The following is a 56646-nucleotide window of genomic DNA, read 5'->3' as shown; positions in this document are numbered from 1 at the left end:
CCGGCCACGAGGGCGATGATACACACGGTAACTTCGGTTCGGTGGGCGAATACCAAGATTTGGATTTCGATCCGCACGAGTTCCTCACCGCGTTCAATACCGGAGACAGCGGGCAGGATAACGTTCCGCAGCAAGTCTACGAGGAGGATGGTCGAACCGTACGGGAGTTCGAATTCAACGCCGTCGACACAACGATCACCATCGCTCCGGGCGTCGAGTTCCAAGCGTGGGCATTCAACGGTCAGGTGCCGGGCCCCACGATCCGTGCCGTTGAGGGCGACCTAATTCGCGTTAAATTCACGAACCTAGGACGGCACGCTCACACGATCCATCCGCATCTGAAGAACCTTAACCCGCGAATGGACGGAATCCCCCAAAACGGGCCTGGTGTCCTCGAAACGGGAGAATCATTCACCTACGAATGGATTGCCCAACCCGCCGGTACGCACTTCTATCATTGCCACTCGCTCCCGCTGAAAGAACACATCCACCGCGGACTCTACGGCACGATCATCGTCGATCCGGACCCCGAACGCGTCAGGGAGAATCCACGCGACTACGTCAATTACCCCGGCCCGATTACCGACGACATGCGGACGCGGTTCGTCGAAGAGGCGAAGAGCCGGAACCACGAGTACGCCGAAAACGACGCCGTCAACGAGATGGTCATGGTGATGAACTCGTTCGACACTAACTTCGACGGCGGGAACGAGGTCTACGCGGCGAACACACGGGCGTTCGCATACGGGGTCGGTAGTACCGACGGCACCGGCAACTGGACGGCGGGCGAGACGAAGCGTCCCATCCAGATCGACAAGAACGAACGGCAACGCGTGTATCTCTCCAATGCGACTGAGTTCGACCTCATCAACTCGTTCCACACGCACTCGCAGTTCTTCGATTACTATGACCACGGGACTACGCTGACACCGACGCGCAAGACCGTAGACACGATCATGCAGACGCAGGCGCAACGCGGTATCATCGAGCTCGACTACTCGGATCACGAACCCGGGCTGTACATGTTCCACGCCCACCAATCCGAGTTCGCCGAACTCGGCTGGATGAGCTTCTTTGAGGTGGTCTAACATGGCGGATGAGACACAAAAACCGACGCCAGACGGTGGTGTATCTACTGAAAACGAGGTCACACAGCCCCTCGGACTACCGAGATGGGTCAGCGCGATACTCCCGATCGTGTTGCTCGTGCTCGTCTTGGGTGTGTTCGCGTTCACGTCACCACTCGCGAGTATTCAGAGCCAGAGTGGTGAACCGCTTCCCGACGTGACGATCACGCACACGACGCTTCCGAGCGACGAAACGGTCGTGTTACACGTAACGAACAACGGGCCCGATTCCGTGACGATAGCACAGGTCCTCGTCGATGAGGCCTACTGGAATTTTCAGGTCGAAGGAGCTGGTGGCGACCAAACGCTCGCTCCGATGGAAAGCGCACAGATCGTGATCCCGTATCACTGGAATCCGGGATGGGATCTCAACGTCGCCCTCGTACTCTCTGACGGGGCGACATTCGAGAATACGATCGTCGCTCCGAGTCAGGCACCCGGATTCAGCCTCAGTCTGCTCTGGACGCTTGCAGTCATCGGGCTGTTCGTCGGTGTGATCCCAGTCGCATTAGGGATGCTGTGGTTCCCCTACATCAAGACGATGAGCGATCGGTGGCTGCACGCCGTGCTCTTGTTCGCGGCCGGCGTCCTCGGTTTCTTGGCGTTCGACGCCGGGTTCGAGGCGTTCGAACTCGCTCAACGAGTTCCGGGCGCGTACGAGGGCAACCTTTTGATCGTCTTCGGGATCCTCGGCGCGCTCACTCTCGTTCAGGCAATCAGCGCGTGGCGCAAGGGCCGTGTTGCCGCCGGTGACAGTCGGGCGAGTAGCGGTCTCTGGATCGCATATCTGGTTGCGATCGGAATCGGCCTACACAACCTCGCGGAAGGGCTGGCGATCGGGAGTTCGTTCGCACTCGGGCGTGTGTCGCTCGGCGCGTTCCTCGTGATCGGGTTCATGCTCCACAACGTGACGGAAGGCCCGGCCGTCGTTGCACCGGTCGCCCGCGGAGAGCGTCCGTCGTTCAAGCACTTCGCTGCGCTCGGCGTCATCGCCGGTGCCCCCGTCATCCTCGGCGGGTGGATCGGTAGTCTCGCGTACTCGCCGACGATCGGAGCCTTCTTCCTCGCGATCGGGGTTGGCGCAATTTTACAGGTCAACTGGGAGATCGCGGGAATGGTTCGGGATGCAGGCGGTCGCGTGGCCAGCGCCACGAACCTGCTTGCGTTCCTGCTCGGCCTCGGAGTGATGTACGTGACCGACCTCTTCGTGGCGCTCTGAGAGGTACTATCCATCTCTGTTCCAATGGCACTCAAATTCTACAATCGACGGACGGTATTGCGACTCAGTACTGCCGCCTTGGCGACGCTCAGCACCGCCGGATGTTTGAACGGACAGTCACCGTCGACCCTGACCGTCACGATGCCCGACGATCACACGTTCGAGCCGAAGACTGCGACGATCGAAACCGGAGGGACAGTGACGTGGACGAACGAGAGCGACATCCAGCACACGGTCACAGCGTATGAAGACGAAATTCCTGCCGAGGCCGTGTACTTCGCAAGTGGTGGCTTCGAGTCAGAGCGTGCTGCGAGAAACCGGGTTACTGAGGGACTCATCGCCCCGGGAGAGAACTACGAGCACACGTTCGATCAACCCGGAACGTACGGGTACTGTTGTATTCCGCATGAAAGTTCTGGAATGGTCGGGACAGTCCTAGTGAGATGATCTGACAGGAGTATTAATAACTCAACTCACAATACTTATTAATATTTAACATAATATGGGCCAGATATCGCAGTAGAGTTAATAAATCTGTAGCGGCAAGCGGTGAGTAATGACCTCACCTGACGACGATTCCCACGACAAACGTGGCGAACCACCGAACCGAACCCACACGCACGAAGAGGGATCTCAGCATCGTCACGAGTCCGCTCAGTATGCAAAGGGTGTCGATGACACCCCCCCACCACACGGACAAGGGGATGTTGCACAGTTCTCGGTTCCGGAGATGGACTGTCCCTCGTGTGCAGGGAAAGTTGAGAACAGCGTCGAAAAACTGGACGGGATCAACAGTCTCGACCCGCAAGTGACGACGGGAACGTTGACAGTCTCATACGACCGCGAGCAAACCAGTGCTACCGAGATAGCTGATCGGGTCGAAAAAGCGGGATACACGGTCGAGGACGTCGACGAAATAACGACGAAATTCACGGTGCCCGAGATGGACTGCCCCTCGTGTGCGGGGAAGATCGAAAAGTCACTCGATAAGGCTGGAGTCACAGCATATGAGACCCAGCCAACGACCGGAACCGTCGTTGTCACGTACGATTCTTCGGAGACCGAAGAAGCTGAGATAATCAGTGCTATCGAACGTGCTGGATACGAGGTTACAGACAGTTCGAGCGACGAGTCCGAAGGTCAGAATGCGACCGAGGAACGCGAGAGCATCTGGGTGAGTCCGCGGGCACTCAAGACGTGGATCAGCGGTGGGTTCGTCGCTCTCGGTTTGCTCCTTGAATTCTTCCTCACTGGGCAGAACGTACAGATTGCGAGCCTTCTCGGCACGGAGCTGTTCGTTGCCGACGGACTGTTCCTTGTCGCCGTCGCCTTCGGGGGTCAAGAGATCCTTCGCAACGGATACTACTCGTCGCGGAATTTGAACCTCGATATCGACTTTTTGATGTCGGTGGCTATCCTCGGGGCGTTGATCGCGAGCCTCGCCTTCGGTGAAGCGCTTTACTTCGAGGCCGCCACCCTCGCGTTCCTGTTTAGCATCGCCGAGCTGCTGGAGCGGTACTCAATGGATCGCGCCCGGAACTCGCTCCGGGAGTTGATGGACCTCTCGCCAGATGAAGCGACCGTCAAGCGAGACAGTAGTACGGAGACGGTTCCAGTCGACGAGGTCGCTGTCGGTGACGTCGTCGTCGTGAAGCCGGGCGAGAAGATCCCACTCGACGGGACCGTCGTCGACGGTGAAAGCGCAGTCAATCAGGCGCCCATCACGGGCGAAAGCGTGCCCGTCGACAAGGCGATGGGAGACGAGGTGTACGCCGGTACGATCAACGAAGAGGGGTATCTCGAGGTGGAGGTTACCTCCGAAGCCGGCGATAACACGCTCTCGCGTATCGTGGAGATGGTGGAAGACGCTCAGTCGAACAAGACCGAGCGCGAGCAGTTCGTAGAGCGCTTCTCGGCGTACTACACGCCGGTCGTCGTTGCCTTCGCCATCCTGACGACAGTGGGGAGCCCGTACGTCCTCGGAACCACGTGGCCGACGGCCGTCGTCTACGGGCTGACGCTCCTCGTACTCGCCTGCCCGTGTGCGTTCGTCATCTCGACGCCCGTCTCCGTGGTGTCGGGGATCACGAGCGCTGCTAAGAACGGGGTCCTGATCAAGGGCGGCAACCACCTCGAAGCGATGGGGAGCGTCGACGCCGTCGCGTTCGACAAGACAGGGACGCTCACGAAAGGGGAGCTCACCGTCACCGACGTCGTTCCACTGAATGAAAATTCCGAAGAAGATGTCCTCCGGTGTGCGCGTGGGCTCGAACAGCGGAGCGAACATCCCATCGGCGAGGCAATCGTCGCTGAAGCCGGCAGTATGGGGGTCGACGAGCGCGATATCGATGACTTCGAAAGCATCACCGGAAAGGGAGTGCGTGCCGATCTCGGCGGCACGCCGCACTTCGCCGGGAAGCCGGGGCTGTTCGAGGAGTTAGGTTTCGATCTCTCACACGTCCATGCGACGACCGACGGGGGTGTCGTCAGGCAGACTGCCCGGAAGATCTGTGATCGGAACAACTGCCTCGATCTGCTCGAAGAGACGGTTCCGAAGCTTCAGTCGGAAGGGAAGACGGTCGTCCTCGTCGGCACTGAAGACGAACTTGAAGGTATCGTCGCCGTGGCCGACGAGATCCGCCCCGAAGCAGCGCGAACGATCGCTCGACTCAGAGATCTCGGCGTCTCACGGACGGTCATGCTGACCGGCGACAACGAGCGAACTGCTCGCGCGATCGCTGATCAAGTCGGAGTCGACGAGTACCGGGCAGAACTGCTCCCAGACGAGAAAGTGGCTGCCGTCGAGGAGCTCATCGAGGAACACGAGGGCGTCGCGATGGTCGGTGATGGCATCAACGACGCTCCAGCGCTCGCGACGGCAACGGTGGGTATTGCAATGGGCGCGGCCGGGACGGACACCGCGTTGGAGACGGCCGACATCGCGCTGATGGGTGACGACCTCGCAAAGCTCCCGTATCTCTACGAGCTCGCGAACGACGCAAACGGCGTCATCCGGCAGAATATCTGGGCCAGCCTCGGTGTCAAAGCCGGACTTGCTCTCGCGGTTCCGTTCGGGTACGTCCCCATCTGGCTCGCCGTCCTCGCCGGCGACGCGGGGATGACGATGGCCGTGACCGGGAACGCAATGCGACTCTCTCGCGTCGAACCGGAGACAGAGAACAACTGACGCTTGAGAGTCGTAATACCGGACATTACGAATTTATCAGATCAAAACGTATGAGTCAACACGGGCATGCTCACGAAGAGACGGAAGAATATGAACTAACAACCGAAACAGGCAGCAGTACGCGCCGACTTGCCCTCGTAGCGGTCGTCAATTTCCTTGGCTTCCTCGCCGAATTGGCTGGTGGGCTCCTCTTCGGTTCGGTCGCTCTCATCAGCGATGCGCTCCACATGCTATTCGACATGCTTGCGTACGCAATGGCGTTCGGCGCGAGCTACACCGCGGAACGATTCGAAGGCGGTGCTGAGTGGTCGTACGGACTCCATCGACTGGAGCCGGTTGCTGCGTTTCTCAACGGGATACTGCTCGTTCCGATGGTCGGGTACATCCTGTGGGAATCGTATCAACGGTTCCTGGACCCGGTTGAGATCGATCCGACAATGACGCTGATCATCGCCGTCGGCGGCTTGCTTGTCAACTTGGGATCGGTCTATATCGTACAAGGGGGCGAGATGAGCCTCAACGAGCGCGGCGCATTCTATCACCTTCTCGGCGATGCCGGTGGATCAGTCGCGGTGATCATTTCGACACTCGCCGTCGTCACGTTCGATTTACCTGTCGCCGACCCGGTGGCTGCCATCCTCATCGGCGTGTTAGTGCTCGTTTCGGCAGGAAAGGTACTCCGCGGAAGCACCTCAATCCTCTTAGAACGGAGCCCTATCTCACCGGATAAACTTCGAAATGAACTGACAGCTGTCGATGGCGTTGAAGACGTCGACGACATACACGTCTGGCAAGTATGTAGTCAGTTGACCGTAGCGACAGTGCGTCTTCAGTATGAGCCCACATCACTAGACCAACATCAGGCGATCCGCTCTCGCGTCCATCAGCTTCTTTCCGACCATGGAATCGATCACGCAACCGTCGAACTAGTGGGTGAGATGGAGAGGGACCCGGAGACTGCCGACAACACGAGTCACAACCACTGATTTTCAAATGACAGAGATAACGACACGGATTCAGTCTGTCGGGAGTGCAGTTGGGCTCACGTACGGCTCAACGGTTATTGGGTCGGTAATTGTCACCATCGTTGCCGCACTGCTGGGCGCATTCGGGGTCGATGTAACCGCTCGTCCATCGTTGCGCCTCGTAATGAGCACGATCTTGTTACAGGGGGTGACATTCGGAGGGCTCTCAATCCTCTATCTCAGATTCCGAGATCTCGACTTCGAATTCGTTTCGCTTTCGATTCCGGACAGGCGAGATGTTGCTGTAACCATCGGGGGGGTAGGTACACTCCTCGGATTACTCATTGTCGCATCACGCGTTATCTCCTCGCTCGGACTGGAATCAGCAGAAAACCAAGTAGTAACAGTTGGTCAGCAAAATCCGACAGCTTTTCTAATTCTCATTCCTCTATCGTTTCTGCTAGTCGGTCCGGGCGAAGAGCTGTTATACCGAGGACTGGTTCAGGGGACACTCCGAGAAACGCTACATCCAACCCGTGCAATCGTTCTTGCGAGCGCCCTCTTCGCATCGATCCATCTCTTCTCGTTGAGTGGAGAAGGGAAGCTCGTGTACGTCGGTATCGCATTCGTTCTAGCTCTGGTACTCGGTGCGACCTACGAGTACACCGATAACCTCGTTGTTCCGGCTCTGATTCACGGTGCGTACAATGCGATTCAATTCACGAGCGCGTATCTGACGGCAACAGGTGGAATGTAACTGTTTGCTATCTGTGGGTCTCAGATCTCAGTTCTTTCGACAGCAAACCCTTAGTTTGCTTGTGAAGCCCGTCCGACTGTTGCCGAACATATTCGCTTGCCTTCTCAAAAACAGGGATTCTGCAGTCCTCGTTTGTCGCGACAGCCCAATGTGTCGAATGAACCATGACGACACCTTTCGGTGCCCCCGGAACCGGACTGTCCCGGCGAGAATTTCTTGCTGCGACCGGCGTGACGGGCGTATCGGCGTTGGCGGGTTGTTCGTCGAAGACGATTAACGCGCCGACGGCGGCCACGAACACTCCGAACGAGGCACAGACATCTTCGTCAGATCTCCCCTACACCAGCCCTCCGACAGTCGTCAACGTCGACGAACAGGGCGGGTCAGTGACGATGGGGACGCAGCCGGCGCGACACGCCGTCCACCCGCTCGATTCGATGGGCGGGCCGGTCGAGTTCCCCCGCGTCTGGGCGTGGCAGGCCGACGACCACGACCCGAGCGTCCCGGGTCCGATCCTCCGGACGACCGAGGGGAACGACATGGAGGTGACGCTCGACAACACGAACGGGCGCCGGCCGCACACGATCCACTTCCACGGCGTCACCAAGTCGTGGAAGAACGACGGCGTCCCGACGTCGACCGGGATCAAAGTCCCCGCGGGCGAGAAGCACACCTACGAGATCCCGGCGAACGTTCCGGGGACGCACCTGTATCACTGTCACCTCCAGACCCACCGCCACATCGATATGGGGATGTACGGGATCTTCCGGGTCGATCCCGAGGGCTACGAGCCGGCGGACCGGGAGTACTTCATGACGATCAAAGACTGGGACTCGCGGATCCCGAAGAAGTGGGGCGGCGAGGGGAACTTCACGTACGACACGACCTCGCGGACGCCGGACGTCTTCACCGTTAACGGGAAGAGCGCGCCCCGGACGCTCCACCCCGAACAGGGGTCGCCGATCATCGTCGATCAAGGCGATTTGGTCCGCGTACACCTCGTCAACGGTGGGTACATGTCGCACCCGATGCATATCCACAACCATCGCTTCCAGCGCGTCGAAAAGGACGGCGGGGTCGTTCCGGAAGCCGCCAGACACGACATCGACGTCACGAACATCGCCCCCGCGGAACGGCACACGATCGAGTTCACGGCCGACGCGGACCCCGGGATCTACCTCATGCACTGCCACAAGGTCAACCACGTGATGAACGGGTCGTTCTACCCCGGCGGCATGCTTACCGGCGTGGTGTACCGCTCCGTCATGGACTCGGACATCTTCAGTCAGCTCATGGAGTACGCCGGCTACGAACCGAACTGACGCGATCTGACACGGACTTCTGAACCGTCCCGAAGAACTCTACAGGACGGTTCCACGCATATACAGACTCTGAGGGCAGTCACGAGGTCCGTCTCGGGGGGAACGAGAGAGACAGATAATTGTGTGTGAGTCACTAACCCCTCGCAATGACCCAGAAAGGCGGAAAAGGGGGCGCTGGTGCTGACAGACCGAAACCTCGACGAAGGTCGCTCCGCCTACTCGTCTTGGTTGCTGTCGGGATCAGTCTCCTTTCTCTGATCCCGACAGTTTCGGCCCACGGTGGCGCTGAATCGTCGGGACTCTCACAATCGCACGGGTTGGCGATCGCTGGTATCGGTGCTCTCGTAGTCGGTACGCTCATCCTCCTCAAGCGAAGGGGGCGGTTCTCGCCGAGAACCGCTCTATACGGAATTGCGGTCGGCATCGGTGTTGCTATCGCCGGCGCGATCATCTTCGAAGGCCTGGCCCCGGATCCGACGTATCAGGCGGACTCGATGCCGTTCCCGCGGTCGTGGTATCAGCCGCTCGCGATCGGAACCGGCCTGCTAGTCGTGGTCGCGAGTTTCGTCACCGGACTCGTGCGATGGACGACACGTCCCCGGTACATGGCTCTCGGCATGCTGCTCGGTGGCTGGATACTGTACCCGTATCTACTGCCCGGATTCAGCGGCTACACCAACCCGATCGGGTACGGGATCGTCCTCGCGACACCACTACTCGTCGGCTACATTCTCTGGAACGACGTTGGCACGGCACTGTCGACGATCCTTCGGGATCCGGTGGCGCGTCGGTTCGGATTCAGCGTCGGAGCCATGGTGAGCCTCTTCTTTATGGCGACGACGGGATACCTATCCTTCTTTAGTGAGGAGGGCGCTCCGCAAGAGACGACCGTGGCGGTCCTGAACGTACTGTATCAGATCGTGCGATGGCCCACCCTCGAGATCCTGCTCCCCGACGTTCCGTTTTTCATCGCGATCTCTCCCGGTGTAGTCATCGTGCTCGGACTTCTCGGCGTCCTCGTGGGGTTGAACGCGGCCGCCGTCGCTCACTCGTGGCGTCTCGATCAGCAGGCGGGAGCGACACAGAGCACGGCCGGGACGGCGACGGTCGTCGGTGCGTGTACGTGTGGGTGTTGTGGCCCCCTCGTCTCCCAAGTCGCTGTCATCGCGGCCGGCCCGACGATCGCGGCGCCGATATACTGGATCTTCGTCGATTCGGCGTCGCCGCTCAGTTCGATATTCCTGTTAGGGAGCATCGCACTGTTCACCGGAACGCTCGTGTATTCGATCGACTCCCCGACGCCCGTCCGGCAGGACGCGTCTGATCTCAGTGCGGGAGTCACCGAGTAAACATCCCGGCCACGTCGATCCACGGCTGCTGATCGTTCATCGAGACTTGTTGAACACGAAGCGCGGACCCCCAGACGTAGTAACCCGAATTAGAACGCTTCAGACGGACTGACACTGTGACTTTGGGGGCGGTACCGGACAGAACCGTTACGGACTAACGCGGAATTCGCCATGTTTCATCCCGAGGAAGTACGCGACCACCGAGAACGCGATCATCGAGGGAAGAACCATCATAAAGACGGTCGAGGGTGTCATCACAGCGGTTAGCGCGACCGTTGCGACGGCGACGATCACGGCGAGTGGAACTACCGAACGCAGGAAATCGAATTCCATGGAGGTAGTAGTGTCTGGACAGGATTAGTCCTTTAGAAACAGAAGCGATGCGGATCCGGGTGGCGACCTCAACGATCGGATCGACGGTGCTCAAATGATAGATAGCTACTCTTTACACCGTATCGGTAGGCTCGGATCCGCGATCGTTTGGAGGCCGTATCCCTTACCTGAGTAGCTTCCGCCGAGTGTTTACGGCGAGCAACCCACCGCTGGCAATAACCGCAGTCGCTGCCGTCAGCGGATTGAAGAACCCGACGGCCAACGCCACGAGTGCGATACCGTTGTAGGAGAACGCGAGGAGATTGTTCTGTTTCACGCGACGGCGGGCCGCTCCCGCAAGGTCGAACGCGGTTTCGACGGAGCGGATGTCGTCGTCGACAATCGCAACATCGGCGGCGTCGGCGGCCAACGCCGTCCCGCCGCCCAGCGAGATGCCGAGGTCGGCGGCGGCGAGCGCCGGCGCGTCGTTGGTACCGTCACCGACCATCGCAACCTGCCCATCAGATTTGAGCCGCCGGATCGTCGCCGTCTTCCCCTCCGGCGGAACCGTCGCAAAGACGTGCATCACGGCGTCGTGTCGCTTGAAGAAGTCTGTCGCCTCCTCGTCGTCGCCGGTCAGGACGACGATCTCCGTGCCTCGTTCCCCGAGCCGAGAGACGGTGTCGTCCCAGCCCTCTCGCGGCTCGTCCCCGACGACGATCAGTCCCTCTGCCGTCCCGTCACGACCGACGACGACCGGAAGCTGTCCGAATCCCTGAGCGTCGGCGACCCGAGACCGGATGTCGTCGCTAACGGTCCACCCCTGTTCTGCGAATAGATCGAGGTTCCCGACGAGGTACGACGTGTCGCCGATCACGCCTTCGATACCCGACCGATGGTTCGTGAACTCGCGTATCTGACCGACGCCTTCCGTTCCGACCGCGTCATCTTCCGGGTCCGGCTGAGCCGCTGCGGCGTCGCCATCGTCACTCCCGGCGAACGCCGTCGTGATAGCGTTCGCGGCGGGGTGTGACGCCCGTTGTTCGAGTGCGGCGACAGCGTCGAGCAGCTCGGGGGGCGCGTCCGCTTCGATCACCTCCATCTCCCCAGTTGTGAGTGTCCCCGTCTTATCGAAGACGACGATATCGACGTCGCGGAGCCGTTCGAAGACTGTTTCGTCGAAGATGATGATCCCGCGCCGGAGCGCACTGGAGAGGCTCTTCGCGACCGACAAGGGCGTCGCAAGTCCGAGGGCCCACGGCGAGCCGGCAAGGATGATCAACAGCACGAGGAGGAGGGCATCTGGCAGGCCCATCCCAAATGCGAGTACACCGACGCTGCCAACCGCGACAGCGGCTCCGACGACGAGGAAGACGGCGTACGACGCGAGTTGGTCGGCGTGGCGTTGGACGCCGTGAGTCGCGCTCTGTAGGTCCCAGACGGCGGTCGTTATCCGGTCGATACTACTCGTTACGTCTGGGCCGACACGGACCAACGCTGCACCGTCCGTCACGATCGACCCCCCGATCACGTCGTCTCCGGCGCGTTTGAGCACCGGAAGCGATTCACCTGTCACGATCGCTTCGTCGACGGTACAGCTGTCTTCAACCAGTTCACCGTCTATTGGAACACGTTCGCCCTGTCGAACGAGCACGACATCCCCTGTATTGAGATTCTCCACGCGAACTTCCTCAGTCTCTCCGTCCGAGTCGTACGTTCGTGCACTCTTGACCTGTGATATGGTGAGCTCAGTGAGACGATCAAGTGCCCGCTGTTTGATTGACGATTCGTAGAATACCATCGCGGTAACCGCGGCCGTGACGATGATCGCGAGATCATAGAAAATGTCGTTTTGCCCGAGGATAACGGCAGCCGTACTGTACGCGTACGCGCTGATGGCGGTGAGCGCGACCAACAGATCGGTGTTCGGGCGTCGCATTTTGAGACTGATATACGCGCCACGCAACACTGGCAGACCGGTAAAGACGAGAATGATACCAGTCATCACGAAATACAGTCGGAGGAATACGAATGCCCCTTGGCTGTCTAACCGAAATGCGCCCTCAAATATTTCGAGCACTTGCCAGTCGAAAATCGACGCGAGCTGCGCTGGATAGAGGATCGCAACATATGGGACCAACAGAAACGCACCGAAGAGGAACCCAACGGAGTATCGCATCCCCAAGAGCTGGTCGTCTCGGCGCTTTCGAATCCCACCCATCTCCCGTGATCGACGTGTCGTGCCACCGGCCTCTCCCACGTCTGATGAGGCATCCTCACGGAGATACGCCGTGTACCCCAGAGTGCTCAACGCCTCGCGCAACGATTCCTTCGAAGCAGTGTCTGGATCGTGTTCAACTCGGATCGTCTCCGTGACGTAACTCGCCTCGGCACTGGTCACTCCCTCTTGTTTCTCGGCGAGAGATTCAAGATACGCCTCACACGTCGCGGAGTACATGCCGTCGATCCGGAGAAACGTCCGAGAACGATGCTGATCAGTAGGAACCGCGTCTTCCTCTTGGTCGATCCCGTTCTCAGTTGTCTGGGTGGTATCGAGGGAATCGGGAGCTCCAAGCGTCGTGTACACATCTTGGCACCCACTTGAACAGAATGACCGCTCACTAACAGTCTCGAATGTGGAAGATTGAATCACACGACCACACAAGTCACAGTTGCCAGTCATATCACAGTATCGGTGAGTCCGTCTGTCTGTCTGATATCAGATCGGTATAAATAGAGATGATGGTACACCCTTTGTTTCCCAAAGTGGTCAAGTGGTAGAGTATCAATCGCTTATACCTCGGTACGCAGGTCGTGTTTATGTTGTTGTTGCTCTCTCCTACTCAGACACACTCTGTAGTAAATATCGTGTCGATCGATGATATCCACGCCTATGCAGTACATCCTGTCGATATTATAATATATAGGAGGACTCAAAAAACATAAATAATAGTATGTTTTAATAACGAAACGAAGGCACGCATCAAATCTATCCTCCGAGATTGTGGGAGTTGCCACAGTTTCGGAGGATAGGCCAGTTTCAGGTCGAATTAGCATCAAGTCGTGGTGATTCTCAGCGGTCGGAGATCGATTTTGAATCCTTACTCTCGAACTACCGGACTAGCGTACGAAATTGCGTGAATTTTGGCGCTGCTGAATACGGTTGGCACTCTTGAGCGGCGGACCCAGCGAGAGCTCAGCCGATTAGTCGTGCGGGATCAACGCCGAGGCAACAAGCTCAACACACTCACCCGCAGTCAACACTGGTGCGTAGTCCATCTCTCCGTCGACACCTGCTTTCAGCAGGAAATCGGTGAGCCGCCAGATATTGTACAAGAGGACCGCAAACACGAAGTAGAACAGACGAACACGGTAGTCTTTCGAGGAGGTCTTCGCGAGAAAGTCGCCCTTGATCGATTTGTACTCGCTCTCGATTTGCCACCGGCGACTATACCGTTTACAGAACGCTTCTGCTTCCTCGGGACCGACTCGTAGATTCGTCGCGAAGACGGCCGTTCCCTCTCCACTCGTCGACGGCACGTACAGGAGCCGCATTGGATGCGATCCAGATTCCACATGGACAGAAGCCGACTCAACAGCCACCTCTTGGTCGTCTTTCTCCATTTGTTCGAGTACATCCTGTTCGGAGCTGGAGACTCGCTTCGGAATGAGGTAGTTCACATCGAGGTTTGAGAGCGTCTGGAGCACTTGTATCGAATCGAACTCTCGATCACACAGCACTGTCTCGATCGGAACGTGTTCTTTCGCTCGTCGAACCAGTCGCCGCACAGTGCGATGAATCTGATTCGACGAGTTCTCATCCCACTCAGAACTCTCTCGCACTGGTTCCACGGCAAGAACGAGTGGGATATTCTGTCCGATGATCGAGAGTGTCGCAAATTTGAACGCTCGACCGTCTCTATCCTTGGTCCCGCTGACCATCGGCATTCCTTCGACCTCTCCGTAATAGGGAATAGTTGTGATATCGATCGCGGCCGTGACTGGACGCCGGAACGATGCTTTAGAGGCGATCACGGAGAGTAAGCGATCCGTCGTCTCGTTAAATCCGCTTACGAGCTCTTCGGGATCGAACTGTTTGACTGCGCGGAGATGAGTATCACCGTGGGGACCGTACTCTTCACCACGACGATATTGGAAGCGAGGTGCTCCCTGCGCGGTGCCACAGTGAACCATCCCCATGAACGTCTGTAACTCGAAAAATTGTGTGTCCTCGTACGAGGCGTTGGACGCCCGACCAGAGTCGAAGTGTCCATAGGCGTGATCACGTGCGAGACGCGTCGTCTGAATGATCTTTTCCTGTGAGAAGGATTTGTCTTCCACGGAGTCTGCGGCTTCCTCAGTATCCTCACGATCTCTGCCTTTGGCCGAACCTCCGACGCTGAGATGTCGCGATCGTGGATTTCTTTGACAACAAAATGGGCGGCAGCGTGGACATATTCATGGACTGTATCGTCGAACCGGTTCCGCCACGCCCGCGAGAACGCTGATTCATCGGGCACTCGACTAAACCCGAGGATGGTCGCCACTTCCGGTTGTCGGGTGAGTCGTCGAGTGAAGTTGGCGTATGAGTCACCCGTTATTTCCATGAACACGAACGAAAGCACCATCGCGCGAAAGGAGAGTGGCGCAGGATGCCACGCTGGATACCCGTCTTCGATCGTGTCTATCGAGTGATTGAGGTTTTCGAGCGCGGTAACGAGATCGGTTTCTTTGAGTTTGTTCCGGATGGTAATCCCAAGCTGGTAGGATTCACACAAAGAGCGCATTCAAGAAGTCTCAGTATGAAATAAACAGTTAAACGTACTCATACAGTATCCGGAGAAGGTTACGAAATGAATGCTAGAGATCTCTTCTCAGATGTACTTCACTCGTCCCGGAGCGATATCCGTAGGGCTATTTCAGCAACATTCCCGCCATACTCCGCAGTACGAATTATACTATCAAGCACACGGGTCAAAACGTAGGCCTCTTCTAGAGTATGGTCAAGTAATGTACGATCCAAGTTCCTCGCTGCTTGGACGACGTGCTCACAGTCCTCGAGCGCTGAGTGTGCCATCCCTGTCGTCCCTCCGTTTATTACCGCACCAGAAGCGTCTTCGACGACCTGACGAGCATTCTCACCGATCGCTCTCGATTCGGTCACTAACTCCTCGGAGATGATATACTCGGTCCGTTGGACGCACCGCGCGATCTTGGCCGCATGATCCGCTATTCGTTCAAATTGGCGTGCCGTGCCGTAGTACTCGAATAGCTGTGGCCGAGTGATTCCGAGCTGGTCAAGTTCTGTTAGATCTAGAAGCGATCGATTAAAATGGCGTGTGATTAGCCGGAAGATACGATCGGCTTCGTCATCCCGAGTGATGATGTGTTCTGATTCAGTCGTCTCCCCTGCAAAGAAATCCATTGCGGCCTCATACATCGACAGTGCGATATGTTTTAGCTGAATAGTGGATTGACGGATCGAGACGTCGCTGGCATCCAACATTCCCTGTACGGTTACACAGTGAGTCGATTCTTCGGAGATCTCAACACCCGTGAGACCGCGAGCACAGGTGTTGATCGCTCGCCGCTGTTCGGCGGTGAATTCCTCCGAATTTCGGAGGCGTATCTGCTTAAAACCTGCCGAGTACGCGGCAAGTAACATGCGCTTGGCAACTTCTGGGGTAGTGTCGTCGAGTGCGATGTCGGTCGTCGCAAGTTCACTATGTTCCTTCTCGTTCCAGCGGACGACAAGAGAACCGTCATGATGTGTGTAGAGATAGGCAGTATTGCCCGCTTCGATATCGTGGTTGTTCGCCCATTGAACGGGAATAGAAACAGTGTATGTCCCACCACCAACTTTTTGAATTTTTCTCGTTTCCATGGTCAGTAGATCAGTTCGGGATTACTGTCGACGAGATAGAGAGTTCTAGCGGCGATATTGACGCCGTGGTCGGCGATTCGTTCGAGATCTCGAATCGTGAGCAATAACCGTGATACGTCGTCCATCACCTGTTCGACGTCCCAAGGGGTCCCCTCCCCGCCGGGCGCCTGTCGCTCGATGAGGTCGCGAACGACACGTTCGCTCGCACTGTGACAGAGCGTGTCTATTTCGTCGTCACGTTCGACAATTTCATAGCAGGCTGCCGCATCCTCCGTGACGTACGCTTCGACCGCATCTGTGACCAGCGTGTGGGCATCCGCACCGATATCGGACACATCGATATCTGTGTCATACTGGTGGTCAGCAGCCACCGTATAGCGCCCCAGATTTGCCGCCAGATCACCGGTTCGTTCGAGGTCGGTGAGGATCTTGAACGAGGCCGCGATAAACCGAAGGTCGCTCGCAACCGGTTGCTGGAGAGCGAACAGGTCGATACACTCCGATTCGAGATCGAGATAGCGCTGGTTGACTTCCTCGTCGCCGTCGATCACGGCTCTAGCGACATCAGTGTCTGCATGTTCGAAGGCGTACAGACTCCGATCGAACCGGGACAGTACCAGCTCTCCCATCTCTTGGACGTCCATCCGGAGGTCTTCGAGGGACTCCTGGTACTCTCGACGTGGCATACTATTACCCGAACTTCCCCGTGATGTAGTCTTCGACGCGCTGTTCCTCGGGATCCTCGAAGATCTTGGTGGTGTCGTCGTACTCGACGAGCTGTCCGCCGGTAAGGAACACCGCGGTCCGGTCGGAAATGCGGGCCGCCTGCTGCATGTTGTGCGTGACGATGATCACCGTGTACTCCTCGGCGAGGTCGTCGATGAGGTCCTCAATCTTTGAGGCCGCGACGGGGTCGAGCGCCGATGTCGGCTCGTCCATGAGAATAACTTCTGGGTCCGGCGCGATGGACCGTGCAATACAGAGCCGCTGTTGTTGACCGCCAGAGAGGTCGAGCCCCGAGGAGTCGAGCTGGTCTTTCACCTCGTCCCACAGCGCCGCGGCCTTCAGCGACTCCTCGACACGCTCGTTGACGTCGCCGTCGTATCCCTGAATCTTCAGGCCGTACGCCACGTTCTCTCGGATGGACTTCGGGAACGGATTCGGCTTCTGGAACACCATCCCGATCTTCCGACGCAACGCGACCGGGTCAACATCCTCGTTGTACACGTTCTTGCCGCCGAACTCCACGTCGCCTTCTACCCGGCAGACATCGATCATGTCGTTCATCCGGTTGAGACACCGAAGGAACGTCGACTTTCCACAACCAGAAGGCCCGATCAGCGCGGTCACGTCGTGCTTGTGTATCTCCATCGAAACGGATTCCAACGCCTGTTCGTCGCCGTAGTAGACGTCCAAGTTACGCGATTCGATGACCGTGTCTCTGGTACCGAGGGGGACATCTCGCGGCGTTTCGTCGCCGGTTTCGATCGTCGTCTGGATCTTCGGGGAAGTGTCTGATTCGCTCATGTGTTAGTTCTCACGTGCGTACTTGTTTCGGATGATGATCGCTGTCGCATTCATCAGTAACATCAGGATAAGCAGCACCACGGCCGCGGCCGGGACGACCCCGTGGCGGAACTCAGGCTTCGCGTTCGCCGACGCGGCGAAGATCTGTAGCGGGAGCGCCGTCCCGCTGGAGAACAGCCCGCTGGGCGGGCTATACGTCGTCGTGGCGATCGCGATGATGACGAGCGGCGCGGTCTCGCCGATCGCCCGCGCCAGCGCGAGGATGGTCCCGGTGAGGGTCCCGGGAATCGCCTCGGGTAAGACGACCTCCCTCAGCGTCTGCCACCGGCTCGCGCCCATCCCGTACGATCCCTGTCGGAGGTCGTCGGGAACGGACCGCAGCGCCTCTTGGGTCGAGACGATGACGATCGGGAGGATAAGCAGCCCGAGCGTCCCCGACGCAGAGATGACGATGCCGGTTCCGAACCCGAGCGTCCGCCGGAACAGCGCGAGCCCCAACAGTCCGTACACGACCGAGGGGACGCCGGCGAGATTCGAGATGTTCACCTCTAAGAGCGTCGCAAGTCGCCCGCGAAGCCCGGTGTCCGGGGCGTACTCCTCTAAGTATATCGCCGCGCCGATCCCGACCGGGAACGCGAGAACCGCCATGAACCCGACGATGATGATCGATCCGACGATCTGCGGATAGACGCCGGCGTTGCTCGCGTTCAGCCCGTCCCACGACTCCAGGAGGAGCGTCGGCGTGAGAAACGTATCCGGGTTCTCGATCTCGAGCCGCTCCACGATTGCGGCGCCGATCAACGTGCCCCCGATAAGGACGAACGGGCCCGCGAGACCGACACGGCCCTCCGGATTCGTTCGGACAGACCGCGCGATGACGTAGCCCGTGGGAACAACGAACGCCGAGAAGAGAACGACCAGCAGCGAAGTGTTGGCCCCGGTCGCGATAGACGCCACGGCGACGGCGAGACCGCCCGCGGCAACGACTCCTCCGGCAGTGGCGCCGGTGCGACGACCGCGACGGGACGCAGTCAGCCAGGCGACAAGGAGCGCCGCCGGGACCGTGACGAGACCGAAGTACATGATCCACTCCGCGGCAATCCCGAGCGGCTCGCTGATCGGGCCGTCTACCAACGCCGCGACGCCGATACCGACGAGGATTGACACGGGGATGAGCGGTCCGGTGTACGTCCGGTCGTCCGTCGTCCGATCGTACGCCAGGACGAGCACCGGGGGAAGCGACACGAAGAGGAGGTAAATGAACACGTCGTAGGGACTGAGCGAATCGACGACGGCGTACGTGACGAGGCTCAGGAGGAGCCCGCCGTACACTGCCGCGAACGCCTTCGCGTTCGCCGTCCGCACCGCCGGCCTTCGACGGGCGTACAGCGTGAACGCCGCGGTCGGCGCCACGAGGGTCCCGAAGTAGGCGAGGAACCATGCGGACGACGCGGTCGCCGGCCGGAACGCGTCGTTCGATATCTGCGCGAACAGCACGAGCAGCGAGACGATTCCGACGAGCGTCGCCGCGACGAGAGCGACCTCGAAGAGCTGTCCTTTCAGCTGCTGGAGTCGGAGTTGCGTGCTTTGCCCGAGTTGGTCGCTGATGGTGTCTTCGGTTGGCATATTAGTACTCCTCCCGGAACCGCCGTCTGACCAGTTCGGCGAGGACATTCATCGTCAGCGTGATCGCGAACAGCGTTAATCCGAGCGCGAACATCGCCTCGTAGGTGGGGCCGCTCCCGTACGAGTCGGCGCCGGCGATTTGGACCATCGCCGCCGTGATGGTCTGGCTTGATTCCGCGAGGTTACGGAGGACGTTCGGGAAGTACGGCATCTGCGGGCTCATGCCCATCGCCATCGTGACGGCCATCGTCTCGCCGATGGCCCTCGAGATGGCGAGCACGTACGAGGCGACGATACCGGAGGTCGCCGACGGGACGACGATCTTCGTCGAGACGTCGAACTTCGTCGACCCGAGCCCGTACCCGGCCTCTCTGAGGCTGTCCGGAACCGCGCTCAGCGCGTCCTCGCTGATCGACGAGACCATCGGGATGATCATGATCCCGACGACGATGCTCGCCGACAGCGCGTTGAACGTTCCGAGGGACGGCATAACGAACGTGAACTCCGAGAGGACCGGAACGCCCGGCGGAATAATCTGCGCGGAGAACGGAAGAAACGCATCGATCATCGGCGTGACGTACACGAGCGCCATGTAACCGTAGATAACGGTCGGCACGCCAGCGAGGATCTCTAAGGCGGGTTTCAGTATCGACCGCGCCGTATCGCTCGCGTACTCGCTGAGGTAGATCGCCGCTGCCAAGCCGATCGGCAACGCGATGATCGCCGAAAAGATCGTGACGATGAGGGTCCCACTTATCAGTGGGAGTACGCCATAGTTGTTCGCGATGACCGGACTCCAACTTGTTCCGGTAAAGAACGTGAGCGGCGAGATCTGAGACCAGAACGAGAGCGCTCGTCCCGACAGCGCCAAGATGATCCCGACGGTTACGAGTATCGTCAGGGCGGCGCACGCTGCGATCAGGCGGCCGTAGAGCCGTTCTTTGCGAACGACGAACCCGCTCCGTTGGAGCGATCCGGCCTCGCCCCCCTGTTCATTGCTCATGTGTATTATAAAATGTAAGGTGTGTACTCGGCGTTCCTGTTCGGACTCTACGCGCTGTACTCGTACTCGCCGGCGATCGCCTCTTCGAGGGCAGTCAGGTTGTCCTCGACCATCTGTTCGCTGGCCGGGACGTAGCCAATGTCTTCAGCGATGTAGTCCTCGTCAGCCTCGTTGATGTAGTACTCGATGAACTCCTGGAGGTGATTCTTCTCTTGGATCTTACCCATGTGGCCGTAGGTGAACAGCGGCCGGGCTAGCGGGTAGTTCCCGCTCTGTGCGCCTTCGAGGCTCGGCTCGACCGGGTCGCTGCCGCCCTCGCTGAGGCTGAGCGCCTTGACCGAGTCCGGGTTGTTCGTGTAGTACGCGAACGGGAGGTAACCGAGCGCGTACTGGTTACCGGCGACGCCCTGCGCGATCAGGTCGTCCTCCTCTGTCCCCTCGAAGTCCTCGCGAATCTCTTGGTCCGCCTCAGTCTCGCCGATGACCGCCTCGATGAAGTAGTCGTACGTCCCCGACGTGCTCGCCGGCCCGTAGAGGTCGAACGGCTCGTCGGGCCAGTCGGAGTTGACGTCCGCCCACGTCTCGGGCGCGGTGTCCGGCGACCAGATCGTCGCGAGGTCCTCCAGCGAGATCGAGTCGATGAAGTCGGCCTCGTTGTTGACAACGACGGTGAGCGCGTCCTGCGCGAGGAAGAACTCGACCGGCTCGATGCCGTTATCGCGGCACTGCTGGAGCTCGTCCTCTCCGATCGGTCGGCTCGCGTTGTTCATGTCGCTGTCGCCGGGAATGAACACGTTGTTAAACCCGCCCCCGCTGCCGTCTCGGGTGAGATTGAAGCTCACGTCAGGGTTCTGCTCGGCGAACTGCCGGGTGACCTCCTGAGCAACCGGGTACACCGTACTACTCCCGGAGATCCGAATGTCTCCGGAGAGACTTTCGGAGCCACCATCGTTCCCGTCCCCGGAGCCGCCATCGTTCCCGTCCCCAGAGCCGCCGTCGTTTCCATCCCCGGAACTGCCGTCGGACCCATCGCTATTTCCACCGCCTCCACCGTCACTATTCGAAGTACAGCCAGCGAGAGTGAGCGCCCCAGCAGCACCAGAGGACACGAGGAATTTCCGCCGCGATACTAGGTCGGACAGACGCTCCGAATCAGGCGTCATCATTTAGGCGAATGCTGACCGCCTAATAAAACCTTAATATGAGTTATATATCGGATAGAATAGTTGAACGTATATCTCATTCTAGAATGTATCGAATGTATTGCTATATAGCCATAGTTCCGACTACAGTACTCACAGCTGAGATAATTGGCAAGAGATAGATAAGATGGGCTCAACTCCCACACAATGGCTACTGTGGCAGAATTCACCGGCCGATCCTCTCAATTCCCCATTGGTAAAGTGTTTGCTGAGTATCCAACGGTGGACGTTGAGATAGAACAGCTGAAACAGAGCGATACGTCCACCAGTATCTACTTTTGGTTGAGCACACAGTCAACTCTACCAGCAGTATCTGAATTATCAGAATATGGTATTTTTGACTCTGTGAAACTTCTTGATACACTCACCGATAAGTCCCTCTACTCCGCACGCTTGAACAATGACCACGAGAGTATCTGTGTCGGGATCACAAAGGCAGCTGTCGAGTTCGAATCAGCAAAAACGATTGCAAACGAATGGACATTTCGACTTCAAGCCGAATCGGCTGAACAGCTTTCCACATTTCAAGCGTACTGCCAAAAGAACGATTTTGGAGTTCGACTGACTCGCTTCCCGACCCAAATTCAGATATTCAATTCCCAAGAGTACAATCTCACAGATAAGCAGCGCGAAGCTTTAGCACTCGCATACACGGAGGGCTATTTTGAGACGCCTCGACAAATCACTCTCGAAGAACTCGGTGAGTTATTGGGTATTACCCAGCAGGCGGTGCTAGCGAGACTACGGAATGGAGAGAAGAACATCCTCGAAAGCACAATCGTCCTTTCCGTAAACTCTGAGTCTATTTGATAGTATTCACGTCGCCCGACGGCCGTGGACATCTGTGAGTCGCCGGCGTTCTGTGTACCAGAGTGGCTCCGAGCCCGGTCCGACAACTCTGTCATTCATTCTCTTCTGCTCATCTGTCCAAACCGAGTGGGTGGCTCCTTCCGACACGAACCGTCAGCATGTGAACGACCGCATCTGGTTGCGTCGCGAGGTTGAAGGCGTGACCCGTGGCAGGGTCGTATAGGGAGCTACCGTCAGTCGGAATTAACAATATATCGATGGTCGTGATGGATCAGTCGTCGTTCGTCGGTCGGTCGCTCACGTCAGCCGTCACCTCCCCGAGACTACCGGTCGTGTATCCTCGCCAGTCGTACCGGTCTTGGAGATACAACGCGACCTTCACCAGGGCGAGCAGCACCGGTACCTCGATAAGCGGGCCGATAACGGTGGCGAACGCGACGCCGGAGCCGACACCGAACACCGCGACGGCGACAGCGATCGCGAGCTCGAAGTTGTTTGAGGCGGCGGTGAAGCCGATAGCCGTCGTCGTCGAGTAGTCGGCACCGATTCCACGGCCCATGCCGAAGCTGACGAAGAACATCACCACGAAGTAGATCGTCAGCGGCACCGCGATCAGGAGGACGTCGCTCGGCTGCGCGACAATTCGCTCGCCCTGCATCGCGAACATCACGATCACCGTGAATAGCAGCGCGATCAGCGTCAGCGGGCTGATCGTCGGTTCGAACGTCTCCTCGTACCACTCGATGCCCTTCGTCCGCGTGCCGACGAACCGGGAGATGATGCCGGCGGCAAAGGGGATTCCGAGGAAGATCGCGATCGCCTCGAACACCTGCATCGGCGTGATGTCGAACGCAGAGATGCCGGCGACGAGCGATTCCATGCCCAGGAGCGGCGGGAGGAACAGCGCGAAGAACCAAATGTACACGCCGTACGTGAGGATCTGGAACACGCTGTTGAACGCGACGAGCCCCGCGGCGTACTCGTTCGACCCCTCCGCGAGTTCGTTCCAGACGAGTACCATCGCGATACAGCGGGCCATCCCGATGAACACGAGCCCGAGGAAGAACTCGGGGCGAGCGGGCAGGCCAGGGACGAGCCCGCTGAAGAAGACGACCGCCAACCCGAACATCAGCGTGGGACCGATGAGCCAGTTCTGGACCAGGCTCAGCCCGAGTACCTTCACGTTCTTGAACACCGCGGGGAGCTGACCGTAGTTGACCTTCGCGAGCGGCGGGTACATCATCAACACGAGCCCGATCTCCACGAGATGGAGGTCCTGAATCGGCCCGGTCACCGACGGCGCGACGTAGCCGAGGCCGATTCCGATCGCCATCGCGCCGAAGATCCAGACGGTGAGGTACTTATCAAGGAAGTCCATCGAACGCGGATCCCCGCAGGCCTCGCAGTCGCAGTTCGGCCCGTGCTCGTGAGCGGCGCCGCTCACGACGCCGTCACCTCCGTCGCGTCGGGTGAGTCGGACGGAGAGCGATACCGGTGTGTAGATGGATAGGTGCTCATAATTGGTGTGTCGACAGCAGCGGTTACTCTTCGGCGGCGATCACGTCGAGTTGGACATCCGCACCGCCGGGCAGCGAGCAGACGCCGACGACGGTCCGCGGGGGAAGCTCGACGTCGTCGAACCGGGACTCGTACACGTGGTCGATCGCCTCCGCGGCGCTCGGATCCGTGAGCTGAATTTCGAGCTTCATCACATCGCCGAACGTCGCGTTTCGGTTGTCGGCGAGCGCGGCTTCGAGGTTGTCGAGCGCGGTCGAGAATTGCTCTTCAATTGAGTGATCACTCAACACTTCGCCGTCGATCTCGGGGAGAATCCCCTCGAAAAAGCGTAGGTCAGACGAACCCGTTCGCTTCCCGAACGCACCGATGTTGCCCGTACCCTCGCGCTGACGCTTGCTCTCCTCGCTTAGTGCGGGATCGATGTTCATCTCGGTACCCTGCTCCGCGTCCGAGTCGATCTCGGCTGTCTGTTGTCCCATAATAGATGAACAGTTATTCATATATTAAAACTCTTCGGAGCTACTCGGGAATTGAGACAGGGTAGTAGTCTCGAAGCACAGAGAACAGTTCCTCGGCTAGCACTACAGAAATCGCGTGAGAAACGGACCGACAGCCTATCACGGATATCATGACCCGAATCGGAACGGAAACGGTCGCCCGGTGATGCGGTCGATTACTCCGAGTACGATTCGGTCACGGACACCGCATCGACGGACAGGAGTCGTCTCGCGTCGCCGATGAACGCTCGGAGTCGCCGATCGCGTTCTCGCGAGGGTTCGGTTGCGGTGATCGAGACGGCGAGACGGCCGTCGGACACCGTCGTCTCGGCGTCGAGTCCGTGGAGCTCGCGGAGCCCGTCGACGCGCTCGTGACCCGTGACTCGCCCGACGACCGAGAGGTCGTACTCCAGCGTCACGCCGGCGAGCGAGTGGTTGTAATCGAGGTGTACGGTCTCGTCGTCGACCGACTCGATCACGCACTCGCGGCCGGCGACGGAGACGGTTCTACCGGCCTCGCGTCGGTCGGCCGGGACGAGCGAGGTCTGTACCGTTTCGCGCTTGTTCGGGTCGCGCTCGCCGAACGCGTCGTCCGGCTCCACCGTAACCGTCGTCGACCCGCCGATCCCGACCGTCCGTATCGCCTCCTCGACCGGTTCGAACACGTGTCCCTCTCCGAGCACGATACCGATCGGTCCGTTGGCGTCGAGACCATCGATGTCGGCGGCCTCTGCGGTCGCGGGGTCCGTGGTGTCCACGACGTGCCCGCTTTCGACGGCGCGAGCCGTGTATTCGATCCGGACGAAATCCCCGTCCGTGAGTGCGTCTGCGTGGTCCGTGCTCGTCATTCTGGGGCGATGTTCATCGGTTTGAAGCTCATTTCGTCTTTCACCTCGCTCTCGCCGAGGCGTCTAATCCGCCCTTTCCCGTACTTGTAGCCGGGATTGGGGTTGGCGGGATCGAGGTACGCCGGATTGACGTCGTTGTTGACCTGGTCCGGGTACAGCCAGTAGGTGTACGCCAAGCCTTCCGAGACGGCCTGCCCCTGTGCCGCGTCGTCGGGATCGACGACGTAAGCGACGGCGGTGAAGCTGCCTTCGGTGTTCTCGCCGTGTATGTTGAAGACGTCGTCGTTGACGATTTCGACGAGATCGCCGGCTTCGATCCCCCGGTCGGCCGCGTCGTTGGGGTGGAGCTGGAGGATGTTCTGCGGGAAGCGTTTCTGGACGTACTCCAGTCGCTGGTGGGTGTACATGTTCTGCCAGAGATGCTGGAGCCGGCCGTTCGTCACCCAGATCTCGTCCTCGCCGGGACTGAGCTGTTCGTAGACGTCGCCGATCGTCGTCCCGTCGTCGGGGTCGACGACCCGGTCCCAGTCGACGCGCTGGAGGATCGCTTCGCCCGTACTCGTGTGGAACCGGTGGTCCATGACCTCGCGTTCGCCGTCCGGAGCGTGAATCCGGGGCGTCCCCTGCACCTCACCGTTCTCCTCGTAGATCGGTTGCTGGACGCCCTCCTCGACGGTCTCCATGTACTCCGCCGGCGTCATGTCGTTCGCTTCGGCGGCGGGCGCGATCCCTTCGAGCGAGTGGTCGCCACCGGCGCCCGGATACTCTTCGGCGATCAGGTTGAAGATTTCCCGGGAATTCTCCCAGTCCATGTCGTCGGCCCCGAGTCGTTGGCCCATCATCGAGAAGATCTCCCAGTCCTCTTTCGCGCCGGAGGGGCCCTCCATGAAGCCCTGGTACTGCCGGAAGCGACGTTCGCCGTTCCACCGGTGATAATCGCCGCCCTCGCCGGATTCGACCGCCGTCGCCGGGAGGACGATGTCGGCGTATTGGGTCGTCGTGTTGGCGTACAGCTCCTGATGGGTCACGACCATGCCGCCGTTCTCGATGCGCTCGCGGAACGCGCGTTCGATCTCGTCGATGTCGGCGGTCTGCGGCTGCGCACCGCTGGTTCGGTCCCGTATCGCGTTCCGGAGGTCTTGGGTCGCGTAGGAGTGACGGGCCGGATCGTTACCGATGACGTGCCAGTGTTTGATCTCGCCGTCTCTGACGCGTTCCACGGTGTTCGGTGGGACTGTTACGTCTTCGACCTTCTCGCCGTCGAAGGTCTGCGTCGAACGCTCGGCGATGGCGTCGCCCTCGGCCCCGTTCGTCCAGAAGCCCTCCTGATGCCCCCCGGCGCGAGTGATGCCGGTCCCGGGTCGACCGACGCTGCCGGTGATGAGCGTCAGGTTCGCCATCGCGCCGGTGTTCTCGTGGGACCAGCCCCAGATGAGGCCCTTCTCCAGCATGAACAGCGTGTTCGTCTCCTCGGCGCCGGGCTGGGCGATGAGCTCCGCGGCCTCGCGAATCTCTTCGGCCGGGACGCCCGTCGTCTCGGCGGCGTTTTCAGGGGCGTACCGGGGATCGTCGAGGAGGTCGTAGTACTCGTCGGGTGTCAGGCCGAACTCCTCCTGATACCACCCTTCTTCGTCGATCGTCTGGCGGTCGTCCATCAGCCACTCCTCGATGAACCCCTCGTCGTGCCAGCCCTGATCGACGATGTGGCGGGCAATAGCGTTCAAGAGGATCGGGTCCGTCGCCTCGTTGATCTGTAAGTGGATTCCGCCGTTGTTCTCTGCGTAGTTCGCGGTGAACTTCTTACGGGGATCGATAAAGACGATATCGGCGTCACCCTCCTCGTTTATCCATTTGCTGAAGATGACGTCTTGGTTCTCCTTGGGATCGGCCCCCGCCAACACGATCGTGTCGGCTTCGGCGGCGTCCTCGTAGGCGTAGGACCACTGTGCGAGGCCGGCGTTAACGAGTCCGGGGACTTCCGTCGTGAGCGCGGGGCGATTGTGGCCGCCCCAGTTGGGCGAGCCGATCACGTCGTGACAGAGTTTCGTTCCCGCGAAGGTGTTTTCGATGAACTGATAAAAATACAGTTTCTGCCCGTAGCCGTTCGGGTTCTCGCCGTTCTCGGTGGCGATCTCGGTGGCGCGGGCCCACGCCTCGATAGCTGTGTCCCAATCGACGGTGACGAGATCGCCGCCGATCCGGATCTGCGGCTGCTTCAGGCGATCGTCGTAGTCCTCGTTGTTCGGGGAGTACAGCGACTGCGCCTGCGTGCCCCCGCGGATCGAGTGGGAACCCCCCTCGTTGACGGGGTAGTCGGTGTCCGGTTTGAACAGGACGTGGTACTCTTGCCCGTTCTCCTGGATGATCTCGTGCATATTCGGCGAGGGCCACTCGCCATAGCCGGCGGGATAGTCGATCCCGAGGGCGTTCTCGTCGGCCGACGGACCGCCCTCCTCGCCGACCGGCCACTTATACACCTCGTACCCGCAGCCGACGATACAATACCGGCACGATCGTGTGCTACGCTCCGCGTCCGTGGGAGGGATGGGTACCTCGCTGGTGTTCGGGTTGTCTGCTGCCATGATCACTCCTCCGTGGCGGCTTCGATCGGGGTACCGTCCCGCAGGTTGTTTCGGTATCCGTACACGAGTCCGTCGATCCCCGTCGCGTAGATGTCGCCGTCTTCGATCTCGAGACGAACCTGAGGAAGATCGGCCGTCGCGGCGCCGCTGACGACCATCCCGCCCTTCGAGAGGTCGAACGTCGTGTAGTGACACGAACACGGACCGGCCATCTCCCGCTCGGGATTAACCAGCCCTTCGACGCTACAGCCCATATGCGTACAGAGGCCGTTGTACGCGACGATGTCTCCGTCCGAGCCGACGCCACCCCACGCTGCTCCTTCGATCCGGGTGAGGAAGTTACGCGTCCCCTCGAGAGGATACTCGAACGTCTCTACGGTACCGCCCCCGAGGTCCCCGACGCTCCCCACCAACATTCGGGGGTACCGATCGAGCCGGTCGACGCGTTCGGTGGGGGACTCAGCTGGTGATCCCTCTTCAGCCGTGGGAGCTTGGAACCCACATCCCGCGACTGACGCCGCTCCCGCCGTTCCGACGGCGCCGAGTAACCGTCGCCGAGTGACAGAACTATCACTATCTTTCATGCTATACTGTCCGGTTCAGTGTATAGTCACTTGTATCTTTCTCTTATTGTAGTCAGTAAGAGATGCCACGGATAAGAACCGACATTATAACGCTCAAAGACTATGTATTAGCCGCCACAATATTAACGGACTCAACCTCGTTTGACCCTTAATTTGAACAGTACTTAAAATAAATTGCAGCAACGTGCTCCGCTCCCGTGTTTGATCGACTGGGCGTCGCCGGACTCGATACGCTCGTCCGTCTCCCGGACGCACAGCAACACTTGCTGGTCGGAAGGCCCCCTATCACCACCTCACAGCAGCCGATACAACCCGGCCGCGAGAAGCGCCCCGAGGATCGGTCCCACGATGGGCACCCATGAGTACGCCCAGTCTGACGGTCCCTTGTGTGGAAACGGGAGAATCGCGTGGGCGATGCGCGGTCCGAGGTCGCGTGCGGGGTTGATCGCGTACCCGGTGGGGCCACCTAACGAGAGTCCGATACCGAGCACGACGAGCGCGATCGGAAGCGCCGACAGCGCCCCGAGACCGAAGCCGACCGCTTGGCCGTCGATGGTGATCGACTGGAGGACCTCACCCGAATGTGCATCGAAGAATCCGGCGGAGTTCAGGTAGAGGACGCCGAAAACCAGGACGAAGGTGCCGATGATTTCGGTCATCAGGTTGGCCGGATAGTTTCGGATCTCGGGGGCGGTCGAGAAGATCGCCAGCTTCACCTCTTCGTCTTCGGTCGCAGCGAAGTGGTCTTTGTACGCCAGCCACACTACCACGCCGCCCAAGAAGCCGCCGACGGTCTGCGCGGCGACGTACGCCGGGACCTGCGCCCAATCGAACAGGCCGGCGGCAGCGAGGCCGACAGTTACGGCGGGGTTGATGTGGCCGCCACTGACCTGACTGATGGTGAACACGCCCATGAAGACCCCGATGGCCCAGCCCCACGTGATGACGATCCAGCCGCCGCCGTTCCCTTTCGTCTCGTTGAGCACGACGTTGGCGACGACGCCCCCACCGAATATGATGAGGATCGCTGTGCCGATGATCTCGGCGATGTATGGATGCATTCTGCTACTCCAATAGATTTATATCTATTCATCTATTAAAACGACTTGGATCCCTCGCACCGACATTTTGATTCCAAGAAACGTGAGATGAGCGGCCGCTCACGCGTGGGAGAGTAAAAGACTGAGTAACAGATAAGACCCACATTCACAGGCGAGAGTTGCGTAAGCGCGAGTCTACTCACCGTATTTTGTAATTGGGAGACAGTCAGATACTATTACCGGCCGGTCGTTACTCCACCAATATATGAGTTGTAACTAAAATATAGGAGATCATTCCGAGACGAGAAACACTGAGAGATCGCTCGCCGCGACGGAAACTGTCACGCGATCGGACTGGGACACCTCGTCTCGATGCCGCTCGACAGTCACTACCTCGCCGGAGTCGACCTCCACGCGGACGTCGTAGCGGCGTCCCACGTCACGCACCCGCGTCACCGTGCCTCGGATCTCGATCGGTCTCGCTCGGTCGTCGGATCGCTCTCCGTCGGCCGATGCGTCCGACCGAACCGACGCGTCACGGGCACTGCTCGACGTACTGCCCGACTGCGAGACGGCCTCGACCGTCAGATCGTTCGGTCGGACGTGAACCATCGGGCGGGCGGCATCGGTGACCTCGCTCGGTACAACGTCGAGGTCGACTTCGGTCCCGCCGATTGCCACCGTCGACGACTCGCCGTCGACCGTCGCCGAGAGCTCGTTCGAGCGTCCGAGGAACGACGCGACGAACTGAGTCGGTGGAGATTCGTAGAGCCGTCTGGGCGCACCGGCCGCGGCGATCGCCCCGTCGCGGAGGACGACGAGTCGATCCGCGACCGACATCGCGTCCTCCTGGTCGTGGGTGACGAACAGTGTCGTCACGCCGGTCCGCCGTTGGATACGGACGATCTCGTCGCGGAGTCGCGCGCGAAGCCCCTTATCGAGCGCCGACAGCGGCTCGTCGAGCAGGAGGACGTCCGGCTCGGGAGCGAGCGCCCGAGCGAGTTCGACCCGCCGGGTCTCGCCCCCGCTCAGCGATTCCGGAGACGCGCCGCGCCGGTCGGCGAGTTCGACCAGTTCGAGGTACTGATCGACCCGCTCGCTCACCTTCTCGGCCGGGAGGTCACCGCTTTCCAGTCCGTACGCGACGTTCTCGCCGACAGTCATGTGGGGGTACAGCGTCGATCGCTGGAAGACGACCCCGACGTTCCGGTCCTCCGGCGGCACGCCGGTGACGTCAGCCCCGCGGAGCGACACTCGGCCGGCCGTCGGGTCAAGGTGACCGGCGATCGCTTGGACGACGGTCGTCTTCCCACAGCCGCTCGGGCCGAGCAGCGCGACGAGCTCCCCGTCGTCGAGGGAGAGCGACACGTCGTCGATCGCGCGCTCGGACCCATACCGGTGGGTCACCCCGTCGAGTTCGAGGGTCATCGTTCCACCACCGTCGGGATCCCGGCGAATCGCTGTACCGTCGCGACCACGACGAGCGTGACCGCCAGCAGCGCGAGCGCGAGCGGGACGATCGCGTCGATGCCGCCGGCGATGAAGTCGACCCAGATGCGCGTCGGCATCGTCCGGGGATTGTACGCGACCATCATCGTAGCGCCGAACTCGCCGATGGCCCGCGCGAACGTGAGCACGACGCCGGCGACGATCGCGCGCCTCGCGAGGGGAAGCGACACGCGTCTGAACGTGACTATCGGTCCGTATCCGAGCGATCGGGACGCCTGTTCGAGGCGCTCGTCGACCGCGCCGAACCCGGCGCGAGCCGTGATCACCACGAACGGGGCCGCGACGAAGGTCTGTGCGAGCACGACGCCGACGAGGCTGTCCGTCAGCGGCACGCCTACGCGCGCCGCGGCGGCGCCGATCGGCGTGAACCGGCCCACCACGCTGAGCAGCATCGCCCCGCCGACGACCGGCGGGACGACCAGCGGAAGCACAACGAGCACCTCGACGAACCGCTTCCCCGGGAACGTCTCGCGGGCGAGGACGTACGCGAGCGGAACCCCGAAAACGGTCGCGATCGCGGTGGCGACCGGCGCGGTGAGAAGCGAGTTCCTGACCGCCGTCCGGCTCGCCGTTTGTAGCAGGGTCTCAACGACCGGAACCGATCCGGTCCTACCGAGGAACACCGCGAAGGGAAGGGCGAAGTACACAAGCAGGACCGCTCCGAGGACCCCGAAGACCAGCATTGGGGGCACCCGTCGTGATTTCGCGGCCGAGCGAGTCGCATCGACAAGGCTCATCCGCCGTTCACCTCGACCGGAACATCGCCGTGCGTTCTCGGGAATCCCTCCGTCTCGAACCCGTTCTCGCAGAGGGTCTCGTCGGCGTTCGCGAGGAACCGGACGAATTCGCGTCCGGCGTCCGGCGAGTCTGCACTCTCGAGGACCGTCGCGTTGTACACGATCGGTGCGCCGGTCGCCGTGTACCCCTCATCTGTCGTGTACGAGACCTCGGCGTACCGCTCGGCGTACTCCGGATTCGAGAAGTTGTACGCCTCCGGGAACGAATGAAACGGAAGCCCGTGGTCCGCAGCCATGTTTTGGTAAACGACCGCGGCGGCGCGGTTTCCCGTCTCAACGCCGGCGAGCAACTGGGGTTCCTCCGGCTCCCGATAGGCGGCGTCGGTGACTGCTTCGGCGAAGCCGTCCAATCCGTGTTGCTCCTCGGCCAACCGAAACGCGTGGATGGCGCGGTATCCGAGCGGATCGAGGTCGGGATCGCTGATCGCGAGGGCACCGGGGTCGGCGTTGAGTGCGACCTCATACCACGGGTCGCCCGCCTCCAGTCGATCCCCGAACCGCGTGTTGGGGGCGTACGCGATCCCGACGGCATTGGACGCGAACGAGACGTCCCACACGGTGTGGGTGTCGTACAGCCGGTCGCGCAGGAGGCCGGCGTCCGCGCTCACGACGACATCGGGATACTTCCGGTCGTCTTCAACCATTCGCATCACTGCGTTCGTGCCGTAGTACTCTCCGCGACAGGCGGTTCCCGTCTCGGACTCGAACCGCGGTCCGAGGTGATCGTCGATCAGGACTGCGAGGCTCCCGGCAGCGAGGACCGAGACGGACTCGTCGTCGCCGATACAGCCGGCGATCCCGAGCCCGCTCCCGGCCGAGACCGCCGCGAGGACCGACCGTCGGGAACGCGGTTGCATATCCTGTACTTCAGTGAGCAACGGCATATAACCTATTTAACTTATTATTCCGTGAGAAGAAACGTCTCATAGTTACTACGCCGACCGGATCCGCGTCACCTGTGACTGCGTCCCATTACGACGCCGAGACGGATGGATACCGACCACCCGCTCGAGTCCCGAGACGTCCCCGTCACGACGGCTCCGGCTCGAGTTCGGCGACGTCGGCGGCGTGCGACCGCCGTCGCTCTCGACCGACCCGGTCCATCGTCCGCTCGGCCAGTTCGCGGAACGCCCGTGCCGGTTCCGAGTCGCGCTCGGAGACGACGGGTTCGCCAACCTCGCATCCCTCCTGAATCGCGGGATCGAGCGGGATCTGGGCGAGGAGCGGGTGGTCGAACTCGTCGGCGAGTCGTTCGCCCCCGCCGGACGCGAACACGTCGTGTCGAGTCCCGCACTCGTCGCAGACGAACCCGCTCATGTTCTCGACGATACCCAGCACCGACGCGTCGTGTTTATCGAACATCCGGACGCCCTTCCGGGCGTTGTCCAGCGACACGTCCTGCGGCGTCGTCACGACAAGCGCGCCCAGCACCGGCATCTGCTGGAGCATCGTTAGTTGCGCGTCGCCCGTTCCCGGAGGCAGGTCGACGACGAAGTAATCGAGGTCGCCCCACTCGGTGTCGTGCCACAGCTGCGTGAGCACCTTGTCGACCATGGCGCCCCGCCAGATGACCGGGTCGTCCTCGCCGACGAGGAAGCCGATGCTCATCAGCTTGAGCCCGTGACTCTCGACGGGGATGATCGTCTCGTCGTCCTCCGCCATCCCCGGGTGATCGTGGACGCCGAGCATCCGCGGGATGTTGGGACCGTACACGTCGGCGTCGAACAATCCGACGTCGGCTCCCCTCTCGGCCATCGCCGTCGCGAGGTTCACGGCGACCGTGCTCTTTCCGACGCCGCCTTTCCCGGAAGAGACGGCGATGATGTTCGGCGCGTCGTCGACGACGCCGGCGGGCGTCCGGTCGTCGATGTCGATCGTGAGGTCCGTCTCGTACCCCGCCTCGCGGACGGTCTCTCTCACGCGGTCGGCGATATCCGTCTCCGTCGGTGAGTACGGCGCGCCGAACGCGAGCGGTACGCGGGCGGTCCCGTCGGTGATCTCGATGTCGCCGACCAGGCCGAGCGATACGATGTCGTCGTCGAGGGCCGGGTCGTCGATCCGGCCGAGGGCGTCGCGTAGTTGTTCTGTCATGGGCTGGTGTCGGTCGTTAGTCGTCTGTGAGTCGCTCGCGTACCGCCGGTCGTTCGCGCGGTACCGCTCGTTCGGTCGCGGTCCTCGAAGCCGTCAACGCGGGGGATCACCGCGTCACCGCGAGCCGATCGTGATGTGCGGTCACGATCGCCAGCGTGAGGTCGAGGAGACCCGCGTAGTACTCGTGCGGGTTCGCCTGCCGGATTCGGGCGTGAAGCGTCGGTACCCACTCGGCCAGGTGTTCGTCGAGCAGCCACCACTCGGCGTCGCCGAGGTCGGGCTCGTCCGGGTCCGTTTCGGCGTCGTCCATCGCGAGCAGTTCCCCGAGGAACTGGAGTTCGAGCCCGAGGTGGTCCGGCGGCTCGTTGCTCCCGGTGGCGGCGACGTCGACGCCGGCCCAGCGGTAGCCCTGCCTGATCTCGGTGGTCGTTTCGCTGTAAAATCCGCCGCCGACGTACATCGACTCGTACGGCGGGTCGGGATCGCTCTCGGATATCCCCCGGAAGAGGTGCGTGTAGGCCGTTCTGAGCGTCTCGACGTCGGTCTCACTTCCGGAGACGATCCGCTCCAGCGCGGTCTCGATTTCCACCGGGAGCGACTCGGCGGCCGCCAGCCACTCGCGTGCCCACCTCCCGACGGCGTCGACCTGCTCGCGGCTGGGACGACTGAGGAACTGCTCGCCGAGGACGCGGTACACTCGGGGGTCGACCGGGCTCTCGTCGGAGCGGATCTCCGGCTCCCGCGAACGGAGATCGTCGGTCTCCGATTCGGTGTCGGGAGAGCTCATCGGTCCGAACTCACCTCCGAGGGGTCGACGGAGACCATGGGGAGCGTCTTGGCGAACACCAGCAGGACGAGCGCGACCAGCGCGGTCGTCCCCATCAGGTTCAGCCACTCGTAGATCGAGGGCGCGTACTCGCCGACCGGGTACTGGAGATCGGGGTACATCAGCCCCCCGACGATCAGCCACGTTTCTTGATGGAGGATCCCGACGAGCATGAGGCCCGTCAGGAGGACGGTCCCCAGTAGGCTGAATCGATCGACGGCGTGCTGTATCGTGAGGTACGCGGTCGGGACGACGATCGCGACGATCGCGAGCACCAGCAGGGGGGCGAGCGGACCCTCGAAGACGAGCGTGGTGACGTTCGGGTCGGCCAGGTCCGCGGCGAAGGTCCCGGTCTGGATCTCGTAGAACGTCCCAAGCAGGTAGGTGAACGCGAACGCCCCGGTTACGGCACCGAACCGTCTGAGCGTCCGGTCGGTGAACACGTCATCGAGCCCGTACGCGTAGCGGAGCATGCAGCCGACGAACAGCACCGCGGCCGCGCCGGTCGTCATGCTCGCGGCGAGGAACGTGGGTCCCTGAATCGCGCCGAACCAGTTGATGTTGACGCCGAGGGGACCCCACAGTAGCGGGACCACCCCACCGCCGACGACGGGGATGAACACGAGGACGAGCGCCCCGAGCCACCACGCGAGGTCCTTTCCACCCTCCGCGTCTGAAGGCTCGTAACCGGTCAGCAGCGCGTCGTAGATCGGATCGAGCGCCGTCGGGAGCGCGTCACGTTCGGAGAGATCGTAGACGTCCTTCCGGAGCGACGCGACGAGGTAGACGACGGAGATGGCTCCGAGCCCCGCCAGCAGGATCACGTCCCACGCGATCGGCGACTGTAGGGGGAGGTAGATGAGCGTGTTGAGCACGCGGAACGGCTGTCCGAGGTCGAAGACAATATGGAGGAACCCGACCCCGAACGCCAGCGGCGTCAGGAGTTCGCCGATGCGGGCGTACGGCCGGTACTCGTCCATGCGGAACACGCGGATGATCGCCGACAGCGCGATGGCGCCGACGCCCATCGCCGACCACCAGCTGAACGCGCCAATGTCGAGGCCCCACGGAACGCCGCCGCCGGTTCCCCAGTTGTGGAGGCCGGTGACGCCGTGTCCCTGTGTCAGGACGGTCACGAAGCTGTACACCATCGCGAGCACGACAAGTCCGGCGACCGCCAGCATGGCGTAGTAACGAGGACTCGGATCGACCAGCGTCGCCGTCCGCTGATCCGAGCGCGTGGGAGTGCTCATTGGCCCACCTCCACGTCGGTCGAGCGGCTCTCAGGCGGGTTCTTCTCGATCTCGATGGCCTCCTCCGGGTCCTTGAACGTCTCGGCGCTCTCGATGGCGCGGGCGTCGTCGCTCGGTTCGTCGCCGATATAGACGACGTTCGGCTCGGTACCTCGGTCTTCGAGCAGCTTGAACGTCGACGACGAGGACTTTTCGGCGAGGTGCTGTCGAGGTTCGCTCTCTGGGTCTTCCATGTCTCCGAACTTGATCGCGTCGACGGGACAGGTCTGTGCGCAGGCCGTCGTTCCCTGCTCGCCGCGGTCCGGATTGTCCTGTCGGTGTGCACACATCGTACACTTGCTCATCACGCCCTCCGGCTGCGGTCCGGACATCTGCGTCCCCCGCGGTTCGACGGGCTGATCGTGGATCGGGTCGTGCCACGGCGGCTTCCCCTCGCCGGGCGCTTCGTCGCCGAGCGCCTCGGCGAAGGTTCCTGAGCCGTGCGTGTCGTCACCGTTGTGATCCCCTGAGCCGTAGCCGTACTGGGCGTCTTCGGGGTGTTCGAATTGCGCGTAGTTGACGCCGTACGGACACCCGATCTCGCAGTACCGACAGCCGATACAGCGGTCGTAGTCGGTGAGGACGATGCCGTCCTTCTCGCGTTTGAACCGCGCCGAGGTCGGGCACGCTGCCGCGCAGGACGGCTCCGAGCAGTGCTGGCACGGCCGGGGCATGTTGGTCTGCTCCGTGTCCGGCGCCTCGCCCTCCTCGAACCGGAAGACGTGCATCCAGAACGCCCCGCGCGGCGTGCTGTTCTCGACCTTACAGGCCTCCATACAGGCCCGGCAGCCGTAACACCGCTCCAAGTCGATCGCCATTCCGAGTTGTGTCATCAGTTGTCACCTCCCTTGGGCTCGACCTTCGCACGGACCTGGAACGCCTGACCGTTGTCGAGGCCGAGGTATCCCGGACCGCTGGGAATCGCGAAGTTGATGCTCGGCCCCTCGTCGAGCGCCTCGCTCTCGGGGTCCTTCCAGCTGCCGTGGTGGTGCGGGACGCCGACCGTGCCGGGTTTAACCCCGTCTTGGATCATCACGACGCCCTCCACCTGGAACGCCTCGTCGTTTTGAGCGTCGTGGGTTTCGAGGACGACCTCGTCACCGTCTTCGACACCGATACGGTCCGCGTCCTGTGGGTTCAGCCGGAACGCGCTCTTCGGCGCGATTTCGTTGAGCAGTTTGTTGTTCGCCGTCCGGGTCTGCTTGTGCTCGATCTGATGCCAGCTGAACAGCGTCAGGTCGTACTCCTCGGGGGATTTTTTGAACGTCGGCTGGCGCCAGGTTGGGTACGCGTTGTAGTCCTGGAGGTAGGGGAACTCCGACTCGGGGTCGTCGAACTTCGAGTCGGCGAACAGCTCCTCGACGCGCTCGCCGAGCCGGAACAGCGTCTCGCTGTAGAACTCGTGTTTGGCGTCGTAGGGGTTGAACTCGCCGTAGCCGTTGTCCATCCCCCACGTGTACGCGTACCGGTTGCCGTCGCCGACGTCCCATTCGTTGGTGATAACGTTTCCCTCGCGGAACCAGTCGAGGCTCTTGCCCTTGGTCTTCGCCCAGCGGTCGAGGCCGTCACGCAGGAACTCGCTTGGGTCGTCGGGTGTCTCGTCAGCCCCGGAGTAGGCGTACTCGGTGCCGTCGAGTCCGAGCTCGGAGTTGAGGTCGAGGACGTACTCTTCGTAGGCGTCGACCGCCTTGGCCATCTCGATGAAGATCTCGGCGTCGGGCTTGCTGTTCCAGAGCGGGTCCATCGAGGGGAAGCGGATGTGCTCGATGTCGGCGTAGCCGTCCCAGCCGCCGGTCGGCCCCTGGAGTTTGTCGGCGGTCGCCGCCGGCAGCACGTAGTCTGCGGCGACGTCGGCCGTCTCGCTCATCCAGGGGTCGACGACGACAGTGGTGTCGACCCTGCTCATGCTTTCGATGACAGTGTCGACTCCCGGGGCCGACGTGACCGGGTTGGCCATCTGGACGATCCACGCCATCTCCTCCGGTTCGTAGGGGAGGTTGTACTTGTCTGGGTTCGTCTGGCTGACGTGGCTCTGAGAGAACGCCGTCGAATCGATCGGGTGGAACATGCTCCCGCCCAGCGACGGCCCGTCCGGGTTCGGCGTGATCTTTTCAGGGTGGAACGCCAGGTCGCGGAACGGCTCGCGGTAGTCCTTCGGACCGTCGTACTTGGCCTTCCGGACGCGCGTGGAGCCGACGACGTCGACCGCCCCGACCAGCATCGCGGCGTGGTAGTGCGCCATCGTCGTCGGGACGCCCATCTCCTGCTGGGCGACGTGGTAGCCGTGCATCCCCACCGGCCGGTAGGGGATCTCGATGCCGTCGATCTCGACGGTAGCACCGATCTTCGCTTTCTCGCCCCACTTCACGGCGAGTTCGTCGATGGTGTCGGCGTCGAGATCGGTGATCTCGGCGGCCCACTCGGGATCGTACTGGGAGATCTGGTCGAGGTACAGGTCGAAGGCCGGCCGCACTTCGGTCCCGTCGACCTCGTAGGTCCCTTCCAGTGCGACGTTCTCGGGCGACGACGCCTCCTCGTGGGGAACCGCTTCACCGGCCTGTTCGTCCCAGACCAGTTCGCCGTCGGCCCACGTGTACTCCTCGCCGGGGTCTTCGGCGTCGTCGGTCCGGAGGATGTGGCCTTCCTCGTCGCCTTCGGTCGCGACGAGACACGGCGCGTTCGTGGCGGTCGTGAGGTACTCCTCGTCGATGTAGCCCTCGCGCACGAGGACGCTGTTGAACGCCAGCCAGAACGCCATGTCCGTCCCGGGCTCGATCGGGAGCCACTGGTCGGTGTAGGGGCCGGAGTTACGACGCTGCGGGTCGATGGCAACGGTCTCCATCCCCTGGTCGTCGCGGGCGTCCGCGATCTGCTTCGGCCACGTGATCTGGCAGAGATGCGCTCCACCGCCCTGAGTCATATTGTGACCCCAGCCGATGAAGAACTCGCAGTTCTCGAAATCGGTCTCCGAGACCCCGTGAGTCGCGAACATCAGCTCCTGGCCGCGGTAGCCAGAGTCCGAGCAGGTTGCGCCGTGGCCGTACTTCTCCATGCTGCCGTACTTGTCGCTCGTTCCGGTCACCCAGGCGTCCTCCTGCCACTGCGGGGACTTCTTCCGGCCGACCTGGAAGACGACCCGCCGGGGATCGTCCTGAAGTTTGTCTTTCAGGTCGTCACCGATCTCGTCCATTGCCTGCTCCCAGCTGATCTCCTGCCACTCGCCGTGCTGGCCCTTCTCGTTGGTCCGCTTCAGCGGCGCCTTGATCCGGTAGGGGTTGTACACCTGCTCGATCTGGGCCTGTCCCTTCGGACAGAGCGAGCCTTCCGTTCGCGGATCTTCCGGATTGCCTTCGTACTTGATCACGCGGTTTCCGACCTTCTTCGCGGTGGCCGAACAGTCCATCTTCCCGATCCAGCAGGCGGTCGGGACCTCCTCGTACTCCAGCGTGGTCGACTGCGCCTCGGCCTCCCGGAGGAACGACGCACTTCCGCCGATACCCAGCGCCGCGGCCGCGACGCCCCCGGCCTTCAGCGCGTCTCGCCTCGTGAGATCGAGTCCGTCGCTACTCATCGTCGAACCCCTCCGGTCTCGTCGGGCGGTCGTCGACGCCGAACTCGTCTTTTACCTGTTCGTGGTATTTCTCGTGGAACTCCTCTTCCGTCAGCTCGCCGCGGGCGAGACGGATCGCATCGCGACCCATCTCCTTGCCCAGTTCGGTATCGTACTCGACGTCACCGAGCCGTTCCTCGGCCCAGCCGTCGAACTCGGCGTCCTCGATGTCAGGGGGAGCTTCGTGGTCTCGATGCATATCTACCGATCCGATCCCGACCGCCCAATGGGTACTCCTGTATATTACAGCAGTTTAAATACTGCTCAGATATTCATGTGTCGAGCACGGAACTCAGAGAGGACCCGGAAAACGAAAACGTGCAGTACACAATATCAAACCCGTTATTACGATTTGCGTTTACCGGCAGTTCACCGCGAACCGCTATCGTTGGAATTGAAATGAGTAATAATTCAATCGAGTATTTCAGGGGGTCTCGCGAAAGTGCTCTCGATGAATGCGGATGAAACCGTTTCCCGAATCTTTCAGATTATTTAATGAGCTACATAGTTCACCGCTGGCTGTTTGCTTGTTCCGGTGTAACAACCCGGTAACGCGGACACACCGATGGCCACGAACGACGCGGGCGACGGCAGCGGGCACACGATCTCGATAGAGATCGATCCGGGCGTCGACGTCGCGGCCGTGTTGGGTTCCATCGCGGACCTCGACGTCGACGGAACTCGAGTCAGTGATGTCCGCGACGAGGCGCGGTCGGCAGTCTCTGTCGACCCCGGAGAGATGACCGCGGTACAGCGACGGACGCTGCTCCGAGCGGTGGAGGCCGGCTACTACGCCGATCCTCGGGAGGCGACGCTCACGGATCTCGCGGCCGAGTTCGACGTCTCCAAGTCGGCCGTCTCACAACGGCTGCGATCCGCCGAGACGACCCTCGTCAGACGGGTCGTTGAGGAGATGGACCACGAGGGATCGTCCGACTCGACGGCCGCGCTCGACCTTACCGAGTGATCGATCGAACGGCTCGATCGGTGTCGTCACTTCGTGGTAACGCTCACCCGGATTTTTGTCCCCGCTCTCGGAACCCGATCGTATGCCAGACGCCATTCAAGACACCGACGAACTCCCGTCCACGGCAAGCGACCTCGCGGCCGACCACCCGGACGTGTGGAACGAGTACGCCGATTTAGGGAAAGCCTGCTCCGAGGCCGGTCCGATCGACGGCGAGGAGAAACGCCTCGTCAAACTGGCGCTGGCGGCCGGCTCCGAATCGGAAGGGGCCGTTCACTCGCACGTCCGCCGCGCACTCGAGGAGGGCGTCGAACCCGAGGCGCTTCGGCACGTCGCCCTTCTGGCCGTTCCGACGCTCGGGTTCCCGAAGGCGATGGCGGTGCTGACGTGGATCGACGACCTCGTCGACGAAGAGTGAGCGGCAGAGCGAGCAGGTCCGGTCCGTCGGTCGTTCCGGACCTCGACAATCCGAGACACCCTTTTGTACCCGTTCGTCGAACTCGAAAGTGATGGGAACGACAGAGCGACCGTCGACCGAAGAGAGCGACGGAACGGAAGAAACCCGCCGCCTCTATGTCGAGTTCGAGCTGTCCGCGTCCGGCGCGGTCGCCTGTCCACTCGAGGAGGTCGGTCCAGATGCGGACCGGATCGATCGGCAGTCTTCCGACGGGGAGTGTCACACCGAAACGACGCGCGAATCCGACGACGAGGCCGTGGATACGACCGAGATCCGTCACACGAAAGCGGAGATCACCTCGGAGTGTTTCTGCCCGATTTTCTTCGAGTACGACTGTATTCCGAAAGTCATAGAGGTCACCGATACGGGAGTCGTTATCCGGACATTTCTCCCGGATCGTGATCGGCTCTCCGCCCTAATAGACGACCTCAGGGAAGCGACGGACGGCCTCTCACTGCGTCGTCTCACCCGGGTCGACTCCATCGACGGCGAGCGGTCGAACCGAGCCACGCTCGACCTCTCTACGCTGACCGAGACCGAACAGGAGACGGCCGCGATGGCGGTCGCGGCGGGCTACTACGAGACGCCGCGCGCGACGAGTGTCGGCGAGCTCGCCGCCGAACTCGACATCACGAAGTCGGCGATGTCCCAGCGGCTGAACTCGGTCGAATCGAAGCTCGCTCTCGCCGCCTTCCGTTGACATCCTCCCCGCGCTGAAGCGCGAGGCTTTCTCCTCGATTCTCCGTAAGCCGTCCGACTCTCCGGGAGTCTGTAGACGCGACGGCAGTCAGATCGTCTCGACGAGGCGGCCGAGTTCCTCGCCGATCGCCTCGTTCGCTCTTTTCGGGTCGTCCGCCAGTACTACCAGATGAACGACGTCGTCACGCCCGTCGAGAAGCGACCGCTGATAGTGGACACGCGCCTCGCCGACACCGTCCGCTGAACGGAGACGACGATCGGCCGCGTTGACCTGTGTCGGCACGTCGCGAGCGGAAGATAACTCCGCTACCGGGACGGTACTCGTTGCGGTGACCTGGCGAGAGTCCGAGGGAGACGAGTCGCGGAGCTCCGTCTCGAGCGATGTTGGAGTTTCGTAGGACGGAACCGTCTCGATACTATCCACCACGTCGCCAAAATCGAGTTCGTCCGCATCGGTAGCCGTAGTCACCACCGGCGGCGCAGGTGATCGGTCTCCAAGCGACACCTTCGGGAGGTTGCTGTCGCTGAACCCCTCGACGATGGCGAAGTCGTACTTACAGGCGAAGTCGTCGAGTACACCGCCGAGCGTCCATCCGTCACCGGTGCCGAACCATCCACCGTCGTCGGTGAGGCCGACGGTACGTACCGATCCGGCCGTTCGATGTCTGGCGGTGTCTTTCCCCTCGGTATCGATATCCGGCTCGTGAGTGAGCCGTTTTACAGTTCCGACCCTCCCGTGGTCGCCGAGTCGGGTCACGAGTTCCGCGACGACGGTCGTCTTTCCGGAGTCCGACGGCCCGACGACGCTGAGCACTTTCATACGCTCACTCGGTCACAGGTCGATAAATAGGGTCCGGAGAAGGCGCATCGGCGTACCATTTGCTGAGCACCCTCAACAGCTTCATCAGAGAGCGGCGTATTGATACGGCCGATAGTCGTGTCTTCAGCAGGCTCTGACGCATGTGGTGGGGCGACCCGATGACCACGGGACTCGTCCTCGCCGGCGGGCGATCAACGCGTTTCGGTGACGTCGACAAGGCGTTCGTCGAGTTCGACGGCTCACCACTCGTGAAGCACGTAGTCGACACACTGGATGCGGTGAGCGGTCAGATCCTCGTCAGCTGCCGGAAAGCGCAGCGTTCCCGTATCGAAGGGGCTCTCTCCGAGATCGAAACGCCGTTGGGCTTCGTCATCGACACTGAGTCGATCGGTCCGCTCGGAGGGATCAGAGACGGCCTCTCGCGAAGTCAGTCCGAGTGGACGTTCGTCGTTGCATGTGATTTCCCACTCGTCAGCCACCAGCTCCTCGCAGTGCTTTCCGCCAGTGAGGAGGACAACGCAGCCGTTCCGACGGTCAGCGGAGAACAACCGCAACCGCTCTGCGGACGGTACAGAACGGATCCGACACTCGATGCGGCCCGATCACTCCTTGAGGCCGGCGAGCGACGGCCAATGGAACTCCTCGACAGGCTGGACACAACGACGGTCGATATTCAGGAAGTTCCCACTATCGGTCAGGACGAACTCGTGAACGTCAATACTCCTGCGGATCTACGACACATCGATCAGAGAACGCGCGATCACTGAGCTATCGCGTCCGGTCGAGCGCCTCCACGAGCGCTTCCGCCCGTTCGGTCGTCGAGTAACTACGCGAGCGTCCGTCCTTTTGCTTTCTTACGAGCCCGGCGTCGCACAGAAGCGTCAACGCGTGGCTGACGGCGCTGTCGCTTATCGACACGTAGGGGGTGATCTCGTCGAACCTGACCGCGCGGTCCGCTTCGACGAGCAGGCGAACGAGCCGATACCGCGTCTCGTATCCGAACGCCGACAGCGCTTTGACGTCGGCGGTCGTCGTCGCGTCGTCGATCAGTGCGTCGAGATCCGTCCCGGGGAGCGGGTCTGAAGAGGAGTCGGGCATAACCGACGTGTTTCGCCGCGTCCGGAATAATTGTTCTGTCGACCGTCCGAGCGGCGAAAAACGGGCGAAATACGTCTACTATCGAGTCGGACTGACAGCTACAGTCACTCTTCGACCGCGATCACGTCGAGTTGGACGTCCGCCCCGCCCGGGAGCGAACAGACGCCGACGACGCTCCGCGGCGGGAACGCCACGTCGTCGAATCGCGACTCGTACGCGCTGTCCACGGCCGCCGCCGCATCTGCGTCTGCGAGCTGAATCTCGATCTTCATGACATCCGAGAGGGACGCGTTACGGTTTTCCAACATGAGTTCGAGCCGGTCCAGGCACATCGCAATCTGCTCGCCGATCGGCTCCGATCCCCGTATCGTCCCGTTGATCTCCGGGAGAATACCTTGGAAGAAGATCAGATCCGACTCACCGGTTCGCATGCCGAATGCGCCGACGTTGTCGATACTGTCGCGCTGACGTTTGCTCTCCTCGCTCAGCGACTCGTTAATCGATATTTCGTTTTCACGGTCCGTCCGATCGTCTTGAGCCGCTATCTGCTGCGACATACAATTTAGTATTCCCTCATATGTTAAAGGGCCTTTCGGTTCTACTGTGTTGAGACCGAGGTAATCTACTCGGTGTTAATATAATCTGTTATAGATTAATACTGGTCAAGCACGGTAGAATCCTTGAATAATCCGGTTTACCACACTATCTCGTATATAGATAGTTCGGTAGGAGAACTGCGTCGAACAAACACATCTGAACATAGATCCGAGTCGAGTGCTCTCTCGAGTCAGCTGAACACCTGACCAAATGAGTTAAGTCAAATCGGATTATATCGATATGTATGTCGATACTCGACCGACTGCTCGGTGACGAGTCGAACGACGACGAGAGCTGCTGTGACATGCAGATCGAGGAGGTAGACCCGGACGAAAACGAGGCGGACGCGCCGGACGAGCGCGTCGACCGTACGGAGGACTGATCGACGATGTCGAACGAACCGAACTCGGCGGCTCAAGCGGACTCCGAGTCCGCGAGCGGGACGCTCCGGCGGATGGAAGAGGGCGCCTGCTGTGACGGGCCGTTCCCGGCGACCCGACGGGCCGACGACGCGGTCGTCGAGGCGGAGCTGTCGGCGTTCAAGGCGTTAGCCAACGAGAAACGACTCGCGGTCGTCCACGCGCTTCGGGAGGGAGAGCTCTGCGCCTGCGAGTTGGAGACCGTACTCGACGCGCCCCAGTCGACGGTCGCGTCGCACCTCAGGAAGCTCCGCGACGCCGGCGTCGTCGCCACGCGCAAGGAGGGGAAGTGGACGTACTACCGGATCGCGGACACAGCGAGCCTCCAGCTGCTCGATCTGGCCGCGGCGTTAGGTGAGGACCGATGATCCCGCCGGGGACCGAAGCGGCGCTGCTCGACTCGTGGGACTACTTCCTCCACCTCGCGATGGTCCTCACGCCGCTGTTCATCGGCGCGTCGTTCCTCGTCGGGCTCGCACAGGAGTACCTCCCGCCCGAGCGCGTCGAAGAGATGCTTCGCGCACGCGACCACGGCAGCGGGAACGTCCTCGCTGCGGGCCTCGGCGCGGTGACGCCGTTCTGCTCGTGTTCGACCGTCCCCGTCTTGGCCGGCCTGTTGGGAGCCGGTGCACCGACGGGCATGGCGTTCTCGTTCCTCCTCGCGTCGCCGATCGTCAACTGGATCGCCGTGTTCCTGCTGTTCGGGCTGTTCGGACCCGGCGTGACCGTCGCGTACGTCACGACCGCGCTGCTCGCGGCGATAATCGCGGGACTCATCATCGGCACGCTCGATCTCGACGGCTACATCAAGGACGTCCGGATCACGGCCGGCGGCCGCGAGATCGCGACCGACGGCGGGGCGCCAGCCTCAGACGCGTCGGGGGCGGCCGACACCGGCGGCTGTAGCGAGTGCGGCACGACAGCGATAAACCGAACCCACAAGGAACGCGTGACCGCGGCCGGCGAGGGTGCGCTCTCCTTCTTCCGTGACACCCTCCCATACATCGCCGTCGGGATCGCGATCGGCGCGCTGATCCACGGCGCCGTGCCGGCGGAGTTCCTCCAGCAGATCGCCGGGCCGGGGAACCCACTCGCGACGCCGATCGCCGCGCTCGCGGGCGCGCCGATCTACGTGAGCATCAGCGGAATGTTGCCAATCGCGCACTCGCTCACCGAGGCGGGGATCCCGATCGGAACGGTGATCGCGTTCGTCATCGGCGGCGCGGGGATCAGCATCCCGAACCTGATCCTCCTGAACAAGCTGTTCGAGCGCCAACTGCTCGCGATCTACGCGACGACAGTCGTGACGATCGGTATCACGATCGGCGTGCTGTTCAACACCGTCTTCGCCGGCCTGCTCTGAGTCGGGGCCGCTCTTTCACAGCGAGCGCGACCCGTCGAGCGCGACGAGGACGGCGTTCGCACGCGGCGTAGCGCGATACATCCGCCACTTGCCTTCCTTCCGGCGCGTGACGAGGCCGGCGTCGGTGAGTTGCGAGAGGGCGTGGCTGATCGCGCTGTCGCTCACGTCCAAGAGCGGCGAGAGTTCGCAGACGCACAGCTCGTCGTCGTCGGCCGCGTGGAGCATCCGAACGATCTTGTACCGCGTCTCGTTGCCGAGCGCCGACAGCAGTTCGACGTCGGTCTCCAGGTCGGACCCGCCAACGCTCTCGTTCAGTTCTTCCAGCTCCGCTAACCGGTCGGCGAGGTCTTCGTCCGTACAGGAGCCGCACTCGTCGGCGACGTACCGCTGTAACCGCTCGGTGGATGACATACACACAATTGAACCGATGTGAGATTAAGCGTTATGGACCAGCACGTGTCCGGTGTCAGAGTCAGCTATGCGATTCATTATACTTTCAACTAGTCACGACTGACTGTGACGTGTTCAACTGATTGAGAAAGCAGATATCGACGTTTTAACCGTACTAAACGGTACAAGGACGCTATTTCGCATATTTTCGCGATCGACCCTATCGAAGGCTTTATAATTATATGAGGGTTTGTTCAAGCGTATTGGTCGCGCGAGGACTCGGTAATACCCTCCGTCGCGAACGATAGCTCAGACGATCGACGACGATCCGACTCCATCATGACAGAACTCATCCTGTACGAGGAAGCGATGTGTTGCTCCACCGGCGTCTGCGGTCCCGACCCCGACGACGAGCTCGTCGAGGTCAGCGCGGCGCTCGACCAGCTCGAAGACGCGTTCGACGACCTCGAGGTGAATCGGGCGAACATGCAGCACAACATCGACCAGTTCCTCGAAACGCAGCGGATCTACGACCGCGTTCAGGAGGACGGTCCGTCGATTCTCCCGATCACGGTCGTCGACGACGAGATCGTCGCCGAGGGGGAGTACCTCTCGTACGACGAACTGACTGCGGCTATCGACGAGAGCCCAACGCCGCAGGAGGCCTAACGAATGGCACAATCACAGTCAACAACGACCAGCGCGCGTGAGGTCGTCGAACCGAGCGGAGACGACACCGAGTTCGTTTTCTTCAGTGGGAAAGGCGGCGTCGGCAAGAGCACGGTGAGCTGTGCGACCGCGACGTGGCTCGCCGACAACGACTACGAGACGCTCTTGGTGACCACCGACCCTGCCCCGAACCTCTCGGACATCTTCGGGCAGTCGATCGGCCACGAGGTCACCGCAATCGACGGGATCGAGAACCTCTCGGCAATCGAGATCGACCCGGACACCGCCGCCGAGGAGTACCGCCAAGAGACGATCGAGCCGATGCGCGAACTGCTCGGTGAAGAGGAGATCCAGACGGTCGAAGAGCAGCTCAACAGTCCCTGCGTTGAGGAGATAGCCGCCTTCGACAACTTCGTCGACTTCATGGACAGCCCGGAGTACGACGTCGTCGTCTTCGACACGGCGCCGACGGGCCACACCATCCGGCTCATGGAGCTCCCCTCCGACTGGAACGCCGAACTCGAGAAGGGCGGGTCGACCTGTATCGGGCCGGCGGCATCGATGGAGGACAGAAAGCGGGACTACGAGCGCGCGATCGACACGCTCCAGGACGACGAGCGCACCTCCTTCGCCTTCGTCGGGAAGCCGGAGGACTCCTCGATCGACGAAATCGAACGCAGTGCGAGCGATCTCGCTAACCTCGGGATCGAGTCGCAGCTGCTGATCCTCAACGGCTACCTCCCAGAGTCGGTGTGCGAGGACCCCTTCTTCGAGGGGAAGCGCGCGGACGAGCAGGCCGTCATCGAGCGCGCCCGGGACGAGTTCGACGCCGACGCGACGGCGACGTACCCGCTCCAGCCCGGCGAGATCGCTGGCCTCGACCTGCTCGCGGACGTGGGAAGCGTCCTCTACGACGGCAGGGAAGCGACCGTCGACGTCGGGACCGCGACTGGTGTCGATGCTGACGGCGCGGCCGACTTCGATTCGATGGCGGACGCCGACGCGGTCGTCGACCAGCTAACGCCCGGCGAGGAGACACAGTACCTCTTCTTCACCGGGAAAGGCGGTGTCGGCAAGAGCACGGTCGCCTCGACGGCGGCGACGAAGCTCGCCGAGGCGGGCCACGAGACGCTCGTCGTCACGACAGATCCGGCCGCGCACTTAGAGGACATCTTCGGCGAGCCCGTGGGCCACGAGCCCACCTCGGTCGGCCAGGAGAACCTCGACGCGGCGCGGATCGATCAGGAGAAAGCACTCGCAGAGTACCGCGAGCAGGTCCTCGACCACGTCACCGAGATGTACGAGGACAAAGAAGACACCCAGATCGACGTCGACGCCGCGATCGCGAACGTCGAAGAGGAACTGGAATCGCCGTGTGCCGAGGAGATGGCCGCCTTAGAGAAGTTCGTGAGCTACTTCGACGAGGACGGCTACGACGTCGTCGTCTTTGACACGGCACCCACGGGCCACACCCTTCGCTTGCTCGAACTCCCCTCCGACTGGAAGGGGTTCATGGACCTCGGCTCGCTGACGAAGGGCGCCGCGCCCGCGAAGGGCGACCAGTACGACGAAGTCATCGAGACGATGAAAGACCCCGAACGGAGTACGTTCGCGTTCGTGATGTACCCCGAGTACACCCCGATGATGGAGGCGTACCGGGCTGCCGCCGACCTCAAAGATCAGGTCGGCATCGAAACCTCGCTGGTCGTCGCCAACTACCTCCTCCCCGAGGAGTATGGCGACAACGCCTTCTTCGCGAACCGGCGCGCCCAGCAGGCCCAGTATCTCGAAGAGATTCGAGACCGGTTCGACGCGCCGTTGATGTTGGCGCCGCTCCGGCAGGATGAACCAATCGGGCTCGACGAACTCAGCGCCTTCGGCGAGGAGATCACCGGGCTCGCAGACGTTGCCAACGCTGACGCACCGGAGGTGACTCCCTCATGAGCGACGCACAAGATATCGACGACGCGGCAGAGGGCGGGGAGGGCGTCCCAGACGAGGACGACGTAGAGGCGAACGTCGAGGCGGCGCTCCGCGAGTTCCTCGACGCCCTCGGCGACTCGGAGACGTACCAAGGGTTCGTCGCGGCCGACGAGGCGTTACAGGACGACGACGACGCGATGGCGCTGCTTCGCGAGTACCAGCGAAAGCAACAGCAGATACAGCGCGGCGGCTTCGATGAGTCGGTGATGGCCGAGCTGAAGCAGCTTCAGACGGAGATGTCGAACAACGAGACGATCCAGCGTCAGCAGGCCGCACAGGCCGATCTGATAGAACTCCTCCAGCGGACGAACGACGCAATCAGCGACGAGATCGGCGAGGAGTTCGCGCGGTCCACCGGAGGTGGGTGCTGTTGAGCGCTTCCGATCGCGACGCCGGTGAGAACGAAATTACGGACGACGAGGTCGTTGCGGCCGCCGAGGCGCTCGGCGAGGAACTCGCGGCGGCGAAGGAGTCGTCGTCGGAGTTCGCGTTTACGACGATGGTGATGCAGTGTAACGAGGCGATCGGCGACGAGACCGGAATCGACTACGGGAGCGTGTGCGGCGACGACGACGGCTGCTGTTAGCGGAGGTCGAAAGGGATCGCCTCGGCTGACGACCCTGCCACTCGCGTCACTCCGCAGACGGAGTTTCTGACAGGAGTTCGTCGAACAGAGCGACGACGCGTTCTTCGATCTCGTCACGGATCTCGCGAACCTCTTCGATCGGACGCTCGTGAGGATCGTCGAGCCCCCAATCGCGGTTCTCGCCGTTCCACGTCGCTGGGCACACGTCCGATGCCGAACACCCCATCGTGACGACGAGATCGACCGCCTGTAGCTCGTCTGGCGTCACCTCTCGCGGCGTTCGGTCGCTGAGATCGATGTCTCGCTCTCTCATTGCTTCGACGACGATCTCGTGGACGTGGTCTGCGGGCTGTGTGCCACCGGTAACGATCGTAATCTGATCGCCCACATCGCGACGGTCGCGCTCGCGCTCAGCGAACGCCGCCGCCATTTGGCTCCGTCCTGCGTTTTGGACGCACACGAACGCGATCTGGTGGTCCGTCCGCTCATCGGATTCAGTCACACCTCCACAAGCGAGTGGGATCGGTATAGCTGTTACTTCAGGGACAGCAGCTCTTGATAGGCTATCTGAGAAGTACTCTCAGACCCGTGTTGAGCTATTGAGACGTATATACATCACATATAAGTTCTCAAGTCGACGGCATCGATTCTGCTGTTTATGAGTGATGATTTGCCGGTTACTCTAGGATTCGTTTGTGTACAAAATGCTGGTCGCAGTCAGATGGCAACAGCGTTCGCCGAACGCGAGCGTGACCGTCGTAGACTCGAAGACAGTGTTGAGATCATTACCGGTGGCACTCACCCCGCCGATAGCGTCCACGACGAGGTCGTGGCGGTCATGCAAGACCACGAGATCGATCTCTCGGATCGAGTTCCCCGAGAAGTCTCAACGACTGAGCTCGAATCATGTGACGTCGTCGCCACAATGGGCTGTTCGACACTCGAACTCGATGCTGAAGAGATAGATGTTCGCGACTGGGCACTGACGGATCCTGACGGCCAAGATCTCGATCAGGTCCGTGAGATCCGAAACGATATCGAACAGCGGGTTACAGACTTGTTCGACGAAGTTCACGCGAACGGTTCGCAGTGAAACAAGCGCCTGCTGGAGCGGTACTCGAATGACGGACTGTTATTGATTTAGCGAGGTTTTAATCAAGCTTTTTGTGAGAAAACAAAGGCACGCATGAGATCTATCCTCCGAAGTTATGAGTTGCGAATCCCTCCCAAGAGGTTCATGAGATCGACCCTAAACGGCCAGATCTCGCCGAGAATTACCCGTCAGAGCGCCGAAGAAATCATCAGAATACGAAGAATACCATTCTACTTATCGATGATCGGCAAAAATACGCGACCACAACGAGTGATGCCTCTCACGAAGGGCGAGCCCGGACCGGATTCTACATGAGTGCGACCAACTCCTTGTCCAGCCATCTGAGGAACCGTCTGAGCGTTATCCGCGGCTTCTTCCGCGTTTCAATCTCCCCGATTCGTTCCTGTGTCAGAAAATCCACCAGTAACCACATGTTGTACACCACACAGCCGAATGCGAAGTGGAACCACCGGACCTCGAATTCCTTCGAGGTCGTCCATGCAGCTGCATCTTTAATCGACGAGTATGAGTTCTCGATTGCTCCCCGATCGCTGTACTGTTCAATCTGTGTTCTCGCCCACCGACGATCCAGCGCAAGCTCATCGCTCACATCAAGACTCGTGATGAACGGTTGTGGTGACCCATCCTCGTTTGCATCATCGTCTTCATCCGGAGGGAGCACCACGACGTTCGTGTAGACCTTCGTATTCGACACCTCTCCTTTGACCGCACCATGAATTGGGAAATCCGTCTTTACGTACAGAGACGTATCATCCGGCTCATTGTATCCCTGTTTTAGCTCTTGGAACTGATCGCACATCGGTCCAATCCGATGTTTGTCTTTCCGGGCAGGGATTACGTAGTCGATATCTCTCGCAGTAAGCGTCTCTATCACGTCGGCCGCATGGAACTCCCGATCAGCGTACACCATCCTGATGTTGACGTAGTCATCAGCGATCGAAATGAGTCGCCGTGCAACATCCCCGACGTAGTATGATCTATCTTTTCCAGCGTAGTCATCCGTCGCAGCGTGTTCAGTACTTCCAAGCGGGTGGACTCCCACGACGTAGTGAGTGTTCTCCCCGACGATCACAGCCGTCGCAAACTTGTGGCACCAAGAATATTCCTTATCCTCTGGTGCGCCCTGTACCCATTCCATCTCGTCACGATCGCCATAATAGGCGACGTAGGTCATGTCTAGCGCGACTTCCGCTCTCGTCCCGAACCGTGAGCCATTATCGTGTTCGAGTTCGTTCAGGCGGGGTTTCGCACGCGTGTATGTTTTCTGCAGGACGAAGTTCAACACTGTCGCGATCTCGTCGATAGACATCTGTTTAAGAGCGTTTATGAGCGTTTCACCCGATGGCCCATCTTCATAGAAGGGATCATCAAGATCCGGATCTGGATTCAGTTCATCTCCCAATGAGACCCCTGCACTGTTCGCTGCCTGCTGTTCGATCGCCGCAAACGCCTCCACCGTGAGCAGTTCCTCTTCATCATAAATCGGGTCGTCAGGCCGTGGAATAGACATGGAGGGGAACGCGACCGTGTTCAACTCTTCAAGCACCTGCCGGCCTTCCTTCCGTAATGAGCGTTGAATCGTGCGATGTGACGGAGGGCCTGAATCATCATCTTCGCCGTTTTGTAGCTGGAAGGGACCACACCCAATTGGTGACCCCCGTCTAGCTGCAAGTTTCCGAATCTCTTCCACCGCACGCTCAACCGTTGATTGAAGATCCGCGAATCGGTCGTCTTCTAACCGAGACGGTTTGAACGTGCTCTCTGACGGCAGATCATTCGGCTCAAAGCCCATCGCAGTCGCCAGCTCCGGATTCGTTTCGAGTCGGTCAGGAATCGTCGATAGCGATATATCTTCCACTTTCGCCCACAGGTAGGCACAAAACATCGGACCGAACGGTGTCGCAGTATGCCACTCTGGATAGCTATCTCGGCCTGTATACAGACAAGTGTCGAGCTCAGGCAGCAAATCAACCCATTCGGTTTCTTGATCGATGAACTCGTCTGCTTGCTGTCCAAGTCTCGTAGTTGGTGTAGAGAGGGAGTCAGAGTAATCCATAGTATGAGAGTCAAGTTACCAACTAATTGCTCAGATTCTGAGTAAAGCGGAGGGGTGCAGTTTCCGAAACCGAATTCATACAAAACACGACGAAGGGATGGATAAAAAGCAGAAATCGCTGAATACACTCTGTCGCTGATGGCACTCAACTGGTGACCTCGCTCCGCATCAGACTCTACTCAGATTCTGAGTGGAATCAACATCTTAGTAAGTGTCCGCTAATCGTTCCAGTGATGGAGAGCCAGCTGGAGAAGTTCTTTACGAAGGAGGGTTCTATCGGGCTGATACTTGCGATCGGCCCCGACGGAGCACGATTCAAGGAGATAAAACCACAAGTAGCTGTGAGCCACGATACAGTCTCCAACCGAATCGATGAAGCCCGCAATATTGATTTAGTTAATACTGAACCCACCTCCGATGTAGGCACCACCTTCAGAAACACGCTCTCAGAAGCCGGGCTGGTTTGCTATTCAGGGATGGTTGAATTGGGATTGGATAAAGCACATTCCGAGTATGTAGACGCGATCAAGAAATACAATAATTTGTCAGAGGAGTACACCGACAAAGCCGGGGACAAAAAGGAATGGTTCAATTGGTTCGTTGAGAGTGATGCACTGGCTAACTCGCTGTTAGATAATGCGGAAAACAGCACTTTCCAACGTTATGCGCCGGGTATGATTTTGCCGGAACCGCTTCAAGACGCTCTCTCGCGAGGTTCGATTGAGCCTCTCCTCACATCTGAGAGTGATGATATCGATATCTTATTATGGAAATTCATGTACTATCCCCCCAAACCGGATCAGGAAGATATCGAAGAATTCGATTCGGAGAACTCTGGGGGATCGGCAGACGGCATTTGATTTCAGTGTTTTACGGGTCGCTAGCTCTGCTGAAATCCTCAACAGATGATACATTCTGGCCCGGTTGCGGTCAGTACAGGTGGCCTATCTATCGACGAGTTGTAGCGTGACGAATATAAGGAGAGTAAGCGGGAGAATATACGCGAGGAGAATAGCTATGACCCCGACAGCCAGATTAACTGCGCCACCGCCACCAGAGCCTGTCTGTATGTAGATGAGGACAGCGAACCAGAGAGTTGCTAACTGAATAATCCGAGTATCGTCCATAGAATGTTATTAGGCGTTTCTGTGTAATCGTTTTCGATAATTCTCATTGAACGGCTGTTTCAGGCGAGACTATATCTGAAGAACAGGATTCCAACAGCGCCATTATTACCGGACAGTCACGAGACCGGCGAGAACGAGTAACGCACCAGTAGCAATCGTTAACAGCGGCGTGCTGAGACTGGAGGTCGAATCAACCGTGAGCCAGAGTGCGGTACCCAAGCAACTAACAGCGACGACTGCGCTGAAGACTTCGATACGACGTGGCTTGACAGTTCCAGTCCGGGCTCGGGTATACAGGGCGTGTCCCAGCACAGTAGTGGGGAAGATCCCTGCGACCACAAGCGCGAGATGAACGGCAACCACGCCCGCCGTGTCGAGTACAGGTATAATGTCGCTCGAAAGTGCCCCAAGAGCATACAATCCAAGCAGTCCCACCAAGAGAACTGCAAGGGAACGTTCGACACTACTGGCCGATAAACGCGGGAAGCGGGAAACCGTCTTACCCATGCTAAAGATTCCCGTCCAAAGCGTCATAAATTCTCCGTCAAGAAGTCGAGATACTTTATTGGATAGTACGCACTCTTCAGCGACCAGCTGTTTCAGACAAGAACCTATCTGAAGAAGAAGATTTCAACAGGGTCATAGAGCCGTTTATGTAGACAGTTAATTGAGTGAAGGAAAGATCACCCATCAGGCGGGGCGAGATTCTTCATTCGGAAATCAGATTGAGGAACATACACCCCAGCGAGGACAGCTAGCTCTCTAGTGCGCTGGATATCCGCAAGATTGTGATACAGCAACGGTTCCCACTCCTCGTTCTCGAAGGCAGCTACAGCTGATTCACTATCATCGAAGGGATCGCATGTGTCCTGACCAATCAGTTCATTGTAGACGCCGACAAGGTCGTTCTGGTCATTCGTATCGAATCGGTCGACGACGTCGAGCATATCCGCATACGCCAAATTCGGAAACGGCCACTCGATATTGTGCTTCACACAGGCAGTTCGTACAAATGGAAGGTCGAACCCCCCGTTCCACGTTTCGCCATGATAGGCGGTGAGGTAGTGACGATCGTCGTCGAGATGGCTATCCGCGAAAGTCTTGAGCGCGGTGAGAAGCTCGCATTCATCAGCCGTAACAGCGAGATCGATACTCCCAGTAGAGTGCTCTCGAAGTGCTCGTTCGAGTTCGGTGCCATTAGCGGGTCGACCAGCAGTATTGAGGATAAGCACCTCTCCAACTTCGTGTGCGAGTCCAGCGACTGTAATCACAGCATCGTCGCCGAGCCCACTGGTTTCAATGTCGAATGCGATCGGGGTGAGATTGCCCATAAGAGACGCCTAGTACCAAACACACAAAATGTCGAGAGGGTGATTTCCGAAACAGTTGATTCGGTGTAGGCTACTGTTTGAGAGATTCTGTTGAGATACTTTCTGTAGATGCGTTTTCGTCTGAAACCGCTGTTCGCTGAAGAGTGCGTATCTAACGACCCAAAAATGTGTCACGACGTACCAACAGGAGAGTGAGCACGATCAGCGGAAGTGATAGGTAGATAATCAATATCATTAATGGAATATCTATCCTCACAGCCTGAATCGCACCAATCACCGCCGCTACGAGTGTTCCATACCAGCCGATGAGCCTTCCTTGATATACAAAGACCGCCAGTACACCCAGTACAATCCCTATCGCACTCCATCGGAGAGCAGCGACCGTTTGAGGACTGATCCCAGTTTCAACAGCTGGCCCCGATAACTGGGACAATGCCGCAAACAAGAATGAGAGGGCTGCGAACACCGCTAATCCGGCTACAAGACCGAGAACATCTATTGGTGGGCGTCCCTCACGTTTCTTTTCAAAAAGTGTGGAAGGATTTCCATCTGGCATATCTCATATTCTTATTCGAGGCACTTAATTAATCATGGCTCTGTTGAAATCCTCAGAGAGTTACATGTTCGTCCTGTAATTCCACGAGATGAAGGCCCTCCCGAAGTCACAGATTCTCCGGTTTACTGAGAAGGCGATCCACTTGGCCCGCCGAGCCGTTTCTCGTTACTCCTCGAAATTCTCCAAACACCGCTATACACTCCCGCAGCACATTGTTCTGCTCTGTCTCAAAGTTCGGAAGAACACGACCTACCGTGGCCTACTTGACGAACTGATCGAGATGCCACGCATCCGTCGTGTTCTTGGATTAGTTGAACTCCCTACACCGTCAACGCTCTGTAAGGCGTTCAATCGGCTTGATATGGCTGTGTGGCGTGTCATACTAACTCTCTCAACGGCGCTACTCCCGACGAGCGGAGTTGTTGGCATTGATGCGTCAGGATTCGACCGCAGCCACGCTTCGAAACACTACACGAAACGTGCTGAACTCACGATTCAGCAGCTCAAGGTGACGTTGCTGGTCGATGCGAAGGTAAACACAATTCTCGATCTACACGTGACGACGACACGAAAACACGATAGCCAGATCGCTCCGTCGTTGATCAAGCGCAATCCCGAGGACATTGACATTCTGCTCGGTGACAAGGGCTACGACGACCAGAAGATCAGGCGGCTTGCCCGTCAATCCGAGGTATGGCCACTAATCAAGCATCGTGAGTTCACATCACTCCACAAGGCATGGAACGCGCGCTTAGACGCTGACCTCTACGGCCAGCGGAGTCAATCAGAGACTGTCAATTCAACGATCAAGCGGAAGTACGGTGCGTTCATCCGGTCACGACGCTGGTGGAAACAGTTCCGTGAACTCGCTCTTAGGTGTCTTGTCCACAATATCAATCGATCACTTTGAGGACGTAACAGAAATATCTC

54 protein-coding genes and 1 pseudogene (1 of these 55 only partly in view) are annotated in these 56646 nt (G+C 60.1%); 23 read left to right on the top strand and 32 right to left on the bottom strand.

Annotated elements, in window-relative coordinates; all coding sequences use genetic code 11:
* The 8 genes from ACT4MF_RS15190 to ACT4MF_RS15155 form a co-directional block, all read left to right on the top strand.
* Positions 1 to 1088, top strand: partial view of a multicopper oxidase domain-containing protein gene (locus ACT4MF_RS15190; protein WP_426963383.1) — the 3' portion only. The gene continues 172 nt to the left of window position 1, outside the view; 1088 of the gene's 1260 nt are visible here — the last part of the coding sequence; its start codon lies off the left edge, out of view; its stop codon occupies positions 1086 to 1088.
* A gap of 1 nt (position 1089) precedes the next feature.
* Positions 1090 to 2346 (top strand): ZIP family metal transporter, encoded by a 1257-nt coding sequence (locus ACT4MF_RS15185; protein WP_371191817.1) that lies wholly within the window; start codon positions 1090 to 1092, stop codon positions 2344 to 2346.
* A gap of 141 nt (positions 2347 to 2487) precedes the next feature.
* Complete coding sequence (locus ACT4MF_RS15180) at positions 2488 to 2793, top strand: cupredoxin domain-containing protein (RefSeq protein WP_371191816.1); 306 nt, start codon at positions 2488 to 2490, stop codon at positions 2791 to 2793.
* Between the two features lie 109 nt (positions 2794 to 2902).
* Entirely contained in the window at positions 2903 to 5533 is a 2631-nt protein-coding gene (locus ACT4MF_RS15175; RefSeq protein WP_444683226.1) for a heavy metal translocating P-type ATPase, read from the top strand.
* 50 nt (positions 5534 to 5583) lie between these two features.
* Positions 5584 to 6519, top strand: a complete 936-nt coding sequence (locus ACT4MF_RS15170; RefSeq protein ID WP_137277098.1) for a cation diffusion facilitator family transporter — start codon at positions 5584 to 5586, stop codon at positions 6517 to 6519.
* 163 nt (positions 6520 to 6682) lie between these two features.
* Positions 6683 to 7255 (top strand): CPBP family intramembrane glutamic endopeptidase, encoded by a 573-nt coding sequence (locus ACT4MF_RS15165; RefSeq protein WP_371191865.1) that lies wholly within the window; start codon positions 6683 to 6685, stop codon positions 7253 to 7255.
* A 164-nt stretch (positions 7256 to 7419) separates the two neighbouring features.
* Positions 7420 to 8577 (top strand): multicopper oxidase domain-containing protein, encoded by a 1158-nt coding sequence (locus tag ACT4MF_RS15160; RefSeq protein ID WP_095638022.1) that lies wholly within the window; start codon positions 7420 to 7422, stop codon positions 8575 to 8577.
* A gap of 146 nt (positions 8578 to 8723) precedes the next feature.
* Positions 8724 to 9926 (top strand): hypothetical protein, encoded by a 1203-nt coding sequence (locus ACT4MF_RS15155; protein ID WP_512053306.1) that lies wholly within the window; start codon positions 8724 to 8726, stop codon positions 9924 to 9926.
* Positions 9927 to 10073: 147 nt separating this feature from the next.
* Here ACT4MF_RS15155 and ACT4MF_RS15150 read toward each other — a convergent pair whose 3' ends face one another.
* The 9 genes and pseudogenes from ACT4MF_RS15150 to ACT4MF_RS15110 all read right to left on the bottom strand — a co-directional run bounded on the left by ACT4MF_RS15150 (position 10074) and on the right by ACT4MF_RS15110 (position 21441).
* The gene (locus tag ACT4MF_RS15150; protein WP_371191862.1) at positions 10074 to 10259 is read right to left on the bottom strand and encodes a DUF7333 family protein; all 186 of its coding nucleotides are present in this window, start codon (positions 10257 to 10259) and stop codon (positions 10074 to 10076) included.
* A gap of 163 nt (positions 10260 to 10422) precedes the next feature.
* Complete coding sequence (locus ACT4MF_RS15145) at positions 10423 to 12921, bottom strand: heavy metal translocating P-type ATPase (RefSeq protein WP_444683228.1); 2499 nt, start codon at positions 12919 to 12921, stop codon at positions 10423 to 10425.
* 521 nt (positions 12922 to 13442) lie between these two features.
* Positions 13443 to 15025: pseudogene (locus tag ACT4MF_RS15140) on the bottom strand (transposase).
* Positions 15026 to 15123: 98 nt separating this feature from the next.
* Entirely contained in the window at positions 15124 to 16122 is a 999-nt protein-coding gene (locus ACT4MF_RS15135; RefSeq protein WP_444683229.1) for a PhoU domain-containing protein, read from the bottom strand.
* 2 nt (positions 16123 to 16124) lie between these two features.
* Positions 16125 to 16808, bottom strand: a complete 684-nt coding sequence (gene phoU / locus ACT4MF_RS15130; RefSeq protein WP_444683230.1) for a phosphate signaling complex protein PhoU — start codon at positions 16806 to 16808, stop codon at positions 16125 to 16127.
* Positions 16809 to 16812: 4 nt separating this feature from the next.
* Positions 16813 to 17649, bottom strand: coding sequence for a phosphate ABC transporter ATP-binding protein PstB (gene pstB, locus ACT4MF_RS15125; protein WP_444683231.1), 837 nt, complete (start codon positions 17647 to 17649; stop codon positions 16813 to 16815).
* Between the two features lie 3 nt (positions 17650 to 17652).
* Positions 17653 to 19275, bottom strand: a complete 1623-nt coding sequence (gene pstA, locus ACT4MF_RS15120; protein ID WP_444683232.1) for a phosphate ABC transporter permease PstA — start codon at positions 19273 to 19275, stop codon at positions 17653 to 17655.
* A gap of 1 nt (position 19276) precedes the next feature.
* Positions 19277 to 20278, bottom strand: coding sequence for a phosphate ABC transporter permease subunit PstC (gene pstC / locus ACT4MF_RS15115; protein WP_444683233.1), 1002 nt, complete (start codon positions 20276 to 20278; stop codon positions 19277 to 19279).
* Positions 20279 to 20325: 47 nt separating this feature from the next.
* Positions 20326 to 21441, bottom strand: coding sequence for a PstS family phosphate ABC transporter substrate-binding protein (locus ACT4MF_RS15110; protein WP_512053305.1), 1116 nt, complete (start codon positions 21439 to 21441; stop codon positions 20326 to 20328).
* A gap of 186 nt (positions 21442 to 21627) precedes the next feature.
* Between ACT4MF_RS15110 and ACT4MF_RS15105 the strand changes: the two genes are divergently transcribed.
* The gene (locus ACT4MF_RS15105; protein WP_444683235.1) at positions 21628 to 22290 is read left to right on the top strand and encodes a helix-turn-helix domain-containing protein; all 663 of its coding nucleotides are present in this window, start codon (positions 21628 to 21630) and stop codon (positions 22288 to 22290) included.
* 271 nt (positions 22291 to 22561) lie between these two features.
* Here the strand turns inward: ACT4MF_RS15105 and arsB are convergent, their stop codons facing one another.
* The 15 genes from arsB to ACT4MF_RS15030 all read right to left on the bottom strand — a co-directional run bounded on the left by arsB (position 22562) and on the right by ACT4MF_RS15030 (position 39683).
* A complete protein-coding gene (gene arsB, locus ACT4MF_RS15100; RefSeq protein WP_444683236.1) occupies positions 22562 to 23734 on the bottom strand; it encodes an ACR3 family arsenite efflux transporter in 1173 nt (390 codons plus the stop codon).
* A gap of 97 nt (positions 23735 to 23831) precedes the next feature.
* Positions 23832 to 24287 carry a RidA family protein gene (locus ACT4MF_RS15095; RefSeq protein ID WP_444683237.1) on the bottom strand — a complete coding sequence of 152 codons (456 nt, stop codon included), beginning with the start codon at positions 24285 to 24287 and terminating at the stop codon, positions 23832 to 23834.
* Positions 24288 to 24481: 194 nt separating this feature from the next.
* A complete protein-coding gene (locus ACT4MF_RS15090) occupies positions 24482 to 25153 on the bottom strand; it encodes an FKBP-type peptidyl-prolyl cis-trans isomerase (RefSeq protein WP_444683238.1) in 672 nt (223 codons plus the stop codon).
* On the bottom strand, positions 25150 to 27735 hold the full coding sequence (locus ACT4MF_RS15085) for an arsenate reductase (azurin) large subunit (protein WP_444683239.1): 2586 nt from the start codon (positions 27733 to 27735) through the stop codon (positions 25150 to 25152). Before ACT4MF_RS15085 ends, ACT4MF_RS15090 begins: the two co-directional genes overlap by 4 nt.
* Before the next feature lie 2 nt (positions 27736 to 27737).
* Entirely contained in the window at positions 27738 to 28319 is a 582-nt protein-coding gene (locus ACT4MF_RS15080) for a Rieske 2Fe-2S domain-containing protein (RefSeq protein WP_444683240.1), read from the bottom strand.
* Positions 28320 to 28612: 293 nt separating this feature from the next.
* Entirely contained in the window at positions 28613 to 29380 is a 768-nt protein-coding gene (locus tag ACT4MF_RS15075) for an MIP/aquaporin family protein (protein ID WP_444683241.1), read from the bottom strand.
* 270 nt (positions 29381 to 29650) lie between these two features.
* Positions 29651 to 30787, bottom strand: a complete 1137-nt coding sequence (locus tag ACT4MF_RS15070; RefSeq protein ID WP_444683242.1) for an ABC transporter ATP-binding protein — start codon at positions 30785 to 30787, stop codon at positions 29651 to 29653.
* Positions 30784 to 31605, bottom strand: coding sequence for an ABC transporter permease (locus tag ACT4MF_RS15065; RefSeq protein ID WP_444683243.1), 822 nt, complete (start codon positions 31603 to 31605; stop codon positions 30784 to 30786). The genes ACT4MF_RS15070 and ACT4MF_RS15065 overlap by 4 nt, the downstream gene beginning before the upstream one ends.
* Positions 31602 to 32522 (bottom strand): extracellular solute-binding protein, encoded by a 921-nt coding sequence (locus tag ACT4MF_RS15060; RefSeq protein ID WP_444683244.1) that lies wholly within the window; start codon positions 32520 to 32522, stop codon positions 31602 to 31604. Before ACT4MF_RS15060 ends, ACT4MF_RS15065 begins: the two co-directional genes overlap by 4 nt.
* Before the next feature lie 172 nt (positions 32523 to 32694).
* A complete protein-coding gene (locus ACT4MF_RS15055) occupies positions 32695 to 33756 on the bottom strand; it encodes an Mrp/NBP35 family ATP-binding protein (RefSeq protein WP_444683245.1) in 1062 nt (353 codons plus the stop codon).
* A gap of 106 nt (positions 33757 to 33862) precedes the next feature.
* Positions 33863 to 34543 carry a TorD/DmsD family molecular chaperone gene (locus ACT4MF_RS15050; protein ID WP_444683246.1) on the bottom strand — a complete coding sequence of 227 codons (681 nt, stop codon included), beginning with the start codon at positions 34541 to 34543 and terminating at the stop codon, positions 33863 to 33865.
* A complete protein-coding gene (gene nrfD, locus ACT4MF_RS15045; protein WP_444683247.1) occupies positions 34540 to 35835 on the bottom strand; it encodes an NrfD/PsrC family molybdoenzyme membrane anchor subunit in 1296 nt (431 codons plus the stop codon). The genes ACT4MF_RS15050 and nrfD overlap by 4 nt, the downstream gene beginning before the upstream one ends.
* Positions 35832 to 36707 carry a 4Fe-4S dicluster domain-containing protein gene (locus tag ACT4MF_RS15040; RefSeq protein ID WP_444683248.1) on the bottom strand — a complete coding sequence of 292 codons (876 nt, stop codon included), beginning with the start codon at positions 36705 to 36707 and terminating at the stop codon, positions 35832 to 35834. Before ACT4MF_RS15040 ends, nrfD begins: the two co-directional genes overlap by 4 nt.
* On the bottom strand, positions 36707 to 39445 hold the full coding sequence (locus ACT4MF_RS15035; RefSeq protein ID WP_444683249.1) for a molybdopterin-containing oxidoreductase family protein: 2739 nt from the start codon (positions 39443 to 39445) through the stop codon (positions 36707 to 36709). Before ACT4MF_RS15035 ends, ACT4MF_RS15040 begins: the two co-directional genes overlap by 1 nt.
* Positions 39438 to 39683: a 4Fe-4S ferredoxin N-terminal domain-containing protein gene (locus tag ACT4MF_RS15030; RefSeq protein WP_444683250.1), complete on the bottom strand. Its 246-nt coding sequence runs from the start codon at positions 39681 to 39683 to the stop codon at positions 39438 to 39440. The genes ACT4MF_RS15035 and ACT4MF_RS15030 overlap by 8 nt, the downstream gene beginning before the upstream one ends.
* Before the next feature lie 366 nt (positions 39684 to 40049).
* Here ACT4MF_RS15030 and ACT4MF_RS15025 point away from each other — a divergent pair, with 366 nt between their 5' ends.
* The 3 genes from ACT4MF_RS15025 (at position 40050) to ACT4MF_RS15015 (ending at position 41608) form a co-directional block, all read left to right on the top strand.
* On the top strand, positions 40050 to 40451 hold the full coding sequence (locus ACT4MF_RS15025) for a helix-turn-helix domain-containing protein (protein WP_444683251.1): 402 nt from the start codon (positions 40050 to 40052) through the stop codon (positions 40449 to 40451).
* An 82-nt stretch (positions 40452 to 40533) separates the two neighbouring features.
* Positions 40534 to 40869 (top strand): carboxymuconolactone decarboxylase family protein, encoded by a 336-nt coding sequence (locus ACT4MF_RS15020; protein WP_444683252.1) that lies wholly within the window; start codon positions 40534 to 40536, stop codon positions 40867 to 40869.
* Between the two features lie 91 nt (positions 40870 to 40960).
* Positions 40961 to 41608, top strand: a complete 648-nt coding sequence (locus tag ACT4MF_RS15015) for a helix-turn-helix domain-containing protein (protein WP_444683253.1) — start codon at positions 40961 to 40963, stop codon at positions 41606 to 41608.
* Positions 41609 to 41695: 87 nt separating this feature from the next.
* Here the strand turns inward: ACT4MF_RS15015 and mobB are convergent, their stop codons facing one another.
* Positions 41696 to 42427, bottom strand: coding sequence for a molybdopterin-guanine dinucleotide biosynthesis protein B (gene mobB, locus ACT4MF_RS15010; RefSeq protein ID WP_444683254.1), 732 nt, complete (start codon positions 42425 to 42427; stop codon positions 41696 to 41698).
* Positions 42428 to 42585: 158 nt separating this feature from the next.
* Between mobB and mobA the strand changes: the two genes are divergently transcribed.
* Complete coding sequence (gene mobA / locus ACT4MF_RS15005) at positions 42586 to 43194, top strand: molybdenum cofactor guanylyltransferase (RefSeq protein WP_444683255.1); 609 nt, start codon at positions 42586 to 42588, stop codon at positions 43192 to 43194.
* 1 nt (position 43195) lies between these two features.
* Here the strand turns inward: mobA and ACT4MF_RS15000 are convergent, their stop codons facing one another.
* The gene (locus ACT4MF_RS15000; protein WP_444683256.1) at positions 43196 to 43525 is read right to left on the bottom strand and encodes an ArsR/SmtB family transcription factor; all 330 of its coding nucleotides are present in this window, start codon (positions 43523 to 43525) and stop codon (positions 43196 to 43198) included.
* A gap of 104 nt (positions 43526 to 43629) precedes the next feature.
* Positions 43630 to 44082 (bottom strand): RidA family protein, encoded by a 453-nt coding sequence (locus ACT4MF_RS14995; protein WP_444683257.1) that lies wholly within the window; start codon positions 44080 to 44082, stop codon positions 43630 to 43632.
* Positions 44083 to 44366: 284 nt separating this feature from the next.
* Between ACT4MF_RS14995 and ACT4MF_RS14990 the strand changes: the two genes are divergently transcribed.
* From ACT4MF_RS14990 to ACT4MF_RS14980, 3 genes are read left to right on the top strand one after another with little or no spacing between them, the layout of a single operon-like run.
* Complete coding sequence (locus ACT4MF_RS14990; protein WP_444683258.1) at positions 44367 to 44504, top strand: hypothetical protein; 138 nt, start codon at positions 44367 to 44369, stop codon at positions 44502 to 44504.
* 6 nt (positions 44505 to 44510) lie between these two features.
* Positions 44511 to 44909, top strand: a complete 399-nt coding sequence (locus ACT4MF_RS14985; RefSeq protein WP_444683259.1) for an ArsR/SmtB family transcription factor — start codon at positions 44511 to 44513, stop codon at positions 44907 to 44909.
* Complete coding sequence (locus tag ACT4MF_RS14980; RefSeq protein WP_444683260.1) at positions 44906 to 45904, top strand: permease; 999 nt, start codon at positions 44906 to 44908, stop codon at positions 45902 to 45904. Before ACT4MF_RS14985 ends, ACT4MF_RS14980 begins: the two co-directional genes overlap by 4 nt.
* Before the next feature lie 15 nt (positions 45905 to 45919).
* Here ACT4MF_RS14980 and ACT4MF_RS14975 read toward each other — a convergent pair whose 3' ends face one another.
* Positions 45920 to 46315 carry an ArsR/SmtB family transcription factor gene (locus ACT4MF_RS14975; RefSeq protein ID WP_444683261.1) on the bottom strand — a complete coding sequence of 132 codons (396 nt, stop codon included), beginning with the start codon at positions 46313 to 46315 and terminating at the stop codon, positions 45920 to 45922.
* A gap of 318 nt (positions 46316 to 46633) precedes the next feature.
* Between ACT4MF_RS14975 and arsD the strand changes: the two genes are divergently transcribed.
* Genes arsD through hcsS form a run of 4 tightly spaced genes read left to right on the top strand, consistent with a single transcriptional unit; the run spans position 46634 to position 49532 of the window.
* The gene (arsD, locus tag ACT4MF_RS14970) at positions 46634 to 46963 is read left to right on the top strand and encodes an arsenite efflux transporter metallochaperone ArsD (RefSeq protein WP_444683262.1); all 330 of its coding nucleotides are present in this window, start codon (positions 46634 to 46636) and stop codon (positions 46961 to 46963) included.
* 3 nt (positions 46964 to 46966) lie between these two features.
* On the top strand, positions 46967 to 48907 hold the full coding sequence (arsA, locus tag ACT4MF_RS14965; protein WP_444683263.1) for an arsenical pump-driving ATPase: 1941 nt from the start codon (positions 46967 to 46969) through the stop codon (positions 48905 to 48907).
* A complete protein-coding gene (gene hcsL, locus ACT4MF_RS14960; RefSeq protein ID WP_444683264.1) occupies positions 48904 to 49320 on the top strand; it encodes a halo-CC-star protein HcsL in 417 nt (138 codons plus the stop codon). Before arsA ends, hcsL begins: the two co-directional genes overlap by 4 nt.
* Entirely contained in the window at positions 49311 to 49532 is a 222-nt protein-coding gene (gene hcsS, locus ACT4MF_RS14955) for a halo-CC-star protein HcsS (RefSeq protein ID WP_444683265.1), read from the top strand. The genes hcsL and hcsS overlap by 10 nt, the downstream gene beginning before the upstream one ends.
* Before the next feature lie 46 nt (positions 49533 to 49578).
* On the opposite strand, the gene ACT4MF_RS14950 is transcribed toward hcsS, so the two are convergent.
* The gene (locus ACT4MF_RS14950) at positions 49579 to 50001 is read right to left on the bottom strand and encodes an arsenate-mycothiol transferase ArsC (protein ID WP_444683271.1); all 423 of its coding nucleotides are present in this window, start codon (positions 49999 to 50001) and stop codon (positions 49579 to 49581) included.
* Between the two features lie 189 nt (positions 50002 to 50190).
* Here ACT4MF_RS14950 and ACT4MF_RS14945 point away from each other — a divergent pair, with 189 nt between their 5' ends.
* Complete coding sequence (locus tag ACT4MF_RS14945) at positions 50191 to 50625, top strand: low molecular weight phosphatase family protein (RefSeq protein ID WP_444683266.1); 435 nt, start codon at positions 50191 to 50193, stop codon at positions 50623 to 50625.
* Between the two features lie 307 nt (positions 50626 to 50932).
* On the opposite strand, the gene ACT4MF_RS14940 is transcribed toward ACT4MF_RS14945, so the two are convergent.
* Positions 50933 to 52702, bottom strand: a complete 1770-nt coding sequence (locus tag ACT4MF_RS14940; protein ID WP_444683267.1) for a transposase — start codon at positions 52700 to 52702, stop codon at positions 50933 to 50935.
* Between the two features lie 233 nt (positions 52703 to 52935).
* Between ACT4MF_RS14940 and ACT4MF_RS14935 the strand changes: the two genes are divergently transcribed.
* Positions 52936 to 53562, top strand: coding sequence for a hypothetical protein (locus tag ACT4MF_RS14935; protein WP_444683268.1), 627 nt, complete (start codon positions 52936 to 52938; stop codon positions 53560 to 53562).
* A 950-nt stretch (positions 53563 to 54512) separates the two neighbouring features.
* On the opposite strand, the gene ACT4MF_RS14930 is transcribed toward ACT4MF_RS14935, so the two are convergent.
* Together ACT4MF_RS14930 and ACT4MF_RS14925 are read right to left on the bottom strand one after the other, a co-directional pair.
* Positions 54513 to 55160, bottom strand: coding sequence for a hypothetical protein (locus ACT4MF_RS14930; protein WP_444683269.1), 648 nt, complete (start codon positions 55158 to 55160; stop codon positions 54513 to 54515).
* Between the two features lie 151 nt (positions 55161 to 55311).
* Positions 55312 to 55716 (bottom strand): hypothetical protein, encoded by a 405-nt coding sequence (locus ACT4MF_RS14925; RefSeq protein WP_082222447.1) that lies wholly within the window; start codon positions 55714 to 55716, stop codon positions 55312 to 55314.
* A gap of 88 nt (positions 55717 to 55804) precedes the next feature.
* On the opposite strand from ACT4MF_RS14925, the gene ACT4MF_RS14920 reads away from it, so the two are divergent.
* A complete protein-coding gene (locus tag ACT4MF_RS14920) occupies positions 55805 to 56626 on the top strand; it encodes an IS5 family transposase (protein ID WP_444683270.1) in 822 nt (273 codons plus the stop codon).
* Positions 56627 to 56646 lie beyond the last annotated feature (20 nt).

It is taken from the genome of Halorubrum sp. FL23 (genome assembly GCF_052439115.2).
In the GTDB taxonomy this organism is placed as follows: domain Archaea; phylum Halobacteriota; class Halobacteria; order Halobacteriales; family Haloferacaceae; genus Halorubrum; species Halorubrum persicum.
This window is presented reverse-complemented; position numbering and strand designations above follow the sequence as displayed.

What these genes read in the sequence shown, in the direction of transcription:
- ACT4MF_RS15185 (WP_371191817.1), top strand. Translation starts at nt 1,090, where the DNA reads ATGGCGGATGAGACACAAAAACCGACGCCAGACGGTGGTGTATCTACT.
- ACT4MF_RS15180 (WP_371191816.1), top strand. Translation starts at nt 2,488, where the DNA reads ATGCCCGACGATCACACGTTCGAGCCGAAGACTGCGACGATCGAAACC.
- ACT4MF_RS15175 (WP_444683226.1), top strand. Translation starts at nt 2,903, where the DNA reads ATGACCTCACCTGACGACGATTCCCACGACAAACGTGGCGAACCACCG.
- ACT4MF_RS15170 (WP_137277098.1), top strand. Translation starts at nt 5,584, where the DNA reads ATGAGTCAACACGGGCATGCTCACGAAGAGACGGAAGAATATGAACTA.
- ACT4MF_RS15165 (WP_371191865.1), top strand. Translation starts at nt 6,683, where the DNA reads ATGAGCACGATCTTGTTACAGGGGGTGACATTCGGAGGGCTCTCAATC.
- ACT4MF_RS15160 (WP_095638022.1), top strand. Translation starts at nt 7,420, where the DNA reads ATGACGACACCTTTCGGTGCCCCCGGAACCGGACTGTCCCGGCGAGAA.
- ACT4MF_RS15155 (WP_512053306.1), top strand. Translation starts at nt 8,724, where the DNA reads ATGACCCAGAAAGGCGGAAAAGGGGGCGCTGGTGCTGACAGACCGAAA.
- ACT4MF_RS15150 (WP_371191862.1), bottom strand. Translation starts at nt 10,259, where the DNA reads ATGGAATTCGATTTCCTGCGTTCGGTAGTTCCACTCGCCGTGATCGTC.
- ACT4MF_RS15145 (WP_444683228.1), bottom strand. Translation starts at nt 12,921, where the DNA reads ATGACTGGCAACTGTGACTTGTGTGGTCGTGTGATTCAATCTTCCACA.
- ACT4MF_RS15135 (WP_444683229.1), bottom strand. Translation starts at nt 16,122, where the DNA reads ATGGAAACGAGAAAAATTCAAAAAGTTGGTGGTGGGACATACACTGTT.
- phoU (WP_444683230.1), bottom strand. Translation starts at nt 16,808, where the DNA reads ATGCCACGTCGAGAGTACCAGGAGTCCCTCGAAGACCTCCGGATGGAC.
- pstB (WP_444683231.1), bottom strand. Translation starts at nt 17,649, where the DNA reads ATGAGCGAATCAGACACTTCCCCGAAGATCCAGACGACGATCGAAACC.
- pstA (WP_444683232.1), bottom strand. Translation starts at nt 19,275, where the DNA reads ATGCCAACCGAAGACACCATCAGCGACCAACTCGGGCAAAGCACGCAA.
- pstC (WP_444683233.1), bottom strand. Translation starts at nt 20,278, where the DNA reads ATGAGCAATGAACAGGGGGGCGAGGCCGGATCGCTCCAACGGAGCGGG.
- ACT4MF_RS15110 (WP_512053305.1), bottom strand. Translation starts at nt 21,441, where the DNA reads ATGACGCCTGATTCGGAGCGTCTGTCCGACCTAGTATCGCGGCGGAAA.
- ACT4MF_RS15105 (WP_444683235.1), top strand. Translation starts at nt 21,628, where the DNA reads ATGGCTACTGTGGCAGAATTCACCGGCCGATCCTCTCAATTCCCCATT.
- ACT4MF_RS15095 (WP_444683237.1), bottom strand. Translation starts at nt 24,287, where the DNA reads ATGGGACAACAGACAGCCGAGATCGACTCGGACGCGGAGCAGGGTACC.
- ACT4MF_RS15090 (WP_444683238.1), bottom strand. Translation starts at nt 25,153, where the DNA reads ATGACGAGCACGGACCACGCAGACGCACTCACGGACGGGGATTTCGTC.
- ACT4MF_RS15085 (WP_444683239.1), bottom strand. Translation starts at nt 27,735, where the DNA reads ATGGCAGCAGACAACCCGAACACCAGCGAGGTACCCATCCCTCCCACG.
- ACT4MF_RS15080 (WP_444683240.1), bottom strand. Translation starts at nt 28,319, where the DNA reads ATGAAAGATAGTGATAGTTCTGTCACTCGGCGACGGTTACTCGGCGCC.
- ACT4MF_RS15075 (WP_444683241.1), bottom strand. Translation starts at nt 29,380, where the DNA reads ATGCATCCATACATCGCCGAGATCATCGGCACAGCGATCCTCATCATA.
- ACT4MF_RS15070 (WP_444683242.1), bottom strand. Translation starts at nt 30,787, where the DNA reads ATGACCCTCGAACTCGACGGGGTGACCCACCGGTATGGGTCCGAGCGC.
- ACT4MF_RS15065 (WP_444683243.1), bottom strand. Translation starts at nt 31,605, where the DNA reads ATGAGCCTTGTCGATGCGACTCGCTCGGCCGCGAAATCACGACGGGTG.
- ACT4MF_RS15060 (WP_444683244.1), bottom strand. Translation starts at nt 32,522, where the DNA reads ATGCAACCGCGTTCCCGACGGTCGGTCCTCGCGGCGGTCTCGGCCGGG.
- ACT4MF_RS15055 (WP_444683245.1), bottom strand. Translation starts at nt 33,756, where the DNA reads ATGACAGAACAACTACGCGACGCCCTCGGCCGGATCGACGACCCGGCC.
- ACT4MF_RS15050 (WP_444683246.1), bottom strand. Translation starts at nt 34,543, where the DNA reads ATGAGCTCTCCCGACACCGAATCGGAGACCGACGATCTCCGTTCGCGG.
- nrfD (WP_444683247.1), bottom strand. Translation starts at nt 35,835, where the DNA reads ATGAGCACTCCCACGCGCTCGGATCAGCGGACGGCGACGCTGGTCGAT.
- ACT4MF_RS15040 (WP_444683248.1), bottom strand. Translation starts at nt 36,707, where the DNA reads ATGACACAACTCGGAATGGCGATCGACTTGGAGCGGTGTTACGGCTGC.
- ACT4MF_RS15035 (WP_444683249.1), bottom strand. Translation starts at nt 39,445, where the DNA reads ATGAGTAGCGACGGACTCGATCTCACGAGGCGAGACGCGCTGAAGGCC.
- ACT4MF_RS15030 (WP_444683250.1), bottom strand. Translation starts at nt 39,683, where the DNA reads ATGCATCGAGACCACGAAGCTCCCCCTGACATCGAGGACGCCGAGTTC.
- ACT4MF_RS15025 (WP_444683251.1), top strand. Translation starts at nt 40,050, where the DNA reads ATGGCCACGAACGACGCGGGCGACGGCAGCGGGCACACGATCTCGATA.
- ACT4MF_RS15020 (WP_444683252.1), top strand. Translation starts at nt 40,534, where the DNA reads ATGCCAGACGCCATTCAAGACACCGACGAACTCCCGTCCACGGCAAGC.
- ACT4MF_RS15015 (WP_444683253.1), top strand. Translation starts at nt 40,961, where the DNA reads ATGGGAACGACAGAGCGACCGTCGACCGAAGAGAGCGACGGAACGGAA.
- mobB (WP_444683254.1), bottom strand. Translation starts at nt 42,427, where the DNA reads ATGAAAGTGCTCAGCGTCGTCGGGCCGTCGGACTCCGGAAAGACGACC.
- mobA (WP_444683255.1), top strand. Translation starts at nt 42,586, where the DNA reads ATGACCACGGGACTCGTCCTCGCCGGCGGGCGATCAACGCGTTTCGGT.
- ACT4MF_RS15000 (WP_444683256.1), bottom strand. Translation starts at nt 43,525, where the DNA reads ATGCCCGACTCCTCTTCAGACCCGCTCCCCGGGACGGATCTCGACGCA.
- ACT4MF_RS14995 (WP_444683257.1), bottom strand. Translation starts at nt 44,082, where the DNA reads ATGTCGCAGCAGATAGCGGCTCAAGACGATCGGACGGACCGTGAAAAC.
- ACT4MF_RS14990 (WP_444683258.1), top strand. Translation starts at nt 44,367, where the DNA reads ATGTCGATACTCGACCGACTGCTCGGTGACGAGTCGAACGACGACGAG.
- ACT4MF_RS14985 (WP_444683259.1), top strand. Translation starts at nt 44,511, where the DNA reads ATGTCGAACGAACCGAACTCGGCGGCTCAAGCGGACTCCGAGTCCGCG.
- ACT4MF_RS14980 (WP_444683260.1), top strand. Translation starts at nt 44,906, where the DNA reads ATGATCCCGCCGGGGACCGAAGCGGCGCTGCTCGACTCGTGGGACTAC.
- ACT4MF_RS14975 (WP_444683261.1), bottom strand. Translation starts at nt 46,315, where the DNA reads ATGTCATCCACCGAGCGGTTACAGCGGTACGTCGCCGACGAGTGCGGC.
- arsD (WP_444683262.1), top strand. Translation starts at nt 46,634, where the DNA reads ATGACAGAACTCATCCTGTACGAGGAAGCGATGTGTTGCTCCACCGGC.
- arsA (WP_444683263.1), top strand. Translation starts at nt 46,967, where the DNA reads ATGGCACAATCACAGTCAACAACGACCAGCGCGCGTGAGGTCGTCGAA.
- hcsL (WP_444683264.1), top strand. Translation starts at nt 48,904, where the DNA reads ATGAGCGACGCACAAGATATCGACGACGCGGCAGAGGGCGGGGAGGGC.
- ACT4MF_RS14945 (WP_444683266.1), top strand. Translation starts at nt 50,191, where the DNA reads ATGAGTGATGATTTGCCGGTTACTCTAGGATTCGTTTGTGTACAAAAT.
- ACT4MF_RS14940 (WP_444683267.1), bottom strand. Translation starts at nt 52,702, where the DNA reads ATGGATTACTCTGACTCCCTCTCTACACCAACTACGAGACTTGGACAG.
- ACT4MF_RS14935 (WP_444683268.1), top strand. Translation starts at nt 52,936, where the DNA reads ATGGAGAGCCAGCTGGAGAAGTTCTTTACGAAGGAGGGTTCTATCGGG.
- ACT4MF_RS14930 (WP_444683269.1), bottom strand. Translation starts at nt 55,160, where the DNA reads ATGGGCAATCTCACCCCGATCGCATTCGACATTGAAACCAGTGGGCTC.
- ACT4MF_RS14925 (WP_082222447.1), bottom strand. Translation starts at nt 55,716, where the DNA reads ATGCCAGATGGAAATCCTTCCACACTTTTTGAAAAGAAACGTGAGGGA.
- ACT4MF_RS14920 (WP_444683270.1), top strand. Translation starts at nt 55,805, where the DNA reads ATGAAGGCCCTCCCGAAGTCACAGATTCTCCGGTTTACTGAGAAGGCG.